Raw genomic sequence first — 57,671 nt, 5'->3', positions numbered from 1 at the left:
TACAAAACTCGAGGGATTATTAATACTGAGAGATTACGAGGCATATGTAGTTATAATAATAACTCTCGCACTGGGTTGGATGATCGTAAACGCTGTTGCAGGAGTATTCTACGCGATGCTAAAACCAAAATACGGTGCTTCAACAGCAGCCGCTGTTAGAAGCATGGTTAAAATACTTGGTCTCGGCGCTCTACTAGCAGGTATTGCTGGTGGAGTAGCTGGCGGCGCAGCTGGAGTAGCGCTAGGTGGATTTATAGGTTTAGTTGTAGGCTTCGCCACTCAGCAAGTACTTGGACAAGCAGTGGCAGGATTATTCATTTTACTGGCAAGACCATTCAAAATCGGAGACTTGGTTGACATTGCTGGTGAAAGCGAAGTAAGAGTAAAAGATATTTCAACAATGTTCACAATAGTGCAGAGAAAAGATGGTACAGAGGTATTAATACCAAGTAATATGATTGTTGGTGCAAAAATAGTTATTAGAGAGAGGAGTAAAGAATAGCTTTTTTCAGCATCTACTTCTCGCATTTTTAAACCTATTAAATCCTCTTTACTAGAATTATTATGTGATGATGAACCCAGGCGGAAATGAGTTTAATGATAGAATCAGCCTTAACCGAACTAATCTATTCAACATATACCACTTTATAACTAGTATATCCTTATAACTAGGTGGTTGGGGGTTAGATATTGATTATAATACACACTAGTGACTTACACCTCGTACCAAGCAATCTACACAATACAGTACTCGAAGAAGCCTACTACGAGGTATTAAATGAAATAAAAAACATAATATTAAACCAGGACTCTAAATACCTAGTTATACCAGGAGACTTCTTTGACGACGACAGTGTACACTATGATATATTAATTAAAACAGCGAGAATACTCAGAGAGCTCAGAGAGAAAGGAGTTAGAGTTGTTGTTTCACATGGCAACCACGACATTGCAAGAGGAGGTAGTGGAGTACTAGACCTACTCGCCAGCGTTGGATTAATACATTTAACACGCTTTGATGAAGCAATGAACTGGTTAATACTCCATCCACTAGTCTTTGAAGACGATAAAATAGTCTTTTACGGAGTACCCGGCTTCAGAGGTAGTAGTAACAAGGAGGTCGAATACTTTAAACAGGGTACTACAAAATTCAATGAAGCATCTAAGTATAGGGATTACATTGTAGTGGTTTTAGCACATATTCAAACAAAATTCTATGGATACGATCCATCAAGGTATTCTTGGAGATATGGTTCACTATACCTAGAATACGACGACTTCCTCAGGAGAACACCTGAAAATACAAAGTATATAGCACTAGGACACCTACACCTACCAATACCACAAGAAGAAGAATTCAAATCTAAAGCAGCATATCCTGGTGCACCAATAGGAATAGATGTAAATGATTTCCGAGAAACATACGAGTTGCTCAAGAAGAAAGCATATAGGAGAGTATTAATGGCTGATTTATCAAGCGACATACCCGTAATTAAAGCCATTAAACTAGAAAACACCCCTATAGTACACTACTACTCAACATATTCTAAATCAATTGAAGAACTCAGAAACCAGATTAAACAACAGCTCCTAGATATTGAACTAGGTAAATACACAATTCTACTTGTAGATGTAGAAAGCGATAAACTCACAAGTCAAGACATTGCAAAATTAAACCATGAGTTAAATAGAGAAGTAAAAGAGAAAAAAGTCTACATTAGAATAGGATTGAAAAACATTGAGAAAACACTTGAGGACAATATTAGAGTCGACGTAGAAGGATCACAGGATTTCTCTATCGATGAAATCGAATTCAAAGTAATACAGGAGTATGTATCCAAGAAAAAAATCAATATTCCAGCCGAGAAGATACAGTGGGTTATAAACTACCTCGGCAAAGACCTGGGACAACTCTCTGAAAAACACATTCAAGACTTGATACGTGAACTCCTAGGTGGTAGTGAATGAGCTATCTTGGTTTAGACGAGGCATCCTGGAAGCTGAAAGAGAAAATTAGAAAACTCGTTAAAGCCATGCATGAAGACTACATGAAAGCACATGAATCAAGTCTTGTTGAATTGAGAGAAAAAGTATTTAGAGAATACTATAGTATCTCTCCTATACCTTTAATTGAACAATCAAAAAACATTATATTTGTAGATGCCGGCTTCCACAGTGTTAAAACAAGCGTGCTACATTTCTTCACGGTGTGTTTTGGAAGCGTGGTTAGAACTCCAGGGAAAGAACTCAAATATACGGGTCAACTAGGAGAATACGACTTCCCCGAGATAGTCTTCATGTATGGTAGATGGGGCGAGAAAGATGGAAAACCATGGTTTACAATTAGAATAATTCCACTCACAGATTCAAACCTGTTGTTTACGAGTGAAAGAGCTGAACGCATATCAACTCGTTTAACAAATCACGTAAACCAGAGGCTTGAAGTTGTTGCCGGTGAAAAAAGCCTTAGAAAACTATATGATTTATTCTCGGATGCAATGGAGTATTTAGAGGGACTGCTAGAAATAGCTTATGGACTAGCCACACTGAAAATCACCGGGGACTCTATACTAGTAGTTGATGGAGCGCTTTCAAGGTGGTTTACAATTAAAAGCAATATTAAAATACTTGGATTCGACATACTCGACGTATTATCTATTGTTTTAGATGGCTTGTATACAAGCGATAGTATTCAAAGTGAACTAGAGAGGAGGGTTTATGGATTAATAAAGAGACCTAAATTAACAGCATTGGCGAGAGCTTATAGTTTATTTAGAGGGTACGGTGACAGTCAGCTGGGATTATTTGGCTATCCAACAAGAGAATCGGTTGAAAAAGCAGTTGAAGTAATAAATAGAGAAGTTAAACCTAGATATAGCAAATCTCTTCTCAAAGAAACCATTTTATTATTCAATAGAAACGCGTCTCCAAGTAGAGATTTATGGATAACAAGATTTCCATTGACAACGGATGGTGATACTATACTATTCCTTGAAGCATATACTAGAAAACCAGTTATTGAATACAATTCAAAACAAAATAAAATAACAGCTAATGGAGATGCAGCCGAAGAAGTCAGCAGTAGAGTTAAAGTAGATATTGGTGAAATAATGGCTTATCGGAGTAGAATACGGGGCCTTCCACCATACGGATTCATGGAAATAGATGAAAAAGTACGTATTGATACACAAATAGCACACATGATAGAAGACATGATAGTAGAAGTAATCCGTGAAGAAATAGGCAGAGAGGGGCATCCACTAGAACAGCTGTTTGGATTGACTAGAAAAATGCGTCTTGGATACCAGTTTTAAACGGTTTTTAAACAAGTAGCTTTATCGAGGGGGTTTGATTGAGTGAAATAGGCTCTGTAGCTGGATGGGAAAACGAGAAGGTAGTCGTAGCTATTAGTAAAGAGTATTATCCCTCATTTGGAGATCTACTATATACACACATTGTCGGCCCAGATGGGTCAAAGAGGACTATTGTAATGGAAGTAGTTGGAATGAGTGGTTCAGGCCCTAGCCACATATCAAAACTAGCTCCTACCTCGTTATCAACATTACTAGAGTCTAGTTCATATGCTAAGGCAAGGCTCTTTCTAGAAATAAAATACATTAGTAATGGAGAAGTAGAAGTTACAAAGGCCTCACGACCACCTAAAATAGGGCTACCAGTATACCTAGTGAAAAGTGGAGATAGATACTCGGAAGATATAATTGGATATATCAGTAAGTACAGTGCTAGACCAGATAGCAAAAACCCCGTTGGATTATTCGTTTTAAGGTCTGGTATAGCACACAGTAGATCTGACGAGCAAGAAAGACACTTTATAAATGCCGTCTTCAAAGTAGACTTGGATAGAATGCTAGCTAAACATGTTTTGATAACTGGACAGACTGGTTCTGGTAAGACAACTGGTTTAAAGGGGTGGCTGATAAAGTATGCATTGGAATCAAATAGTAGAATTGGCTGGCTAGTAATAGATAGACACGGCGAGTACATGCCACCCGAGGGATACGTTAAAAACGAGTTCTCTGGCCTCTTAGTAGACGCTGTTAAAACTAATCCATTACTTAACAGCTCAACGATCCGCTCATATAAATTCACTATTAAAACACTAAGGAGTACCAATTCAGCAAACATCCCCGGACTACTCGACACATACCAGGGAGCAATAGCAGCTAGAAGTATATCATTCGCCGACTTCGCAGCTCTCGAAGAAGTAGGAGATAAAGTAGGAGTAGCCGAGGAATTCATAAACACTATAATTGAATTACTAAAGGCATTAGAAGAACCAGTAGAGAATAAACACGGCCAGATAACAAAGAAAGAACAAGTAAAAATAGAAAATATCGACGAGTTAATTACAGGAGAGAATGCCGAGGAAGCAACTGGAAACATGCTTGCCTTAATACCCCTCCTCGTAGAGAACTTGGTAAAATACGAGGGTGTTGGATTACCAAGAGATAAGAAGTCTGGACTACACAAACTCCTACTTGATAGGGGTGTAGATGCTAAAACCGCTAGAATGCTTAGAAGACTAGTATTGAATGTAATGAACTGGACCACTAGGCTGAAAACTGTTAATGGAAGACGAATAGTTGTACTTGATGATTCAATGAGCGTGATCAAGGTATCTCCAACACTCAAAAACCCCGAGCAGTTAGCATGTCTACTCGAAGCTATTATAGGGGCAATTGAGCAAACTCATGGTAGTCCATCACAAGCAAAATATCCATGGAGGGGTATATGCCAAGAGAAAACAATTAGTCTAGAGGTAGAAGACGGTATTGAATTATCTGAAATAGTTGATAGTGTTGACCGTGGCGATATTGTAATACTAGATGTATCGCAACTGCCCCCGGCACAAGCAGATCTGGTTTCACTAACTGTGACTCGTAGACTGTTTGAAAAGAGACTTAGTAGTGGAGTAGAAGAATCACAGAGTAAACCAGTTGTAGCTATTGTATCAGAAGAAGCACCACTATATCTAAGTCCCGAGAGAGTTAATTCTCCGTTTAATCCATTCGCTAGGGTTGCAAGAGAGGGTAGAAAGTTTAGAATTGGCCTGGTTGCAATAACACAACTAGCTACAATGATCGAGAAGCAGCTACTAGCAAACTTTAACACTCTAGTAGTATTGAGGACGAGGAGTAGTTCTGACCTAGCTTTCTTCAACGATATAGGGATACCAGTAGAAACACTTCCATACCTGGGTGATAGAGAATGCTTTATCTACTCGCCAGACCTCCCGATAAAAGAACCGATTCCAGCATATATACCGGGATGGTTTGACCTCGTAAAACAAGTCTACGAGAAAGTTGAAAATGAAAATAGAGGTTTTAAAGTTCCAAGAGAACTCATAGAAGACGGAGAAGAGTAGAGGGCGTCTACGTGAAAATACTGGGAGTATACTTAGAAAACATTAGAAGCTACAAGAAAACAGTAGTAGTTTTCCCGCCAAGAGGAATTACAGTAATACACGGTGAAATAGGCAGTGGAAAAACTAGTTTACTAATGGCAATTGAATTCGCACTACTTGGTCTCAGTGGAACCGGTTCAAGTGGTGTTTTCGACGCTTATAAACAGCCTAAAGGAGCAGATCTTTTAAGAGTTGATAGTAGCTGGGGGCGTGTAAAACTCCTAGTTCAAATAGGTAGAGATAAACTATACATTATTGAGAGGAGAATAGAAAAGAAGGGCAATAGCTACGATGCTACTGTTGGCGTGGTAGAAGAAGCTGTAATTGAAAACGATGTGGTTAAACCAGTCGGCAAGAAGCTATTTACATCTCGTAGTGAACTAGATGACTACATACTGAGCATTCTTGGAATAAGAGAGAAAAAGAAAGCGCGTGCTACACCACTAGTTTTCACTACGGCAATCTATATACCGCAATTCAACGTCCAAGAAGTACTAACACTAGATAAAGACAGGAGAATAGAGATAATAGAGAGGGCGCTTGGACTAGATAAATACAAGTTATTTAAAACAAATACCAGTACACTCCTCGATAAACTCAGAAGAGAAAAAATACAGGGATTAGAGAGAGAACTTGAAAGCATGCGTAGAATACTACGAGGTAGAAACAAAGAACAGTTATTGAGAGATAGAGAAGAAAAACAAAAAGTCCTCGACGAATTGAAGAGAGAAAGAGATAGAATAGAACAAGGATTAAAAACAATAGAGAAGAAGCGCGAAGAAGTAATCAATCAAATAAGACTAGTCGAGAAAAGGAAAAACGAGTTATCAACTGTGAAGAAGACGTACGAAGAGAAAAACAGCGAACTAGTAAAAACCGAGAAAGAACTCCAACTACTACTAAACGAGTATGAAACACAAGCCAGCCTCGAAGAATTAATCAACCAGTTAAACACCAGACTACAGCAACTAGAAGAGAAAAAGAAAGAGTTGAACAATAAACTACTCGAAGTAGAGAAAAAAGAAGAGGAAATAGTAAAGAAAATAGAAGAGAAAAACAATCAATTATCTGAAATCCTAGTTAGAAAAACAAAAATTGAAGAAGGAGTAAATGCAAAGAAGAAAGAAAGAGATAAACTCTTAAACGAGAGAAACCGAGTAAACAAGTTGATCGAAGAGGGTATATGTCCTGTTTGTGGACAGAGAATTCCACATGAACATGGAAGAAAACTCCTAGAAGAAATAGAGAGAAATATAGAGAGTATAAACAACGAAATAGAAGAAATGGAGAAGCAAATAAGAGAAATACAAAGCACTCTATTGATTGTTAAAGAAGAAGCAAGAAAACTACTAGGAGAGAGAGAACAAGTTGTACGTGAAAGACAAAACATAATGAGAGAAATAAGTAGAATAGACGAAGAAGCCAGAATACTAACAAGCAAACAGACGCGTATAGACCTACTATTAAAACAGAGAAACCGAATCCTCGAAGAACTATTAAAAATAAATATTAAGCAGGTCGAGGAAGAAATACACAGCCTCGAAGAACAAATCAAGAAGTATGAAGAAGAACGGGTCAACCTAGAATCCACAATTAAACAATTGTATTCAAAACTCAGAGATATAGATAGAGAAATAGGAAGCGTGGAGCAAGCTATTAAAAACATTGAGAAAGAAATAAATGAAATCGAGAGAATTAACCGTGAAATCCAAGAACTAGAAAGAGAAAAGAAGAAATACGAGGAGTTAAAAGGAAAACTCGAAGCAATTCAGAGTATTGTAGACGACGTCGAGAAAACAGTTATGAAAATACTTGTAGACGAGTTTAGAACATACTTCTACAACTTCCTCTCGAAACTCGTTGGAGACCAGCCAGTTGAAGTAGTAGTAACAGATGATTTTGGAGTTCAACCAAAAATAAGGATTGGCGGTACAACATACAGTGTTTCATCGCTAAGTGGAGGACAGAGTATTGCCGTCAGCCTCGCATATAGACTCGCATTGAACATGATTGTCAGAACGTATTCTCAATCACTTAGAAGAGCTGTATTAATACTAGACGAGCCAACAACTGGTTTTAGTAGGGAAATCGTAAATAGATTGAGAAGTGTTTTGAAAGAAGCTAGTGGAAGAAATGGACAAGTACTCGTTGTTACACACGACAGAGAATTAATAGATGCAGGAGATTGTAGATTAAAACTCTCACTTGACCCAATAGAACACAAAACAATTATTGAATACAGAGATGGAGAGTGCACTCATACAAGTCAGGCTTATAGGGAATTCGTTGAAAAAGCATTGTTGAGTGGTTTTATAAAGCCTACTACACTACCCTTTTAAAAACTAGTTTTCAGAGTTGTTTTTCCAATTGAAACGGGTTTGGTAGGAGTTCTCTGAGGTTTTTAACAACGTATTTCCCTGTTTTCACACTATACATTATTATTGTTGCCTCAGGGTTGAATTCAGCTATTACTTGTCTACATGCTCCACAGGGTGGTATGGGTTCCTCGAGATCTGTAACCACCGCGACTGTTATGGGTTTACGGTCTCCACCAGTAATCATTGCCGTAATAGCTGTTCTCTCAGCGCATATTGTTAATCCATAACTAGCGTTTTCAACGTTTACTCCCAGATACACTCTACCTGTATCTGTTAGTACTGCTGATGCAACATGAATGTTACTATATGGTGCATAACTATTCTTTAATACTTTTGATGCTTCTTCAACTAGTTTAAAAAGTGTTTCTTTATTTAACTCCTGCATTCTTATCCCTATTCTACTTGTTTAATTCCAATAATGTATATTTCGTCGTCTATATCCCATTCTTCAACTAGTCCATCGAAGTCTTTGATTTCATCTCTACTACTTGTAACTAGTAGTTCTACTGATCGTGTTTCATTTGCTATGTATTCTTTCTTTAATAGTATTAGTTCTTGTTTGTCTTGTGGTGTAACTATCACGGTTTTTATTTTTTCTGTTAGCGGGAGATCTAGTTTCTTCCTCATAACTTGTACTCGTCTAATTATATCTCTAGCTAGTCCCTCTGCTTGTTCTTCTATTGTTAACCTTGTATCTAGTGCTACAACACCATATTTGAAGTCTTCTACGAGGAAGCCCTCTACATAATAAGGAGTGATTTCAACGTCTTCGTTTACTAATACTACTTCTACACCGTCAATTACTGTCTTGTATTCGCCTTTACTCATAATGTCTCGTGCAATAGTGTCAGAGTTCTCCTCAATGTATACTACTAGTTTTTTAACTATAGACTTGTATTTGGGTCCCAATACCTTGTATTTTGGTTTTACATTGTACTTTGTGATTTCTGCTAGTTCACGGGCTTCTAATACCTCAATGTATTTAGCGTTACAAGAGAATTTTAATACATCTACGAGTTTACTAATAGCTTCTTTTACCTCGGGGTTGTCAGTGTAGACTATTAGTCTTCTAACTGGCTGTCTTAGTTTGAGGCCGGCTTTCATTCTTGCACTTGAAGCTGCTTTAAAGATGTCTCTGGCGATCTCCATGTATTCTTCTAGTTTTTCATCAATGTATTCTCTTTCTACACTTGGGTAGTCGAGGAGGTGTATTGATTCAACTCCATAGTAGTTTCTAAGTAGTGCTTGGTAAATGTATTCTGTTATAAATGGCGTTATTGGTGCTAGTAGTCTCAGTATTCTATCTAGTATGTAGAATAGTGTTGCATAAGCTGTTATTTTCTCTGGAGTGTTTTCCTCGATCCATACTCTGGGTCTTATTAGCCTGATGTACCAGTGGCTTAGGTCTTCAATTATAAACTCTCTTATCATTCTCGTCGCTGTTGGAATATCGTATTTCTCCATTGCTTCATCTACTTTTCTAACTAGGTTGTTTACTCTACTCAATATCCACTTGTCTTCTATTTTCAATTGATCTCTGTATTTCTTTAAGGGGTCTAATCGTGGATTGTATGCATCTAGATCCATGTATGTCTTAGCGAATACTGAGATATTCCAGAGTATTGAGAGGTCTCTTCTAGCTTCTTCTAGCTCCCTCCATGAAAACTTTACATCCTCCCATATAGTGTTTCCTAGTAGCCAGAATCTAAGTGGGTCTCTTCCAATTCTACTTATTGCTTCATCTGTTCCAACGTAGTTACCTAGACTTTTATGCATTTCTCTACCTTGCTCGTCTAGCATAAATCCGTGAACTAATACTGTTTTATAGGGGGTTGAACCAAATGCTAGTACTCCTGATCTGAGTAGTGAGAAGAACCACCCTCTGATCTGGTCGTGTCCTTCTACTATGAAGTCTGTTGGAGTAAAACCACCCTTCTTTTCTGGGTGTCCTATAGAGGCGTAGAAAGACACACCACTATCCATCCACACATCTGCTACATCTGGTACACGGCGCATTTCCAGACCGCAGACAGGGCATTTAAATGTAATATTGTCTATCCATGGTCTATGTAAATCTACTGGTATTACTCCGGAATACTTGTATAGTTCTTCTATGCTTCCAACAACTACTCTGTGTCCATTGGGACACAGCCATATTGGTAGAGGTGTACCCCAATACCTCTGTCTCGAGATAACCCAGTCTTGTATGTTATCTAGTATATTCATGAGTCTTGTAAGAGCCCATTCTGGAATCCAGTTGACTTTGGAAGCTTCTTTCTTTAATTCATCTTTGATTTTTGAAACTTTTATTATCCATTGCCTGGTAGCTCGTAGTATAACTGGTGTTTTACACCTCCAGCAAACGGGGTATCTGTGTGTAATACTTGAAGAGTGTATTAATGCACCTCGCTCCTCTAGGTCTTTAATTATATACTTGTTTGCTTCTCTAACGTATAACCCCTTGTATACACCAGCTTCTTCTGTAAACCTGCCTTCATCATCTACTGGTGAAACAACTGTTTCTACCAGGTTATTCTTTAATGCTACATCGTAGTCTTCAAATCCATGGCCGGGTGCAGCGTGGACGAGCCCTGTACCCTCGTTCATTGATACGTATTCACTCGTTGTTATTACTCGGTGATATTTGCTTACTTTTTCTTGTAGTGGTATTAAATCTGTGAGTGGATGGATATAAGTATACTTTGTGAGATCCGAGCCCTTCAATCTCTCTACAACCGTGTACTCTGAAATTCCTACTTCCTTTGTAAAGGCTTCTAGTCTCTTCTCGGCTAGAATCCAGTAATCACTGCCTACTTTGATTTTTACATAGTATTCGTCGGGATGGGCCATTACAAATACGTTTGCTGGTAGAGTCCACGGAGTTGTAGTCCAGATTACTAGGTATGTGTTTTCTTCTTCTCTCACTGGGAATTTAACGTATATGCTTGGATCAGATAATTCCTTATACTCTACTTCGTATTCTGCAAGAGTAGTTGAGCATCGAGGACACCAGTATACAACACGATACTCCGACTCTAAAAGACCTTTCTCATCGGCCTTTTTTACAAGCCACCATTCTGCCTCGATATACTCGTTTTTGAATGTAAGGTATGGGTTGTCCCAGTCCATGAATACTCCTAGTTCCTTGAACCACTTTGTCATAGCTGTTAGATTGTTTAGTGCAAATCTCTTGCATTCCTCGATGAATTTGTCAACTCCGATTTTCTCTTCTATTTCCTTTTTTACTTTTACACCTAGTTTCTGCTCTACTTTGACTTCTATTGGTAATCCATGACAATCGTATCCAGGTGTATCGTTTACATTAAAGCCCTTCATTCTCTTATATCGTAGAACAGCGTCTTTGAGTGATTTATTCCATGCTGTTCCAATATGTGGAATATCACCTGATGGATAGGGTGGGCCGTCAATGAAGTTGAATAGTCTGGGGCTACTCTCGGCTTTCTTCTTGACTAATTTATATATATGTGCCTCCTCCCAGTATTTTTTAACTGCGTCTTCTACTCTATGCGGGTCGTAGTTACCAGTCAGCTTCCAGTCAGTGTTCAAGATCACACCCTACTCCTAGAGCTAAACTAGAATTAAAATAAAAAGCATAGGCTTATTATACTATACTAGCTAAAGAGTATAAAGTATATTATTGCTAGTAATACAATGATCACTACTATACTATATACTAGAAAGTATTTAAATCCGAGTTTTACAAGTAGTTTTGCATACGAGAATATTTGTTTAGAACCTAGTTTAGAAGTACCCCTCTCTCTACCTCTAAATGTAAATGGTACTTCACATATTCTCCTGGGTTTTGTAGAGGCTATTATTTCAACGAGTGCTTTATAACCTCTTGGTTCAATAGGCTTCCACTTCTCAATTATTTCTCTACGAAGAGCAAAAAAACCGCTGACAGGATCTTTTACTCTTCTACACTCTGGAATGAGGAGTCTTGCTCCCAATATTGCACCTTTAGATATGATTTCTCTAGTTAAACTCCAATTTTCTATTTTACCGCCTTTTACGTATCTAGAAGCTACTACTAAATCACATTCTTTTAATTTTGCGAGGAGTTCTGGAACTAGTTCTGGAGGATGTTGAAAGTCGGCGTCCATTACCACTAGGTATTCTCCACTAGCAGTTTTAAAACCATCATATATAGCTGAAGTCAACCCCAGCCTACCTGGCCTCTTTACTACTTTAACTGGGTAGGTCTTGCTGAGTGCTTCTGCTACATGAGCTGTTCCATCCGGGGAGTTGTCGTCTACTACTATTATTTCATAATCGTATCCAGCTTCGCTCAGTATAGCTCCTAGTTTCCAAATAATTTTATCTATGTTTTCCCTCTCATTGTATGTGGGGAGGATTACTGATACCTTCACCATGGAGTAAAACCTCGATTAAAAACTATTTTCCTGGAATTAATGATAGGTAGGTGAGGGTTTTCTCTCTTCCAAGTAGTGATAGTAGTGGTGCTGCTCTTGGACCACTTGGCTTGCCAACGAAGACCAGGTAGAAGTACTCGTATAGCTTCTTTACTTCTTCTTTTGAGAGTTTTGATGTAACAGTCATTAAGGCGTTTTTAATTGCTTCTTCACTCCACTCTGGTAGAGAAGATAGGTTTTCATATATTTCTCTCAGTAGACTGGCTACTTCAACTGGTACTTCACTAGCATATTTCATTGCTTCTTCAATAGTGTTTAATTTAAACTTTATGTCTGGTGTTCCATGTTTTAATACCCAGTTGTATGCTTTGGGAATTGTTTCTAGTATTCTTTGAACACCGTATTCTGTTGGGTTTTCGGGTAGGTGTCTACTCGCTTTTAACCTGGTTATTGCCTCTTCAAACCACTTCTCTCTTGGAATTATTTGTGCTAGTATAGCTAGGTGTAGGTATGGTACTTGTTCGGGTGGTTCTTTTGGAGGTGTTCCACGTGGATAGCTTAACTCGTAGCTTCTAGACAATAATACTTGTTCTTCCTCGTTTAGTGCTTTTTCCAGTCCATAATAGATCCGCTCTGCTCTGAAGTACTGGTTGTAGTATTGCGGTACTTCGTGAAGCCCAACAGTGATTTTCTTCATTGGCGGTGTCTTTAATACTATAAATCTAAATATGTGTGGATGGGCTACTTCAAGCCATTCACGAGGCGAGAAGCCCAGGAAGTCGCTACTACCCATATCCATTACTCTTCCATCTGGTGTTCTCAATTCAACCCATTCGTAGGGGAGGCCTTCTGGAGGCGTTAATTTATAGACGTTTACTGCGAGGTCTACACAGCTATCTCTACTTCCACCTGGCATTGCGTGATCCTTGCCAAATGGCTCGAAGTCTACTCCTAGAACCCACCATACTCCAACCCACTCGATTCTCCACATTAGTTTTCCATTGTCGATGGTGGTTATGCCTCTATGTCCACAGTGTTCACACATGTATTCAACGTGTTCTTCATCTACTACTCTTATCGTCTCGGTTGTATCTATTCTACCACACTTCTCGCATACTGGCTCAAAGGGTATCCAGTTTTCAGGGTATGGCTTTCTACCCCTGTATTTATTGACGATTTTTCTGACATCGTCTTTTTTCTCAATAGTTAACTTGACGAATTCTTTGAATTTACCTCTATACATTTCTGTTGTAGTTACTACTTCTATTTCACCATCGGTAAACTCTTTTATGAATGGGCCGAAATCGGACCAGTAGTGTTCAACCCAGTTTGAATGGCATTTCTTCGGGTCTGGTACTCTTATCAGTGGCCAGCCCTTATACTTTTCTCCCTCGGTTTTTTCCCCGAAAGCTAGTACTTGTGCTTCTTTGCCCTTCCACGCGTCTTGTGTGTATAGTGTGAGGTATTGTTTTATTTTGAGTCCTCTTGCTGTGAGTAGTTTGCGTAGTGTTTCAGCGATAATGATTTCTCCTCTCAATCTACCAACGTGTTGAAGTCCTGAAACCGATAATCCACCGTTAAATACGTATACTTCTTTACCTCTCTTTTTGAGTTTTTCGTATAATTCATCTGCGAGTTCATCAATCCAGTGTCTTGTCATTGGCGCACCTCTGCTATTTATACACGTGAACGTATTATAAGACTGGTTAAAATACAAATACTTTTAAGTATGTATCATTAATTCAGTGAATTGTAGTTATTGGTGAGTCCATGCAGCGAAAACAAGAGTTTCTAGAATGGCTTCGAAGTATAGAGAAGAAGTGGCAAGAGGTTTGGAGAGAGAAAAAGGTGTTTGAAGCTAATCCAAGAGAAGACACACCTAAATTCTTTATTACAGTACCCTACCCCTATGCAAACGGCCCTCTACACATCGGGCACGGTAGAACATATACTATTGGAGACATTATAGCCAGATATAAGAGGCTACGTGGATTCAATGTATTATACCCCATGGCTTTCCACATTACTGGAACCCCCATTATTGCTTACTCCGAGATGATTTCAAGAGGAGACCCTAAAACAGTAGACCTCTACAGGTCTTATATATCACTCTACGTGGAAGACAGAAAAGAAGTAGAAAAAATACTCGAATCATTTAAAGACCCATTAAATCTAGCAGAATTCTTTGCTAGTAGAATACAAAGCGACTTCGAAGAACTGGGATATAGTATAGATTGGAGGAGGAAGTTCCATACTGGCGAGCCACCATACAATAAATTCGTGACATGGCAGTACTATAAACTCCAAGAAAAAGGCCTTATAACACAGGGAGACCACATTGTCACATACTGTCTCCTCCACAAGCAACCAGAAGGCGAAGACGATATTCAAGACGCCGATGTAAACCCAGTAGAGATAATGGAGTATACAGCTGTAAAGTTTACAATGCCTAGTAGGGGGTGGACACTCCTCGCGGCTACTCTTAGACCAGAAACGCTGTTTGGAGTTACAAATGTCTGGGTTCACCCCGAAGGAGACTATGTTCTATTCGAGTGGAATAACGAGAAAATACTAGTTAGCGAAAAGGCCTTTATTAAACTACAACACCAGTATCCAGAAGAAGAATTCAGTGTTCTCGCCAGGGTTAAGGGTAGAGAAATCATTGGGGAAGAAGTAGTATCACCATTTGGAGACAAGGTGTTAGTACTCCCCGCGTGGTTTGTAGACGTTGAAAACGCTACTGGAGTAGTCTACTCAGAACCCAGTGATGCTCCATACGACTATGTAGCACTCATGGAAATCAAGAGTAGACCTGAACTACTAGGAGAGTATGGTTTAAACCCAGAACTCGTTGCTAGAATAGAACCAAGAAAAATAATCGATGTCCCCGGTGTTACAGGCCACCACGCTGAAATAGCTGTTAAAAACGCGGGTATAACTAGTCAAAGCGATCCAAGATTAGAAGATGTGACAAGAGAGGTTTACAAAGAACAATTCTACAATGGAGTATTAATCATCGACCACCCTGAATTCAAGGGTTTAAGTGTTAGAGAGGCTAGGGAAAAGGTTAGAGAATACCTCTATAGAGAGGGCAAGGCAATACCATTCTATGAGTTAAACAGGAAGGCTAAGTGTAGAGGAGGCGGCGAAATCATCGTTGCCAAGATTAAGGGCCAGTGGTTTATAAACTATAATCTAGAATGGCTCAAAGAGAAGACTAGGAAAATGCTTGAAAACGATGAAATAAAGATTATACCGTCGAAGTATAAAAAGGCCTTTCTAGACACCATCGACTGGCTCGACAAGAGGCCCTGTGCTAGAAAGAGAGGTATTGGTACAAGGCTTCCATGGGATCCAGAGTGGATTATTGAAAGCCTGAGCGACTCTACAATATACATGGCATTCTACACTATTGCACACTTAATTAGAGAACACAGTATTCCACCAGAATCACTAATACCCGATGTATTCGACTATGTATTTCTAGGCAAAGAGTCACCCGAAGAAGTATCCAAGAAGAGCGGTATACCCGTAGAACTCCTAAAAGAAATGAGAAAAGAGTTTACATATTGGTATCCAGTAGACCATAGACACACTGGTGTACCACACATATCCAACCACTTATCATTCTACATACTCCACCACATCGCTATATTTGGAGAGAAATACGCGCCGAAAACAATCTCACTAAATGAAACCGTTATTAGAGAAGGAGCAAAAATGTCTAAGAGTAAAGGCAATGTAATTCCACTAAGACACATTGTAACACTGTACTCAGCCGACTTGTTTAGACTATACATATCCTGGGCTGCAAGCCTAGACAGCGTACTTGATTGGAGAGAAGCAGAAGTAGATAAAGTCGTTAGTAGCCTCGTGAAATTCGTAAATATAGCTAAATCAGCTTCTACCACCGAGTGTAGGCTCGGAGAAAACGTTTACACAGACTGGTTTATCAATAAATTCTATGGATTAATAGCTAAGGCAACAAACCACATGGAGAAACTAGAAATCAGAGAATACGTGCAAACAGTCTTCTTCGACGCATTATCACTAATAGATAAATACCGCGACATGATGGGAGACGAATACGTATGTGGAGTGAGGAAAATACTGAAAGACTGGATAACAGTGTTAAACCCTGTAATTCCACATATAACAGAAGAAATAAACACGTGGCTCGGATATACAGATCTACTATCCACTTCTAAATGGCCAACACCTCCAACAATAGACGAAGAAATAATTATACTAGTAGACTCGGTTGAATCAACAATAGAGGATATTAAAGAACTAGCAGGCCTAATTAGAAAAGAATCCTTCAAAGTATACGTAATTATTGCTCCAGAATGGAAGAGAGAAATAGCTAAAATGGCAATTGAAAACACATCATTAAAAACCATTATTGAACATATGCGTTCAACCTACGGTCTGAGAGGGAGAGAGGCCGAGATTGCTGAAGCATACAATACATACAAGAGGGTGGATCGCGAGGTATTACTGAGAATTGCAAAGACTACAAGTAGACGCGAACGCGAAGTATACACTGCGCTATCAAACTACATTAAGAGTAAAATACCCGGTATTCAAGAAGTAATTGTTCTATGGGAAGATGAAGCGAGAAACAAGGGTATTCCAAAAGCTGAGAGAGCACTGCCTTTAAAGCCAGCACTCTACATTGAATAAGGTGGTTGAATTGATCGAATTAGTATATGTATTTATAGCGTACTTCACCCAGTTACTAGCTATTATGAACCCCTTTTCAGTAATACCTACTTTTATAGCTCTCACAGAGGGGTTAAAAGATAGAGAAATAGAGTCAATAGTTAAAAAAGCTACTTTTGCAGGATTATTTATTGTAGTATTATTTGCCACTCTCGGCCGGTATATACTAGAAGCTTTTAATATCTCAATAGCCGGTCTAAGAGTAGGTGGTGGAATAATTCTATTGACAATAGCTCTAGATATGTTGGGTGAAGAAGTTAGAACTAAAAAAGTACATCCAGGAGACATTGCCGTTGTACCAATAGCTACTCCTCTAATAATAGGTCCTGGTACAATGACTACAATACTACTACTCGTTTCATCTAAACCAGGCGATATAGTAAATCAAGCTCTTGTGTTAATAGCTGCTATTGTAGCTTGTCTAATCTCCTTCTGGATATTGAGACTCAGCAGGGTATTAGTTAGAATATTGAAAATGTCAACTGTGAGAGCACTGGGTAGATTTATGGCATTGATTATTGCTGGAGTAGCCGTTGAAATGATTGTTTATGGTATAAGAACATACTATATTGAACTATTTCTACCATTAACGAGTAAATAGCTATTATAGAACTATAATAAACTCGAATAGAAATTGTTTTTATAGTGATGAAGAACCTAGGGAAAGACCCTTTAAACGGGTGTGATGACGCCCCGCATATCTGATTACATACAAGAGTTAAAAACCACCCCTCTCATTACTAATCTCGGTGAATACAAATGGCCAAATACAGAGTTAAAATAGAACCAAGAGAAAACTGCATAAGCGACATGGTCTGTGTATCAATATGTCCAGACGTCTTTGAAATGAACCCAGACGACAACAAAAGCCAAATAACCCCCAAGTACCGTGAGGGCGGAAACATAGCTGTTGGAATAGTAGGAGAAGACCTACTATCCTGTGTACAAGACGCCGCCAATGCCTGCCCCGTCCAAATAATCCACGTAGAGAAAGTAGAGTAGACTCACTAGTTTTTTATATTTTTCTCGTCTCCTATTTTTACATGGTGTATCCATTTGGATATAAGTGAACTAAGAAATATCTCTCTTAAAATCCTCTCTGAAAGCATTAAGTATAAAACCGTTCTGGGAGAGCAGTACGAGGAAATAATTGATTACTATAGAGACGTATTATCACAGTATGGAGTTCACGTAACAATACATAGAGTGCCAAATGAATACGTTGAAAAACACTTGCCAAAAGAATACAATCCAAGTAAACCGAGATATATATTGATCGCGAGAGTTGGATATGGAGACAAAGTACTACAGTTTAATGGACACTACGATGTTGTACCACCGGGTAGTGGCTGGTCTAGCGACCCCTTCACTCCCAGGATCATTGATAATAAACTATATGGTAGAGGAGCTACAGATATGAAGGGAGGTATAGCGGCGTTTCTGAGCAGCTCTGATCTACTATGCAGAGAGAGAACCAGATATAATAGTTGAAGGAGTGCTTGTTCCAGACGAGGAAATCGGCGGTGTAACCGGGACGGGTTATTTAGTAAGAGAGCTTGGTAGTAGACCAAACTGGGTGGTTATAGCAGAACCATCAGGTCTTGGAAGAATATATAATGGTCACAGAGGGAATGTCTGGTTTTTAATTAATGTTCGTGGCAGACAAGCTCACGGATCAGCACCATGGCTTGGAGAAAACGCATTCGAGAAAATGATTGTATACGCCAAGAAATTCATCGATGAATACCGTGCAATACTTGAAAACAAGAAGAGTATTCTTAAATACGAAGATCCACGCGCTTCAAAACCAACAATTAATCCAGGCGGACTACTAGTTTCTCCGGGGGCAGTAAACATTGTTCCGGGTTTCTCGGGTTTCAGTATAGATAGGAGGTTGATTGTTGAAGAAAGAGTTGAAGATGTAATAGAAGAAATAAGACAGCTAGCTAGTAGGATTACTAGTGAAACAGGTATTCAAGCAGACTTAGAAATACTGGATTCGTCAAACCCTGCTTATACACCCGAAAACTCAAAAATAATTAGTGCAATTAGGAAAGCAACTGGTACCACTATAGGAATAGAACCAGAAGCCGTAATATGCACTGGTGGATTAGATTTAAAATACTACTCGGAGAAGGGAATAGAAGCAGTAGCCTATGGTCCAGGAGCTATTGGAGTAGCCCATCAAGCAAACGAGTTCATAGAGCTAGATGATTTATATAGAGCTATTGAAGTATACATTAAACTCGTAGAAATACTGCGAGAAGACGCTGTTTAGCCACCTCTATTCTACACATTTATTTTTATTAGAGTATAGGATTTATGGTATTATAGAGTGCTTTACACTAGCGTAGTATCTACTATCGGTGTATGAAATGACTATAAAGGTGCTTATAGCAACCGGTGGAGAAATAGCTATTAGAATAGCAAGAACGATTAAAGACAATGGATTAATCCCCATTGGAGTCTACACTCCTAGCGATAAAGAAGCCCTCCACAGGAGATTTATGGTTGACGACATTGAAATATCGAGTTATGAAGATATAAATGAAATAATATATGCTACCCAGGAACTAGGCGCTGACGCCGTTCATCCTGGTTATGGAATACTAGCAATGGAAAACGAATATGCTAGTTTAATGAAGAGGAAAAACATAGCATTTATTGCTCCTCCACCAAGCGTCTACACTATTACAAGAGATAAAATAGTAGCTAAAACCTATGCTGAAAAACTAGGTATACCCACACCTCCATGGAGAGAAGTTAAATCACCTAATGATGTATTAGAGTTCGCCCGTGAACATGGTTATCCATTGATTATAAAACCAAGTGCTGGAAAATGGGGTATTGGTGTTAGAATTATACGGAGTGAGAGCGAAGTCGAGTCAATAATTAAATCATCTCGTTCTATAGCTGAAAAGACATTTAGAGATCCAAGGCTCTACGTCGAGCCATTTATAGAAAACAGTAAACACATCGAGGTTCAAGTTCTCGGAGATAGAGAAAACATTATACACTTGTATGATAGAGAGTGTTTTATTGGAAGAAACTTCCGTAGATTAATTGTTGAAGCGCCGTCACCATCACTAGATCAAGAGACGAGAATGAAAATAATTGAAATGGCTTTAACAATTGCGAGGAGTATCAGACTGGAGAACCTAGCTACAATAGAGTTTATTTACAATCCAGAAACTAAACAAGTATTCTTTATAGAAGTAAACCCTGGATTGACACCAGAACACGCTGTTACAGAGTTTATTATTAGAAGAGACCTCGTTAAAAAACAATTAGAGGTATCACTATACGGTGCCCACGGAGTAAAACAAGAAGAGTTAATCCTCGACGGGCATGCAATAGGTGTAAACATATATGCTGAAAACCCATTAACCAATGAGAAAACAACTGGTATAATAACAAACTACATTGAACCCGGCGGGGCGGGTATAAGAGTAGATTCTGAACTCTCAAAGGGCATTCAAATAGAAAACCGTGATTTGATAACTAGAATAATAGCGTGGGGTACAGAGAGAAAAACAGCTATTTCAAGGTTAAATAGAGCTCTAACAGAACTGACTATTGAGGGCCTAGTAACAAACCACATATACTTGAAATACCTTATTGAACACCCAGTATTCCAGAGTGCTAACTACACAATTAGCAAGCTCGCAGAAGTAGACAACAGTATTGCTAAGAGAATAGTGGATACAATAACAACTCACAGTATTGTATTAGCAACACTAGTAGAATTTGATGATGAAGGAGTAAAGAACTATGTAAAGAAACCCAGTGTACTGACAAGTATTCTACACAGCGAGAAGGCAATGTCTATAAAGAGAAGTGCATGGTACTACTATGCTAGTATGAAAGCAGCACTAGAAAGACACTATTTATCTAGACGTAGACATAGTAGTGGTAGAGAAGGCAGGAAGTAGGAGACAAGTGGGATAAATAATATATCTCTTATTTACCATTATATAAACAAATTTATAAGCCCTCACGATTATCCAGTTTCTCGGAATAGGTGATTCAAACCTTGAGTAGTAAGGAAACCAGGTTTTGTATTTGGCTAGAAGAACTGAGAAAAGAAGATGTACCCCTAGTTGGAGGTAAAAACGCAAACCTCGGAGAAATGCTAGCAGCTGGAATACCAGTACCACCAGGATTTGCTGTAACAGCCTATGCATTCAAATACTTCCTCGAGAAAACCGGGCTTGGACCAAAAATATATGAAATGCTGAGAAAACTAGATGTAGATAACACCAAGGAACTAGAAGAAACTACAAAGAAGATTAGAGAAATGATTCTCAACGAGCCAATGCCGCCAGAAGTAGAAAACGAAATTAAAACTTACTATATAGAGCTAGCCAAGAGATTAAACATGGATCCACAAACACTAAGAGTAGCAGTTAGAAGCAGTGCAACAGCAGAAGACCTACCAGAAGCAAGCTTCGCTGGACAACAAGACACCTATCTAAACGTATATACACCCGAGAAAGTAGTAGAGCATGTAAAAAGGTGCTGGGCAAGTCTATTCACAGCTAGAGCAACATTTTATAGGGCTAAACAGGGGATTCCACACGAGAGAACACTAATGAGTGTAACAGTACAGAAAATGGTTAACAGCAAATCAGCTGGTGTAATGTTCACTCTACACCCAGTCACCGGAGATGAAAACGTTATTGTCATAGAGGGTAGTTGGGGACTAGGAGAATCAGTAGTTGGTGGAAAAGTTAATCCAGACCACTACGTTGTAGAGAGAGGTACTTATAGAATTATTGAGAAGGTTATAAACAAAAAGACATTTATGATAACCTTTGACCCAGCCTATGGAAAGAACCTACACTTGAAATGGGACGATGAAAAAGGTACTTGGGTAGCTGAAGAGGGAGTTGAGCCAACAGCTCCACTAGTCAAAATCGCTAGGCCAGATATTCCAGCAATGAGTGAAGAAGAGGTAAGGAGACTAGCCGAACTCGCAGAGTTGATCTATAAACACTATGGTAAACACATGGACATTGAGTGGGCAATAGACCTAGACATACCATTCCCACAAAACGTCTTTATTGTACAGGCAAGGCCAGAAACAGTATGGAGTGCTAAGAAGGCCAAAGAAGCCGCTAAACCAGAAGCTGTAAAAGTAACTGGTAAGAAGATTGTAAAGCTATCAGAGGCAAAAGTCCTCGTTAGAGGTCTACCAGCAAGTCCAGGTGTAGCTGCCGGTGTAGCAAGAGTAATATTTGACCCCAAGAGCCCAGAAGCCATGGAGTTCAAAGAGGGAGACATCTTAGTAACAAAAATGACTGATCCAGACTGGGTACCATTAATGAAGAAAGCAGCCGCGATTATAACAGATGAAGGTGGAATGACAAGCCACGCTGCAATTGTTAGTAGAGAGCTTGGTACTCCATGTATTGTTGGAACAGGCAATGCAACTAAAGTCATTCAGACCGGTATGGAGGTAACAGTAGACGCCAGCAGAGGAATAGTATACGAGGGCATCGTTGAAGACCTAGTTAAACCCAAAGCAGAGGCCGCTGCACCAGCAACTGGTGTAGTAGCTGCTGTTGGCATTAGCCCAGAACAACTACTACCACTATACCCAGTTACCTCGACAAAGATATACATGAACCTAGGCGAACCAGACGCCATTGAGAAATACAAAGACCTACCATTCGACGGTATTGGATTAATGAGAATAGAATTCATTATCACTGACTGGGTACAATACCACCCGATGTACCTAATTGAAACCGGTCAACAAGAACTATTCGTCAACAAACTAGCAGAGGGTATTGCAAAAGTAGCCCAGGCAATATATCCAAGACCAGTAGTAGTTAGATTCAGCGACTTCAAGACCAACGAGTATAGAGGACTAAAAGGCGGCGAGAAATACGAGCCAGACGAGCGCAACCCAATGATTGGATGGAGAGGTGTATCCAGATACATCCACCCAGGATACGCACCAGGATTTAGACTAGAAGTAAGAGCAATTAGAAAAGTAAGAGAAGAATATGGATTAACCAATGTATGGGTAATGCTACCATTCGTTAGAACACTCTGGGAGGTCAAAGAAGTACTTAGAATAATGGAGGAAGAGGGATTAAAGAGAAGCAAAGACTTCAAAGTATGGATTATGGCTGAAGTACCAAGCGTTGCACTACTCGCAGAGGAATTCGCAGAGCTCGTTGACGGATTTAGCATTGGAAGCAACGACCTAACCCAGCTAGTTCTAGGTGCAGACAGAGACAGCAATATCCTAGCAGAAATGGGATACTTCGACGAGAGAGACCCAGCAGTACTAAAAGCAATTAGAATGATAATTAGAGGAGCTCACAAGAAGGGTAAGACAGTCAGTATCTGTGGACAAGCACCAAGCGTATACCCAGAAATCGTAGAGTTCTTAGTAAGAGAAGGCATTGACAGCATAAGCGTCAACCCAGACGCTGTAATAGCAACAAGGAGGCTAGTAGCCTCTGTTGAAAGAAAGATCATGTTGGAGAGACTAGAGAAAATACTTGAAAAACTAGAAAACCTCTAGCCCCTCTCCAGAAATAAACCATTTATTTTTCTTTTCACAACTAATCTAATTCTTCACTTCTAATCCCGACAAAGAATAAACTCTCATGTTTCCTTTTCCATTGAAGTAGATTATAGCAGTTGTCTCTCTGATTATGGAAAATATATAATTATAAAGCCTGTATATACATATACATACAGGGTGTTATTTTCATGCCGAGAAAAATAGTTATTATAGGTGCAAGTGGAAGAGACTACCACAACTTCAACCTGGTTTTTCGAAACAACCCAGAATACAGAGTAGTAGCATTTCTACAGACACAAATACCTGGAACAGCTGGTAGAAGATACCCGCCATCTCTAGCCGGCCCTCTATATCCTGATGGAATACCCATTATTGGAATAGATATGCTTGAAGAAGTAGCTAGAAAATACGGCGTAGAAGAGGCTGTATTATCCTACAGCGACCTAACATATGAAGAACTCGGCCACGTAATATCTAGAGTAATGGCGGCTGGAATGACATTTAAACTCCTCGGCCCAGCAGAGACAACTCTAGAATCATCTAAACCAGTGATTGCTGTACTAGGTGTGAAAACAGGTGCTGGTAAAAGCACTGTTTCACGCGAAGTAGCAATTGAATTAAAGAATAGAGGCTACCGTGTAGGCATCGTGAGACATCCCATGCCATATGGAGACCTGGAAAAAGCAGCTGTTGAAGTATTCCACTCCATGGAAGACCTAGATAAATACGAGTGTACTATAGAAGAACGCGAAGAATACGAGCAATACTTGAAAATGGGGTTCTACGTGTATGCAGGAGTAGACTATGGCAGACTACTCCAAATACTAGAAAAAGAAAACAACGTGATACTATGGGATGGTGGAAACAACGACTGGTCTTTCTATAGACCAGACTTCTCCATAGTAGTAGCCGACGCCATGAGACCAGGCATAGAGATCAACGCATACCCGGGCGAAATAAACCTCAGAATGGCTGACGCAGTAATAATTAATAAAGCAGACCAAGCCAAACCAGAAGCAATAGAAATAATCAAAAAGAACATCAGAGAGAGAAATCCAAAAGCCCACATCACAGTAGCCGCAAGCGAGGTAGAAGTAGATAGACCAGAAATCATTTCCGGCAAGCGCGTACTAGTAATAGAAGACTCTCCAACAGTAACACATGGTGGTCTTCCATATGCAGCAGGTTATGTTGCAGCAAAGAAGTATGGTGCAGAAATAATTGATCCAAGACCATTTGCCACCGAGTTCTTCAAGAAGATCTATGCAGAATACCCACACATGGGCCCAGTACTACCAAGTACAGGTTATACACCAGAACAACTAAGAGAACTGGAAGAAACAATAAAGAGAGCTCCAGTAGACGCTGTCCTGCTTGGAACACCATCAGATATCACTAGGTTAATTAAAATAGATAAACCAGTAGCGAGAGTTACATATAGATTAAAAGTACTAGAAGGCCCAACAATAAGAGAATACATTGATATGTTCCTCGAGAAATCAAAATACAAACTCTTCTAATCTTTTTCCCATTAAACCTCTAAAACAAGACCTAATTAACTCTAAATATAAGAGATTAATTTGTTATTTACAATCTAGGGTATAGATCAAAATGTATGGATTTAAAATAGCTGGTGAATCAACATATATTCCAGACTTCTCCGCGATTATTGAAGGAGCTGTGAGTAGATTTATTGAAAGCGAGGGTTTAACAGGTAGAATTATTGTACACAGAGCAATAATACAACTACTAGAGCTATTTGCACTACGCGGTAGAGGAATAGCTTACGCTGGACTCAAAGAATTAAAGAAGCTTGGTGAACTACATGAAAAAGGAGTTATTACACTTGAATACTCTGGCGAGAGACTTAGAATTAGAGGAGATGAACCAGAAGAAGTCATGATCAACGAAGTAGATAGTAGTATTAGAGAACTCGCAATGAGTGTTGGAGGCGTGGTATTAACCGGCGACCCGGTGATCTACGATATATGCAGATCTCTGGGAATACAGACCATATACGTTGGCAAGAAAAAAGAAGGCAAACTACTATTTGAAGAGTTCTTCGACTCTGAAACAATGAGTCTACACTTAAAAGAGGGTTCCTATCCAGTAGCAAAAAAGGGTAGACCGGGTAACTGGCGCTATGTAAAACTATCTGAGGAGAGATTAACAAGAGAATATGTTGAGAGAGTAGCAAGTGAAATTATTGAAGAAGCAAAGAGGAGAACAGATGCTTTTATAGAAATAGATAGAATGGGATCTACAATTGTTCAATTAGGACAATATAGAATAGTTATTGTAAGACCGCCTCTAAGTGACGGATGGGAAATTACAATTGTCAAACCAGTTAAAAGACTACGCCTAGAAGACTACAATCTACCACCAGAACTCATCAAGAGACTACATGAAAGAGCAGAGGGCATACTCATAGCCGGAGCACCCGGCATGGGTAAAACAACATTTGCACAAGCACTTGCCGAGTACTATATGAAAATGGGTAAAATAGTAAAGACTATAGAGTCTCCGAGAGACATGATCCTCCCAGACGAGATAACACAATATAGTAAACACTATTCTTCAATAGGAGAACTCCACGACATACTATTACTGTCGAGACCAGACTACACAGTATTCGATGAAATGAGAACCGATGAAGACTTCAAATTATACTCTGATCTAAGGCTGGCTGGAATAGGAATGATAGGCGTAGTTCACGCTACATCCCCTATAGACGCTATTCAAAGATTTATTGGAAGAGTAGAACTTGGAATGATACCATCAATAGTCGATACAGTAATATTCATTAAAAACGGCAATGTAGAAAAAGTATACGAGTTAAAAATGACTGTGAAACTACCAACCGGTCTACGCGAAGCAGAATTGTCAAGACCAGTAATTGAAGTAAGAGATTTCTTGACAGGTGAACTCGAATATGAGATATATACATTTGGCGAGCAGACAGTAGTAGTGCCGGTTAAAAAACTACGAGAAAAAGGAGGTAAATGGTATGAACTAGTAGAGAGAATTAAATCAATAATGCCCGATGTAAACGTTAAAACCAATGAAGACGGTGTCGTTGTAGAATTAAATAAAGAGCAATTAAAGAAATATAGACGTAAATTATCGAGAGTTAAAAAACTCTGTGAAAAAGAAGGTGCACAGTTTAGAATAGTGTTTAAGGAGGAGTAATATCTCTACTGGTAAACTCAGTTAGTTTTCTTACACCTTTAACTAATGAGACAAGTCCTTCTAGTTTCAAACCCGTATTTAGCAACTCTATATTTAATTTATACTTTCCACTCTCTGTTTTTACGAGTTTATCTATGGGTATAAAAATCCATTCACCACTACCGATAATTTTAACAGCTATATAGGCTTCACCACCAGCTCTCTTTGAAAACTCGACTAGTTTCTCGTATTGATCGCCATCAATATATATACTTCTAGGTTCTCTCACAGTTTTTACTTCTACAGCGATAACTCTACCCTTGTATATCGCTACAATATCTGGATATAGCACTCTCTTAGCTTTACTACCACTAGCTGGAGCTCTCATAACAGCAAATCCATGGGACCAGAACTTCAATACCAAGTCTCTCTCGTGTGCAAAACCACGTCTTCTATTAGACACAGATGTATACCCTTTCTACTTCCTATCTATAAGTATTTATTTCACAATAACCTATAATCCTTGTCAAGAAGGTGTTAAAAAAATGAGTGGTAAACAGACACTTTTAACAATATTGGTTTTCATATTTGTAACTATTACTGTAATCTATCCATCAATACAAATACTCAACATACAGGCTAGCGATGCATCAATTATTCCAGCATATAAAGACTTTGCAGTCACTCTACCAACTAGAAACATTGGCCCCGGAGCTCCCTTGGTACTGTATCCAGGTGGGTGTGGAGTAGTTGAACTAGTAGAAAACACTAATGTAATCAATGCATCTATCTATAAATATGAGAGTAGACAAGCAGGAATTGAAACTCACCCACTACAAATCAGGAAACTAGGAGACTCCACTATAGAAATATGTACTACGACCAATACTAAACCAGGTTTATACGACCTCGTACTAGAAACAGGTGGTAGCGGCAAACTCGTTGTGCCGAGATCTATATGGGTTCTAGGAGAACTACCTGAAACTATTAGAATACTTGCTATGTCAGACCTGCACTTTGGTACTGGGCCACGCTCGGTCTATGAGGGAGACGTCAATAGAGTATCAGCATTCATGCTAGCCAATGCATTAAAACCAGATTTAATTCTATGGAGTGGAGATATACAAGAAATAGACGATGAAACAACAGCTAGAATAGCCCAGGTATATAGATATCTATTCCTGTATAACTATCCCGTTTTAAGTGTACCAGGAAACCATGACTACCCAGCTAAAAGCTACACTAGGTACATTGGACCTACTAGGTGGGTTAGAGTAATAGGTGATAAACTACTAGTTATTGGAGTCTACACTGTTCCATACCGCTCGGAATCAGAAGTTATAACATGGGATGAAATAGTATTCCTTGAAGAAGCATTATCCAACTACTCGCATATACCATACAAGATAATAGTAACACACTACCCAATGTTCTATTATCAAGGAGAACTAGCAACGAGATATGATGATGAAGAAGTTTTAAAACCATATACACAAGAAACCCCTGATACACCTGTAAGTGGTTATTGGAGCGGTAATATGACTGCTTTTAGATACGTGTTAAAACTCGTAGAAGACTACAATGTCACAATTGTTTTATCTGGCCACATTCACAGAGATCAATTCGTTAAATACACTAGTACCAGAACAAATACAACAACGTACTTTATCACTATAACAACAACTGCTCACGGTACAGCAATGTATCAAGGAATACTAGTATTCGAGTTAAACACAAAAACCGGCGAGTTATCATTCCCAGTAAAACCATCTACTTTTATAGGCTTCAAGAACAATACAGGAAAAATAGCATATAACACAATACCTGTTTCTCTATACCAGAGTAAATTGATAAAAACAAACACAACATACTACCTCACCATATCCAATAGAGCTGAATGGCTACCATCAGAGTTTACAACGACACTTGCACTTCCAGGTACTATAAACCTAGGTAGCTTCATCGAGAAGAAAACACATGGTAATTCATCTATAGATGTAAATAGTGTATACTATGATGGAAAATGGAGTTACACCGAGATTTCAGTATATGTAGCAGTCAATAGTAGAATAGAACTATTAATAAGCTTATTCAAAGACGAGAAACCACCAGAAGTAAAACTATCCTATAAGGGCACTCCATATCTAAACAAAACCTTTACATTATATGTAGATATCAGCGACGATGTAAGCGGAATAGATCCACTCAACGTGAAGTTTACATATAATGGTTCAGCCATCGATGCATCTGTTTTCACTCCAGCAACTATAACTAGTGATTTGAATAGAGTGATTTACACATTGAAATTAACAATGAAAGCAAGCGAGAAAACGACAACGCTATTAACTATTGAAGCCGTCGATAACACGGGTAAATCAATTACAAAGAAATACCTAGTAGTATTCTACCCCAGTGGTGCATCACCGAGTGAAGAACCCGTAATAGAGCTAGTAGAGACACCTTCAACTACTACAATTACTACAATACTAGAAACCACTACGACAACAACAAGTCCAACTACAACTACAACATATACTCCAACAACTACGACTATAACAACCCCCCAAAACACTACTACACCAGCCAGTACAACTACTACGAGCGAGCAGTCAACGACAACAACTCCGATGACAACAGAACAAAAAGGAGAATTTAACACCCTCATAATGGCTATTGCAGTAATTCTAGTAGTTATAGCAGTGGGACTATACGCTTTTATAAAACATAGATAAATCAGAGTTATTATAGTATAAATCACAATCTTTTTAAGTTCTAGTTCGTTATTATTTTTATTGTAAGGGGTGTCCCTGAGTGAAGTCTAAACTATATATAATACTAGTACTAGCCCTATTCGTAATACCCATATTCTCAGCTATAATACACCCTGTAAAAGCAGAGTCAACTACTATTACAATAGCTGTTGACCTAGCCCACGGCGAGAGAGACAAGTACCTGGACTACATTATAGGTAATATTACACAGGTATCGATTGATGGAAAGACGTATACTATCAACTGGATTAAAATACAAAGTGGAGAAACAATAACAAGCCAGCTCCTCTCAAACGTTGACATATTATTGATCGGCCAACCCACTACATCCTTTACACCAGAGGAAATGGAGGCTATTCTCAACTGGTTGAAGACTGGTAACAAGGCGTTATATGTAGCTGGTGACAGCGATTATGGTGGTGGACCAGCAAGTATTGATGCAGTAAACACACTCCTCGAGTACATAGGTGCAAAACTCAGATTAGAACACGGTGCAGTATATAGTGATCGAAACAAAACATATACGTACAAGGGTGTAGAATACCCAACTGTTGCCGCTGCATACTATAGAATGCTAGCCTTTGTAGAACCGGACAATATACCAGAATTATACACTAGTATATTAGATGAAGGTATAACAAAGCCTATATTAATGCATGGCCCCACAGTGGTAATCTGGATAGATGAAACCGGCAAGTATCGTGATCCAGTAAGAGAGACCTTCCCTGGTTTAATAAGGATAGCATGGTATCATAAATCCTACATAGCCGACAATACTCCACCAAGTCCATATCTCTATGATCCACTCGATTATGGACAGGGAACAGGCGACTGGGACTTCATAGCATATGCTGCAGAATACTGGAAAGACTATAATGTAGTAATAACCGTTGCCGGTGAATCACTATACGGCGACTATGAGCCAGCCTGGGCATCAACATACTACGGAGTAGAACTAGACGGACCAAAATTCGTAACAAACCTAGTAAAATGGTGGATAAAAATAATCACTACACCGCCAGCACCGCCTCCACTGCCTAGAACTCTAGTGTTGAGCTTTAGTGATCCAGAAGGAGATGACAACGGTACTGGTGAACTCAAATATCCAACTAATGCTGTATTCCAACCCGGCGTATTCGACCTACTTAAATTCGAAGTATACACTGACGAAGTCAACGTTTACTTCAAGGCTTACTTCAAGAACCTCGGCGACAACCCACGGGGTGGACCCAACGGGTTCTGTCTACAACACCTACAAGTCTACGTATATACTACAATGCGAGCAACACCCAATACAACAGCTCCAGGCTTAAACGTTGAAATCTATCCAGGATGGCACTACTTGATAGTTGGTGTTCCCGGCTGGGGAGACACACCATGGCCAGATGGAGAGGTATCAGCAATATATAATGCAATGGGTGAACTACTAGCTAAAGAAGGTGATTTATTCGACGTATATGCTATTCCAGAAGAAAACGCTATTGAAGTAAAGATATCCAAGTCTCTACTACTAGATGTCGAGAATATTGAAAACTGGGCATTTGTAGTAGCAGTTGCAAGCTATGATGGCTATGGAAGCTACAAAGTCAGAGGTGTCGTGCCAGGCGACCCACAAGAATGGAGTTTTGGCGGTGCAGACCCACTCGCAGCAATGGCCGGTGTACACCCAACAATTGTAGATCTATTAGCACCAACAAAACAAGACCAATACAATATGTTGAAGAGCTATGATGCAACAACAAAGAAGCTAGCTACTGTATACGCACTATCCAAGACTGGATTAATAACATCTCCACCAACAACTACACCTATTACAACTCCAACAATTACACAAGTACAGACAGTAGTAGAGACAACCACAGAAACCAAGACTGAAACAGTGACACAGCCAGATATGACAACAACTGGTATTGTCGGCGTAATAGCAATTATAATTGGATTCATTATAGGCTATATTATAAAGAAGAAATAGTTTTTCTCATCTTTCAATATTTTTTTCATCGTCTTTCTCTTCTATTTCTAAAAATTATTAATGCATTTTGTATATTTCTCTCTACGGGTGTTGAAAACATGGCGAGAAAAATCATTGTATTATTAATACTAGCCTTCTTAATTATATCCAACACTATAGTGCTCGCTGAATACCCCTGGAGCACACCAAGTAGTGAGAAGTATCCGTGGCTGGATTATCTTGCCAGTCTTACTAGTGAGAGAAATGTCGAGTTAGTCATATTAACGAGGCATGAAGCATCAATTCAGAGCTTGACTAGAACAATGTTTCTCCAGAGCGAAGTAGCCAAAAAGCTGGGCATAACTAACATTAGATTTCTATATGTAGCAGCAGAGTCATGGCCCGACTACCTCGAAAAAGCAAAACAAAGAGGAACTTCAATAGATGTAGCGTGGGGTGGTGGTCCAACACTATTTAACTACATCGACGATCTCGGCTATTTAATGCCCATTAACCCAGCCAGGAATCCAGAACACTACGCAATAATGTACGAGCTAAGTAAAATACCCGAACAGATAGCTGGTAGTGAAACATACAAGAAAGACTCCGAGGGCAATATCAGGTGGATTGGAGCGAGTATAAGTAGTTTTGGATTCACGGTTAACCACGACGTATTAAACAGATATGGAGTTCCAAAACCAGTGAAATGGGAGGATTTGTCAAGCCCTGAATACGCTAGATACCTACCTGGAACTCCACTCATAGCAACAGCTGATCCAACTATGAGTACTTCAAATGCCAGAATATTCGAAATAATTCTACAAGCAAAGGGCTGGGAAGAGGGTTGGAGAATACTTACACTTCTAGCCGCTAATGCAATAATATACTCTGGTAGTGGTGATGCACGTGATGCTGCAATACGTGGAGATGTAGCTATTGCAACTACAATAGACTTCTATGGATATATGGCAATGAACGTCAACCCCAACTGTGAATACATTGCTCCCGAAGGAGAGACAATAGTCAATGCAGACCCAATAGCTATTCTAACAACTACAAAGCACCCAGTTCATGCGGCTGCATTTGTAGCATGGGTTTTAAGCGAGTTTGGAGGACAACAAATATGGCTAGACAAAGGAATCAATAGAATTCCAATAAACCCATATACATTTAATACACCAGAAGGACAAAAAAGGCCAGATTTGAAACAAGCATTTAATAAAATCCTTGAAACACGTGGTATATTGTTTAATGAGACATTGTCTGCTCTATGGATTGACGCTGTAATCAACTACTTTAAAGCAACACTCGTAGACGTCCATGATGATTTACAATACACTTGGGCTGAAATAGCAAAAGCCTACCTTGATGGAAAGATTACCCGTGAACAATTTGAATATTTAACTAGAGAGCTAGCTAAACCATTAACCTTCACTGATCCACTAACAGGAAACCGGGTTTCATTCACTCTCGAATACGCTGTGACTATTGGAAAATACATGTCGAATAAATCAATAGCAGACCCCTTAAAGAACTCGTGGATAAATGGTGCAAGAGAACGCTATCAATACGTACGACAATTACTACAACAAATGCTTACTGCAACTACGTCAACACCACAAGAAACCACTACTCAAACCACCGAGGCACCTAGTGGATTTTCACCACTACTCATAGGATTGGTAGTATTAGTGGTTATTGTAATTGGAGTATTATTTGTTTTTACAAGGAGGAAATAAATAATCTAAATATTTTTACCTCCTTTCCTATTACCTTTACTTTAGCCGTGACAAGGAAGAATACGTATAAGGGGTAGTTTCATGGAGAAAACCGGTTTTACAGCCAATATGTTGAAAATGATATTAATTAGTACTATACTCGCAGTTATTTCACTAATTGGATTTACGTTTCTAGCTGAGTCTGAAGCATTAATACTTGCATATTTCATTCTATTTATCTCGTTTCTAACGGGTTATTTCTTGTTGAAGTGGGGTTTTGACTACTATAGAATAAAGTATAGTTTCTCACTTACATTTCTCGTCGTGGCTGTCTTTCTATATGATCTAATAATACTCTTAACAGGTGCAACAGGTTTACTTTTTGCAATCTCAGTATTTATAACTCCTTATCTAGGAGTCTACGTTTTCGGCTCAATAATTGAGAGTAGAAAAGCTAGAATTCGTTTTCAAAGAGAAGCAAAACATGCTCTTCCTCTATGGAGGCGTCTACGTGCGACATTCTACCAATTAGATGGTACTATGTGGTTTTTCATGATTTTCGCGTTTGGATATTTAATACTATTTATGTTGACACCCATAATGCTTGTATTAAAAGAAGCTTTTACACCACCGGTTGGTGGTGATTGGCTAACTAATTTCAAGACTGTTTTGAGAACTGAAAAATACGTTAATTTCAATCCACTGGTTAAAGACCCCGTTCAAGTAGTTAGACTGCCCGATGGTACATGTATCATAAGAGCTGTTGGCGTGAGTTATGGTCCTGTATTGAATAGTTTAATTATTGCATCAATTGTTACAATAGTAGCTACTCTTCTTGGTATTATTGTTGCATATGTACTAGCTAGATATACTTTTCCAGGGCATACCCTGCTGAGGATAATGGGTCTTATACCATTATTTAACACTCCATTTATTAATGCATATGTCGTTAAATTGATTTGGAGCGAGGCCGGTCCAATCTCCCACGTCTTTCACTGGTTAACTGGGTGCTACCTTGCTGTTGAAGGTTTAATTGGTGTAGCTGTAGCCCAGATCTTTACTTTCTTCCCCATAGTCTATTTAAATGCCTATACGGCCTTCCTCAATGTTGATCCATCAACAGAAGAACAAGCTGAAAACCTAGGAGCTAAAGGGTTTAGATTATTTAGAACTGTAACCTTTCCACTTGCACTTCCAGGTATTATTGCCGGCTCTACACTAGTCTTTGTATTTAGTCTTGAAGACCTTGGAGCACCCATAGTATTCAATGAGAAGAGATTGATAAGCTATGAGATCTATAGTAATCTACAAAACCCCAGAGGAATGATCTCTCCAACTACAGCCGCTCTCGGAGTAGTTCTCTTAATACTATCTCTAACAGCTTTCCTAGCTATTAGAAACTATGTAAGTATGCGATCATACGCTATGATTAGTAGAGGTGGAAGGTGGAAGCCTAGAACCAGAAGACCTGGACTGCTTGGTCTATTAGCAATTTATCTAGGAGTATTCCCCCTCGTAGTATTTGCCATGCTACCACAAACACTAGTTATATTAATGGCTCTCGGCGTGTTTAGCCCATATAAGAGCGGATTTAACCTCGTATTTACTATACCTTCTAATCCACTTCAATACATAGAGACTTTGCTAGTAGATCCATTGATATCTAGATATATTGTAAACACTATTCTATACGCAGGCGTATCAATAGTTATTGCAGTTTTCCTCGCTATTTCTGTTGGATATAGTGTTAGTAGATTAAAGATTAAGAGAATTCCAGCGATACTAGATGCTCTAGCAACATCACCACTCGCAATTCCAGGACTCGTTATGGCTCTTGGATACTTCTACTTCTTTATTGGATTATCAGAACTACTACCAAGTAGTATAGCGTCAATTATAAGCCCTGTTAGCACAGCTTTCGAGGCATGGATTGTATTCATTATAGCTTTTAGTGTGAGAAGACTACCCTACGTTGTGAGATCTGTATTTGCCGGGTTCCAACAAGTCCACGAAGCACTCGAAGAATCAGCAATGAACCTTGGTGCATCACGCTACAAAGTAGTGTTTGGTGTTATACTTCCATTCATTATAGGCTATGTCTTGAGTGGTGCACTACTAGGATTTATCTATATGGCAACAGAGGTTTCAACAAGCGTGACTTTTGGTGGTATTAGACAAGACCAAGCACCTCTGACATTCTACATGAAAGACGCTATTACCGGTGCAGCCGGTATTGGACCATACCTTGTAGCCGCCATGGGTACACTGTTAATCATTGTTCAACTAGTAATAGTGGTAATTATCGTATTTGTCTTTAAACAGAGATATGCATTTATAGGTGTTTAGAGGTGAAACCCGGTGACTAGGATAAAACTAGAGGGTATATCTAAATACTATGGAAACGTAGTAGCCGTAGACGATGTAAACTTAGAGATAAATAAAGGAGAATTCTTTACGCTACTTGGACCTAGCGGTTGTGGTAAAACAACAACTCTTAGAATAATTGCTGGTTTTGAAATACCCGATAAAGGACACGTATACTTTGACGATGAAGACGTTACATTTCTAAAACCATATAAGAGAAATACAGCAATGGTATTTCAAAACTATGCATTATGGCCACACATGACAGTTTTTGAAAACGTAGCTTATGGATTGAAAATAAGAAAGAAAGAACTTGGATTAACAGATGAAGAGATTAAAAAGAGGGTTCAATGGGCTCTCGAACTAGTCAAACTAAGTGGATTTGAAAACAGATATCCACTACAATTAAGTGGCGGACAACAACAGAGAGTAGCTCTCGCGAGAGCTCTCGTCGTACAACCAAGAGTACTACTACTAGACGAGCCTTTGAGCAATCTAGACGCTAAACTTAGAATTGAAATGAGAGAAGAATTGAAGCGCATTCAAAAAGCTCTTGGTATAACAACTATTTATGTAACACACGATCAATTGGAAGCTATGAGCATGTCTGATAGAATAGCTGTTATGAATAAAGGCAGAGTAGTACAGATAGGCACCCCGAGAGAACTATACTTATACCCCAAATCCCTCTTTGTAGCCGACTTTCTAGGACGGAGCAGTATATATCCAGGTAGACTAGTAGAACAACGTGGAAAAGAAGTAGTAGTAGAACTCGAAGATGCTAATATAGTATTAAAAGGCGTTACACCACTCGAAAAACTACCAGAGAAAGTAGCAGTAGTAATTAGACCCGAAATAGTAAAACTCGGAAGAGAAAATGCACAGGAGGGAGATGCTGTTCTCAAGGGAGAATTAGAATTCGCAATGTTTACTGGCGAGAAAATTGAAGCCCGTGTTAAAATAGGTGGTATAAAACTACTAGTCTATATTCCAAGCTATCTAGATGTAACTATAGGGTCTACACTCGAAATAACAATTCCATGGAGGAATACTGTAGTATTACCTCTCGAAGAATAAATCTATTTTAAAATCCATGTATACTCGTGTAGCTCTGCATGGTTTATAGTAGTTTTTAATTCTCCTCTCTCTAGTCTTATTGTTTTTACTAGTATTTTGTATTCTTCAACTTCTAGTTCTATGAGAGATGGAGTGTAGGAACCACCGCCCCCACCCCATACACCGGTTAGAGAGCCTGGGTTTAATAATAGTGTTTTTCCACCTGTTCCTATTTTAACAAAGTCTCTGTGTGTATGCCCCGTCATGAATACCTGTACTCCTAGTTCCTGGGCTTGTCGAGATAGCTTAACAATATCTCCTCGTGGATAGACTCCATCGCCATGTGTAATTCCAAATACAATGTCTCCTATATTGAATATACTGTGTTTAGGTAGTGGTAGATAATCCATGTTGCCTCTAACAACATATACTTGTCTACCGAGAGACCTAGTCCACTCTAATATCTCCTCGCTGGTTAAATCACCTGTAAATCCAACTATATCCCATGGTTTTAAATTCTCAATGTATTCTAGTAGAGGTCTTGGTATTGCTTCTGCCCGGTCAGGTATGTGGGTGTCGCCTATTAGTAAAACACGTATCATACATGATCAGCCGGGTAAGTTGTCTTCACTGATCGAGCCGGAGGTAATTCATCACCAATAATGGATATTCTTGTAGACCATTATAACTATTACGCTGAGGAGACATAGCGCTACTTAGAGTTTTTAAACTCGCTGATAACTCTATGGTATGTAATATTCAATGGAAACGGAATTAGTATATATGCTAGTAGTTTGAATTCGCTTGTGGAAAGAGCTTTTATTACTTCACCTGCTTCTCTAAATTCATTTAGATAGCTAGATAGTATGGTTTTTACTACTTCGCCATATCTATTTGTAGTGATAGATTCAATATATCCATCTATAGACAGTGTTGAAATCAACACAAGGAGATCCCACGCCGCGAATTCATGATTATACTTGTCTATTGCTTGTTCAGCATCAATTATATAAACCTCTCCATCTCCAACTATAAAATTCGATATTTTAGTATCTCCGAGCACCCAGCCTGCTTCATGACACGCTCCAAGTTCTCGTGCAACAAGCGAGTGTATATTTAATGGTGCATTAAATCCATAAACTACTCCATTAATAAAACTCCGCACTATTTTAACTTCTTTATAGTCTACAATATATATTTCTGGTTTACTAAAGCAGTCTGCTCTCCTCATAAAAGATACTTCTCTCTCCATTCTTTTAACTGGGTCGTGTACAAATGGAAATTTTTGAATTGGTATATTACCCAGTGCTACTAAATACCATTTAAGTATTCCGTGTTCGGAGGCATATGATTTTACAACGTATTTTGAGTTATTTAATTCAATTATCTTTGACTGTTTGGATAAATAGTCGAGAAGACCAATAAATCCACTTATACCCATGTATTCTCCTCCCTTACACTACAATCCCTCAATAGTTATTATACTGTAATAGTAGGAATGGCCCAGGAGAGAGCCTTTGCTCATTCTCCCCCGTTCTAGGGGGCGTTGCAAAGGCCTTCATTTTACTATATACTCTGAGTGGTTTTAAAATGTCATGTTGATATTTTTACCTAAGATCTTTTTGTATTTTGTAAAAAATATATATGTTTCAAATAAATTTTCATTAGTTTTTGTATAAAACCTGTTCATTATCCCAGTTTTAAGTACTGAGTTCTTTAACTCAAAATTGGTGGAAAATCGGTGAATGCTGTTATCAGCTATCCCAGCAATTCAGCGATGCGTGGAATTATAATTGAATTGCCATTAAAGCAGAGAAAGAAGACTATATCCCTCAGGTTGGATGAAGATGTCCTCGCCGTTCTCGATAGGTTTGCGACACTGAATGCTGAGGTCTCTCGTACTCTATTGATAACAAAAATTGTTGAAGCACTTGCTAAAGGTATAAAGGAATCTAATTATAATGCGTATAAACTAGAGCTTAAATTCTATGTTGAAAACCCGGAAACTGGGGGAGAAGAAGCTATTAGTGTTGTAATTCCCTTGAAGTCAAAGAAAGAATAGTTTATTGTTGTGTCTGCTTACTACTTGTTTTCATCATTTCAATGATCATTTTTACAATGTCTGCTGGCATACCAATCATGTGTGCTAGCTGTTCTGGTGTAATACTTTCTCCATATAAGCTATAGTATTGTTGTACTGCATATATTGGCTCTAGATAATAGGTCTTTCTACCTTCTTTAACTCTCGCAATAATACCTAGTTTATTTAATTTCGCTAGATATCTAGATTCAATAGTTCTAGCTCTACCAGTATACTTTGCGACGTCGTCGGCTGTAGCGCGTTTCAATGTTATAACTGCATCTAGTGTTTTCAATGTAGGTGGTGTTATAATAATACCTCTTTTAACTAGAAATCTTATATCGTATATTCCACATATGTCTTGATACTCCATTTCAAACACCATTACTTTATTTGTAAAAACATCTTATATATTATCAATCTTATATATCTTACATTAACAATAACCTGCAAATTATAAGTTTGTATTTTAAATGTGTATTCCAAACGAATATAAGAGACCCAGGATACTAGATAAAATTGCAAGGGGTTAATAATGAAAACTATTGGGGGAAAGCTTCTCGAAGAATTACTTAACAATATATCTCTCCACATAAAACTAGCTGTTAGAGCCGTTGAAATATTAAATGATATTGTCTCGCAATACAACTCTATAGATTTAAACACTTTGAGTGCAAAATACGAAGAAGTCAATACTATAGAGCACGAAGCAGACGAGTTAAAGAAAACACTATTTAACTTAATAAGAATTAGTAGACTACACCCAGAAGATAAAGAAGACTACATGAAGTTTGTTTTAAGCGTTGAAGACATTACAGGTCTAGCTAAAGCAATCGCCAAGAAATTCCTGATATTTAAACACATAAACCTTGTCATTCCAGAAAACATACACAGCCTCCTAAAAGAAATGACAAGTCTATCTGTTAAATCAGCTGGACAACTCCTCCAACTAGTTAAACCACACGAATCCACCAGTATAGACGAGCAAGAAATTGTTTCAATAACAGAGAAGATTGAAAAAGAAGTAGATGAATTACGATTAAAAACACTAGAAGAAGTATACAAATACTGCATGACTAGTTATAACGTAGTATGTATTGCACTACCAATAGTAGTAGACGACATTGAAGAAATAAGCGATAAATGCGAGTCTATTGCAGATTTATATAGACTCCACTTTATCACACGAATATAACTCTAAAACAACACAGTTTAAAACTCGAAACTTACTGGTGTTTTATATTGATTATAGCTATTATTACAGCTGCTGGAGAGAGCAAGAGATTTCCCGGTAACAAACTCCTGTATAAATATCGTGAGAAACCATTAATTATACAAACAATTGAAAACATCATTGAATGTAATTGTATCGACCATGTAATAGTAGTTACTGGGCATATGCATGAAGAAATAAGTAGTGTAATCAGAGAACACGGGTTAAACGTAGAAATCACTTACAACCCAGACTACACTGTAGGTATGAGTACCTCAATTAAACACGGTGTAAAATATGTTTTAAAACATTATAATGGGTTTAAAGGAGTAATGATCAATCCAGGCGATTGCGCGTGGATCCATCCGGGAATATACTCTCTCCTTACAGTGCGTTTTTATGAATTCCTTGAATCAAAAGATATAGTTGTAGCATCTTACATGGGTCGGCGGGGACACCCAATAATATTCTCATATAGATTAATTCCATCACTACTAGAAATAAGCGAGGAGAGAAAGGGCTTAAAAGAAGTTACTTTGAAATACCTCGATAGGACACTTGTTGTTGAAACTAATTACCCAGGAGTAGTATTAGATCTAGACACTATTCTAGATGTATTAAGAGTAAAAAACACATTGTTTATCTAGGTGTATAGTTCTTCGTGTCTTACTAGTTCAATACTTATCTCGCCGTTTTTCTCTCTAATAATGACTTCGGGTGCTCCATATATTAAATTGTGTTTCATTGCTAGTGGGTCTTGATATGCACCTGTATCTAGAAAGACTACGTAGTAGTTTTCATGTTTACTTGGTAGGTGTAATGGTACACCCCGTATTTTTATCTTGTATCCTGGTATACCAATGAGCTTTCCATCTAGGAGAGTAAATATTGGTGAATCCAATTGTAGTTTTCTTCCACCACTAATAAACAACTTTATTTCTCCCATACTATCACATGTTAAATCACTAAGAGATGCTAGTACATGTGGTGGCTCGTTGAGTCTTTGTGCTGGTAGTGGTTGGAAGTACTGGTCTACGAGGACAGCGTCTGGTATATCAGCGAATATAGACATATTCAATACAAATCTCTTTGTTGGAGACGTTATTAACCTAAATATTTTCTGGTCTTTAACTAAATCTTCGATTTTAATTCTCCCTGTTTTAACAAGTTCCATTACTCTAGAGGGTAAGTCTTCGCGTAGCATAGCTACGAGTTCTTCGTATAACTCTCTACGGCCGTTTTCTAGTTGCGGCGCAGATCTTATATCGTGGATTAACTTCTCTATTTTATCGAGAAACAATTTTACCTCTTCTAGATTGTTAAATTCTTTTACATCTGCTACTTGTTCGCGGAGGGCGTGTACTGCTGAATATGTTCTTACATCAACTACTTTAGTTGCAACTATTCTATGTGATGAAACAATAAATCTACCTCCTTCAAAAACCAGTATTGGATTTGGTGTAATAGATATCATAGTGTTTAATAGTTCTTTGAAGTAGTCTGTAACAGTATAATCTGGTGATTCTTCTTCGCCGTCACGTGCATCAATGTATGGATACGCCATTCCTCCTCCAGGGTCAACTATTTGAATGTTTTCAAATCCAAGTTGTTTTAATTCATTATAGACTTGTCTAACTTCTACAAAGTAGTTTTTAAGGTCTTGTATTTTGTAGAGCTGAGAGCCGGGATGCATGTGTAATAAACTTGCTCTCTCAGTTATGAATTTATAGTCTGTTTTCAGTTTCACCAGGGCGTTAGTTGTCACTCCAAACTTACTTCCAAGACCAACCGAGCCAGACCACTTTCCATGGAGTTTAACAATTGGTTTTACTCTAATTCCTATTTCTAACTGTGGATACTTAGATAGTACTTCAAGGTCGTTTTCACTTTCAATATCTACAAATATCCTCCAGCCAAGTCTATATAGCTTGAGTAGTTCCTGGACAACGTTTTCTGTAACTACACCGTCGTATATCAGTATTCTAGGCTGGTATTTCTCGGCTAGTTTTATCAATGTGCGTACTTCGCCAATTGACCCTGTATTAAATCCCCATTTATACTTTTCTCCATATTCAAATATGGCTTCTATTACTATTGGTGTTGGATTAACCTTCATGGGGAAAACTGGCTGGAATCCTCCCGTGTAGCCCAGTCCTTCAGCTATAGTTTTAAATGCTGTGTAAACCATATCCATTGTTTTACCGATTGCTGGTAGTATTCTTATATAGGCAATGTCGAGTTTTAAATTGTCCATTAATTCTTTTACTCTGATTTTCTTATTGTTTACATTAATATATAGATAACCTTCTTCATCTACATTTATATAAGATTCTCTCACATAGTTTTCTAATCCATAAATTTTTCTTGCTATGTTTATATTCCAATTGCTGTCCATTTCTATATTTGCCCTTGTCTAAACTCTACTTCAACCATGATATTATAGGGGTTTAAATCAATTACTGTGGGTAGAACAACTCGTTTAAAACATCTTCTTTTAGTTTTTCAAGTAGACTTTTCAGTTTTGTTTTTGACTCGTCATCTAGGTTGCTCTGGTCTACTTCGACTTGGAGATTAATTATTTCTTCTATTAACTCGAGGGCTTGATTTAACATTATAGCTTCGTAATTGCTTGCTTTAGCTATTATTCTATTGAAATCAACGCTCAATTAGACCCCGATAAATGTATTCATAGTAGTAAACTAATAAACCACGGGTCGGGCGGTCCGTGAACCACTCATCCCTCGTTCAGGAGGACTTTCCTCATCCCTAGAAAAAATAAGTATGTTTAGTCTTTATATTTCCATCTATTTAGATTTTCTTGCTTTTGCAGCTGCTTTCTTTATTACTTCTACCATTTCTTCGTTTGGCATATAGCCGGGTATTACTTCTAGTGGTTTAGCACCGTAGACGTGGTAGTCTTCAATTCTTGTTATTGCTACAAATGGTACGTATTGTACTCCATACCTGTCGGCTTCAATTGGGTTTTCAAAGGCCTCTATTGTCTCGACTATAATGTTTTTATTGAGTACTCCTACTTGATTCATAAAGTCGACTACTAGTGGACAATAGGGGCATTCTGGTGTTACAAATACCTTTACGTGTAGTGGAGTATCAATAGCTTCAATTTCCTCTACTAGTTCTTCTGATAGTTTTACGCCTTCTGATATATATTCGTGTATGAATATAAATGGAGCGAATTCTTGCCCGCTGGGTATTCCATAGTATCTTACATTTCTACCTGGTGTGTCATATATAAATGCTGGTAGATAGCGTGGATTATAGATTTTACCGGTTTTAACATCGTGTACTTCAAAACTTAGTTTTCCACCGCTTATTCTAGTTAATTCGTCAGCTAGTAGTTTTGCTTCTCCACATGTATGACAGTGTACGATTAAACCGTATTTTTCTATTTCTTCTTCGTAGTCGTGGTGGTGATGGTGTTCTCCAGTAATACCTGGATTCTCTAGTGAGTCTATTATTAAAACGTCTTTCATGTTCTTTCTTAGTCCACTAAATATTTTTTTCAATTCATTTACTGTCTCTTCGTCGAATAAAGCACTCATTATGTTTACACCTATAACTCGGTTATAACTAAAGAGAAAAAAACCTTTAAAAACTTAATTTATAGTGGAGGTAGAATTGAAGAAAACACTTCAACACAGAGTACTAGAAACTCTAAGAGACAATCCTGGATTATCACCAAAAGACCTAGCTAGTATACTCGAAGTCGACATAAACAAAATCAAAGTAATTCTATATAAGTTGAAAACAGCCGGCTATATTGAAAAAGCCGGCAAGGGATTTCTACTTACTCAGCGTGGTATGAAATTCCTCGAATACCTAGAAAAAGGGGTTAGTGAGGCAGGCGAGAAGAAAACCAGTGAAATAAGAGAAACACAACCTCCAACACCACAAGAAGAACAAGCAATTCAACTAACTGAAATACAGAGTGCTACTAGTACCGTAAACAGAGAAACCAGTATTGAATACAGAGAATTAATAAATGAAATACTGAATAGAATAAGTCTACTAGAAAAGAAAGTAGCTAGCTTAGAAAACCAAGTAAGAAACATTGAACTAGCACTTCAAAGTAGAAGAGAAAAAAGAGAAAATGGTTTAACTATTGATCCGCCAGTTCAACCCTATAACGAAGCATATACTAAATACGGTAGTATAATAGATAGATTAATTAATGAAAACAAACTCGTGAGAATAGGGTCGCTGGTAGTTGACTCTACATTCTACCATGAATTTAAATCTAGATTTCCACTAAAAGTATCAGACATAGACAAACTCACTACTTATGAAAAACTCCTCTTAGAAGAAATGAGGAGAGAAGCTCTTGTAATCCTCCACGCGGGTAAAGAATATAGATTAGTCTCCTAGCCTTCTTCCATTTCCTCGTATTCCTCTGTCAATGCAGGTGCATATTTCTCTGGGTGTTCTACACCGTCTGGACAGCCCTTACCATGTCTTATGGGCTTATCTAATCTACTCAGTAATACAATACGACTTGGTATTGACTCGCTGAGCACTTTGTAACCAGTTAACTCGCTTAGTTTCTGTGCTACACTCCTAATTTCACTATGTGATGGCATATTATCTCTTGTCAATCTCGCACGGCTTCCACCTATAAACATATAGGCTTTTACTTCTACATAGTGTGGATTACCTCTCTCAATGAATTTAGCAAATGCTCTAAGTGCTTCTTCATTATCGTTAAATCCTTTTACAATAGTTATTCTATAAACAACGGGGGACCTGAAGGATCTAACATAATCTATAGTTTCCTGGAAGAGCTCCCAAGCTCTTGGAACAGATGGTCTATTGAAGTACTCATAGGTCTCTTTACTCCAAGCCTCCATGCTTATATATAATTGAGAAGGCTCTTTTTCCAGGTTTTTCAATACATCTGGTCTTGTACCATGAGTTACAAGAAACGTTGTTATACCACGTTTATGGTATTCCTCTATGAGCTCGCCTAGTCTTGGATATAATAGTGGTTCTCCAGCGAGACTTATCGCCGCGTGTTTTGGATTCATTGCTTCTTCAACCATTTTCTGATCTGCTTTAGGATTACCCTTGTAGCCAGCCATTATTTGTCTATGAGTCATAATGCTCTCTTCAACTAATACTTCTGGATCGTCTATTACTGGTGGTCTAGTGTCATCCCAGTGCATTCCAATATCTTCGAATTGTATTCTCCAACAATGTAGACATCTATTCCAACACCATGCTACGACAGGAGTCATTTGTATACAACGGTGGCTTTCAATACCATACCATAAACACTTATAGCAAAATCTATGTCTTAGCACCGCTTCTTTTGTCCAGTGACATCTTTTAACTGCTCCTATTGTACCAATTAAATGATATCCTTGCTTGACTAATCTATCATATATAGCCTTGTATACCGGGTTACTAGTCCAAAATTCCTCGCGTTTTTGCTTAATAGCTTTAAAGTCTATAGTCAACCCAGCCACCTCTACTATAACATCGTTATATAGTGCCTAATATAGAAACTCATATATGAATGCTTAATAATCACATAGCGTATTAATACAGTTGAGTGATGAGCGAACCCGCGACTGATTGATGAAGAAGGTTGGCGTTACTGAGGTGGAAGTTAATTGCCAAAGATATACAAGTTGAAAACAATTACCGGTGAACAAATAGAACTCGAACTACAAGAGAAATCTAAGAGAAGCCTTGTCTTTAAAGATGTAAAATCAGGTGTTTTATACAGAGTAGTTGTAGAGAAAGCAGATAATGGAAAATACGTTTTAAACGTCAACGGAGAAAAACACATTGTCCGCTCTAGTAAATCGGGTGTTTTTGTAGACTATATACCACCACTGGTATTTGATGTGAAATACGAGGTGGTTGAAGAAGAGAAGAAAAGGCAAAAAGAAACCATGGCAATCCAAGTACTCGAACAAAACGTATTGACATCTCCAATTACTGGTAGGGTCGTGGAAGTAAAAGTTAAACAAGGAGATCTCGTTAAACAAGGAGATACTGTTGCTTTATTGGAGTCTATGAAAATGATTATTGAAATAAAAGCACACATGGCTGGTACAGTAGAAGAAGTATATGTTGAACAAGGTAAAACAGTGAATAAAGGAGATAAAATAATTAAAATCCGGCCTTCTACGTCATAACGGTATATTAGTGTGTTTTTTGAAGGGTGGTAGTTCAGCTCTCTTAGTTGACAGTAATACTAGTGCATCATATATCTTCTTTCTAGTATCAGCTACATCTATAACTTCGTCAACGTATCCTAGTTCAGCTGCTCTAAACGGGTTTGCAAATACTTCTCTATACTCTTTCAGTTTTTCTCTATAGAATGCTTCTGGGTCTGGTGCTTTCTCTATTTCTCTTCTATAGAGTATTCTAACTGCTCCTTCGGGGCCCATTACAGCTATTTCTGCTGTTGGCCACGCGTAGTTGATATCACTGCCCAGTGAGAGACTACCCATTGCTATGTATGCACCACCGTAAGCTTTTCTCATAATTACTGTTATTTTGGGTACTGTTGCTTCAGCGTATGCGTGGAGTACTTTTGCACCGTGTTTAATTATACCGCCGTGTTCTTGGTCTACTCCGGGCATAAAGCCGGGCGTATCAACTAGTGTTACTATTGGTATATTGAATGCATCACAAAATCTTACAAATCTCGCTATTTTATTGCTTGCATCTATATCTATTACACCAGCATTAACGGCTGGTTGATTAGCTACTATTCCAACTGTATACCCGCCTATTCTACCAAAACCTACAACAGCTGATTTAGCGTAGTTTGCGTGGACTTCTAGGAAGTCGCCGTTGTCTACTATAGATCTAATAACTTGTTTTACATCAAATGGTTTTGCTGAATCAGTTGGAACTACTTCGTATAGTTCTTCTAGTCGTCTATCAACGGGGTCGTCGGATGGAACAAATGGTGGTTCTTCCGCGCTGTTGTTTGGAAGATATGATAGTAGTTTCTTGACGATTTCAAATGCGTGTTCTTCGTTTTCCGCTATAAAGTGTGCTACACCACTTATTGATCCGTGGACATCTGCTCCACCTAGTTGTTCAAATGTAACTGATACACCAGTAGCTGCTTTAACTACTTCGGGGCCTGTGATAAACATATATGATCCTTTGACAATTATTACAAAGTCCATTAGTGCTGGACTATATGCCGCTGCACCTGCACATGGACCCATAATTACAGCTATCTGGGGAATTACGCCACTAGCTTTGACGTTTGCATGAAATATTCTTCCACAACCATGTAGTGAAGCAACACCCTCCTGAATTCTGGCTCCTCCAGAATCGTAAAGTCCAATTACTGGTACTCCGACTTGTATTGCTTGTTCTATTGTTCTCGCGATTTTCTCTCCATGTACTTCTCCAATACTTCCTCCTAGCACTGTAAAGTCTTGCGCATAGACAAATACTAGTCTCCCATTTATCCTACCATAACCAGTAACTACGCCGTCTCCATAGAATTTCTGCTTGTCGAGGCCGAAGTAGCTTGATCTATGTATTCTCATCCATTGTAATTCAACAAATGAACCTGGATCTAGGAGTTTATCAAGTCTCTCGCGTACCCATAACTTGCCTTTTTCTTTTTGTTGCTGTATTTTGTCTTTTCCTCCTCCCTGGATAGATAGTTCGCGGTATTCTCTTACTTTTTTCAATAGCTCTTCATGACTACTCATTACTTTACCCTCTTTAGAATTGAAACAGCTGCAATTGTACTTATTCCACCAATATTGTGTGTCATAGCTACCGCTGGATCACTTGCTTTGTAGCCCGGGAAGTCTCCTCTTAACTGCATCAGCGGCTTCTGCAACCTGGTATATACCTGTAGCTCCAACAGGGTGTCCTCTGGCTTTGAGTCCTCCACTAAAGTTTACTTCTGGTTTATCTCCCTTTTGGAATCTTCCTTCTTTGAATAATTTAGCGGCGAGTCCTTTTGGCGCGAATCCAAGGTCTTCTAGTGCTACAAATCCAGTTACGTGGAATGCATCGTGAAGTTCAACGTAGTCTACTTGTTTCAACTCTATGTTTGCTTTTTGTAGTGCTTCACGAGCTGCTTTAACAGTAGAGTCCATTGTTAACAAGTCGTTTCTAGTTGTTAAATCAACGCTATCTGTAGCTAGTGCCACGCTTGCTACTTCTATGAGTGTGTCTCTACCTATTTTTCTAGCTATTTCTCTAGCTCTCTCCTCTCCTCTTACTAGTAGTACAACTGCTGCTCCATCACCTAGTGGAGCTGCATGGAATAGTCTTATTGGATCTGCTATTAACGGGCTCTCCATTACTTCTTCAAGTGTTGTTTTTCTAGGTAGCTGTGCATAGGGGTTGTAGCTGGCATACTCGTGCATTTTAACAGGCCAGTGAGATAGGTCTTCATCAGTGTAGCCGAAGAGTGATTTATACAGTCTTGCAACCATTGCGTTTAATCCAGTAAATGTGGCACCATAAAATACCTCGTAGTCGGCATCTGCAGCCTGAGCGAGAGCACGTGTTACAAACTCTGTATTTGCTTCTGTTAGTTTTTCTACTCCTCCAGCAGCTACGACGTCTACCATACCTGATTTAACAAGGGCGTAAGCAGCATATAGCGCGGCTCCACCACTGCCACAAGCTGCTTCTACTTTAAATGCTGGTAGACCCCTGAAACCAGCGTAGTCAGCCATCATTGCACCAAGACTATCCTGCCCCATTAACACGCTTGAAGTCATATTTCCAACAACTATTGCTTGTGGTTTTACTCCACCAGCGTCTTCTATAGCCTTCCACAATGCCTCAGCAAACAATTCTTTTGCATGCTTCTCGTAGAATCTACCTATTTTTGTCATTCCAACTCCAATAATAAATACTCGTTCCAAACCATACACCCTTGATAACCCATATTAAGGTATTACACGTGAGGTATAAAAACAAGACGTGTAGAAATAGGTGTAGTTAATGAATACCAGTCTTGAATCACTTAGAGAACTAGCCCGTCAAATAAACAACGTAGAACTACAAAAACTAGTATTAGACATTATAGACAACCCAGTACTAGCATTCACCGATATAAAACCACTAATAAAAATCGAGGAATCACCAGCAGCACCTAGAAAACACCACTTCTACACTGGTGGATTAATAATACACACGTATTCAGTAACACTCCTCGCACTGAAGATTGTAGATGTTTTCGAAGAAGTATATGGATTGAAAGTAGATAGAGACCTAGTTATAGCAACAGCCATACTCCACGATATCTTCAAATACTACCAGTACACTATAGACCCCGTTGGAGGAGGATATAAAGCACGCGAAGACTGGTATCTCTCACACGACTATAGCATCATAGCGGAATTAGCAAAGAGAAACGCACCCGATAAACTAATTAGAGCTATAAGCGAAGTACACGGTCAAGTACCGTTTTCAACAATAGAGGGGTTTATAGTACACTTAGCAGACAGTATAGATGCTCGAATCGGAGAATTCACACAAAACATACTCTTAAATAGAGTTAAAGAACTAGAAAAAACATGTAGTGTATTTAAAGCCGTAGACTACGCCGTGAAGACAATAGGGTTGAAACAAGTAATCTCAACAGCTATATCATCCAGCCAAGAATATAAGTCTTTAATAGATAAATTATGCCAGGAATTAGAGAGCAAACCCACTACTAACTAAACCTCAATGAAGGATTAATCATTTTGTTTAAAAAAGAAGTTATTTAGAATTGTTGATAATGGAAGATTATTTACAAGTCTTTAATGAATAGTGTTTAACAGCATCAATGTAGAAGTATAGTGCTGAAAACACCGATATCAACTCTGGTATTGCAGCTCCTGGAGGTATTCTAGAAGCAAAGTGGAAATACCATACAATAATGTTTACAACGATAACTAATACCGCTATTGGAACTATTTTCTTTTTTCCACTACGAATAGGGTAAATTAATACAGTGAGCAATAGAAGAATGAAGAATAATGCTGAAACCTGGAAGTGGAGCTCTCTGTAGACTTTGTCAAATGTTCCAACCAAGATTAATGCATAACCCATAAACAAGATTAAACCGCCTACTAATCTATCAGCGTCTACAATGTATTTTACACTGGTAGCAATTATTAGCGCCCCACCAAGGGTTAATCCCAAATTAAATATCCATGCCACATTGCTTTTTACTGCATGTCCTAGATCACTGAGGGCATTTTCATATATATTAAACCAGCCTGATAGTGTGGCAGCCATTGCAATAAATATTAGTGGGACAGCAATAGATAATGTAGCGAAGACTATGGGTATCCTAGAACATTTATAACCGGGTGTAGACACGACTACACCCCTATTAGAAACTACACTACTAAAGTTTATATCTACAAATATGATCAATAAAACTTATGTTTTAACTAAGTATATTCTTGCTGGTAAACCACCATGCATAACAAACCTAGTAGATTTAATCTCTACATTTGTAGCTAGTACTGCGTTTTCAAACTGCTTGGTTGAAGCTGTTATAACTACTGCTTTAATTCCTGGATACCTGTCTCTCCATGTTTTCAATAGGTCTTTGTAAAACCCTTCTATTTTCTTTAAATTGTGACTCCTTATTCCATATGGTGGATTAGTAACTATTAACTCTGCTTCTACACCAGTATACGATTCAATTCTCGCAGCATCCCCGATTTTAAATTTAATAGTGTCTAATACAAGTGCTGACTCGGCATTTCTACGTGCTCCCTCAATGGATTTAACACTTATATCCATACATGTTATTTCATAGAGGTCTCTATTCATCTCACTTAATAGTTTCTTTTTAACTAGGTCTTCTAGTAAGGAATCATGTATTTTCAGCTTTGAAAACAAGTATTCTTTTCTAAATAAGAAAATAGGGGTTTTCCTGGATTTATGAGCCGCCTCTATTACAATAGTACCTCCTCCACACAGCGGGTCTAGTAATGGTTCGCCATTGTAGCCAGCTATTCTAAGCATAGCGGCTGCAAGAGTTGTTTTTAACGCTGCGGGGTGATCGAATACTCTATACTTTCTCTTGTGGAGTGCTTCACCAGTCGTGTTTACACCAATCAAGAAGTCGTTATCTCTAATGAATACGTGTATTTCAACATCGGGTGTTTCAAGGTTTACTTTTAGTCTTCTCCCAGTTGCCTCGTAGTAGGAGTCTATTACTGCCTGTCCCACGACGCGGGCGACGTCGAGACTAGTGAATTCGTGGCTTCCAGCCCGCTCACATCTAACTGCAAATGTTGATTCTGCTGGTATTATTGTAGTGTAATCTATGGATTTAGCTTCATGATAGATATCCCTTAGATCATTGAATACCCCTCTCGCCAGTGACAAGTAGACTCTATTTATTGTTCTAGCATAATAGTTCAATAAGTACATTGCGTCGAGAGGCCCCTCAAAGAATATCTTACCCATTTCAATAGTTGTAGAGCAACCAGTGATCTCGTTTATTTCTTGTGCACCAATATCTTCTATTCCAATAGGTGTTGATGCAAACCACTTGTATTTTTCAGTCATGTCGACACCAGTATTAGAGCTGGCATTACTGGTTTCTAGTATCTAGATTTAACCAAGAAGGATTTAGTTTTATTATCGTGTGAAAAAGATAGAATTACTTGGTGTGATGAAGTGGTCCTCGAGTGATTGGTGAGCGCATCGCCCCAGCTGACTACAATTCTCCCTCTTCCTCTTCTTCTTCTACCTCGATAAAACCAATTAACTTGTCGTGTAGAGCCATTGCTATAATATCTAGTGCAGCGATCAAAGCGAGTTCTTCAATAAAACTTCTATTTTCCTTCTCTAGTAGTTGTTTTGTTACTGTAATAAACTGGTTTACTAATTCCCTGTTTTCTTCTGGTTTTAAAATAGCTTCAATGTACTTAGATGAATATTCATTGTACAATGTATCTACTACGTCATATAGTTCTTCTGCTTCTTCTTCACTTAATTCTAGTAGTCTACTTATCTTTTCAACTAGTGTTTTATTATCCATTCAACCCACCATGCTTCTATAATTCAATTAAAGCATATTATATACTGGTGTTTCATAGGGAGGATTCTTTACTATATGGTATTTTATGGTATTTTCAAGTAAATACGATATAAATCAATAGATAGTTTAAAAACTCATCCACATAATATGTAGTTTGGGGGTATTCTTGGCTAAAGGATGGGTTAGAGAATACTATGCATCTAGACTCAAAGAAATGTATGAAAGAGGCGAGTTCTGGGAGATCAAAAGGGTTATGAGTCCTGCAGGCCCCCGTGCAATAGTTGAGGGGAGGGAAGTAGTAGTTCTTGCATCTAATAACTACTTGAATCTAGCTAATGATCCTAGGTTAAAACAAGCCGCTATAGGGGCAATGGAGAAGTATGGATGGGGTCCTGGAGCAGTTTGGGCAATAGCTGGATACCATGAAATCCTAGCTGAACTTGAAAAGAAGATAGCTGAGTTTAAGAGAACAGAAGCCGGCTTGTTCTTCCCCACTGGTTTCGCTACAAATCAGGGTACTATTCCAACACTAGTTGAAGAAGGAGATTTAATAATATCTGATCAACTCAACCACGGCAGTATAATCGATGGAATAAGGCTTTCTAGAGCGGAAAAAATGATCTACAACCACTGTGATGTTGGAGATTTAGAAGACAAGCTGAGAAAGAATAGAGATAAATACAAAAAAGTCTTGATTGTTACAGATGGAGTATTCTCAATGGATGGAGATATAGCTCCACTCAGAGACATAGCCAAACTGGCCGAGGAGTACAATGCAATTCTCTACGTAGACGACGCCCACGGCGATGGAGTACTCGGCGAGGGACATGGTACACCGGCACACTTTGGAGTAGAAGAAAAAGTAGACATCCACATGGGAACATTTTCTAAAGCACTCGGCTCGAGCGGTGGAATGGTAGGATCAGACAAAGAGATAATAGAGTATATTAGAAACAGAGCGAGAAGCTGGCTACTAAGCACTGGCCCACCAGTTCCAGTTATAGCAGCAAATATTAAGGCCATAGAGATCGTAATGAGCCCTGAAGGCAAGGAGAGAATAAGAAAACTACATGAAAACGCCAACTACTTTAGAAAAGAACTACAGTCAATGGGCTTTAACACTGGTAGAAGCCAAACACCCATAATCCCAGTTATAATTGGAGACACTAAGAAAACACGCGAACTAGCAAAATCGCTCTTCGAAGAAGGAGTGTTTGTAGTACCAATAGTCTACCCAATGGTAGCACGCGGAACAGAGAGAATTAGAAACCAGGTTAGTGCAGGACACACTAGAGAAGACCTTGACAGAGCACTAGCACTATATGAAAAGTATGGTAGGAAACTAGGTATTATATAGGTGAAGATTATTGACAAGAGCACTAGTTATCGGCGCTACTGGACAAGTCGGAACAGAGCTAGTTCCATACCTACGTAAACTATATGGTAACGACAATGTAATAGCTGGATACCACCACCGTAAACCCGAACACCCCAAACTCCTAGAAGGCCCCGTGGAAAAAGTCGACGTTACAAGTAGAGAGTCCATTGAAACAGTCATTAAGAAATACGATGTCGACGAAGTATATAATTTAGCCGCAATACTCTCAGCTGCAGGTGAGAAAAACCCGCAACTAGCATGGCAAGTAAACATGATTGGACACTACAATGTACTCGAACTAGCCAGGGAATACAGGTTTAGAGTATTCTGGCCTAGTACAATAGCCATATTCGGCCCAACAACACCAAAAATAAAAACTCCACAATCAACAATAATAGAGCCGATAACCATGTATGGAATAACAAAATATGCTGGTGAACTCCTAGCACGATACTACGTCTACAAATACGACTTGGATATCAGAGGTGTTAGATGGCCTGGTATAATTAGTAGTGAAGCACTACCCGGTGGTGGAACGACAGACTATGCCGTGGAAATGTTCTACTATGCAGTCGAGGGAAAGCCATACACTTGCTATCTACGCGAAGACACAGAGCTACCAATGATGTATATGCCAGACGCTATTAAATCAATAGTTGACTTAATGAAGGCAGATAAATCAAAATTGAAGTTATTCGTGGGATACAATGTAACAGCATTTAGTTTTACACCTAAACAACTAGCAGACGAGATTAGAAAGTACATACCAGACTTCAAAGTAGAATACAAACCAGACTTTCGTCAGAAAATAGCTGATTCATGGCCTAGAAGCCTAGATGACAGTGTTGCTAGAGAAGAGTGGGGTTGGAAGCCAGACTGGACTTTTGAAGCTATGGTTAAAGATATGTTGATTAAAATAGCGGGAAAACTCGGTAAAAAACTTGAAATTAAAGAATAGACTATACTATTTCCACGTATATTTTCCTTGTTTTTTCAGCTGAATTCATCCAATTAAACTCTTCTGCTCTCATAATACAATTTCTCCTAATATGGCCTATCTTCTCCTCTCCACTCAAACCCGGCTCTAGGAGTTTTACAAGCTCTATTATTGAATTACTCATTTCACCGAGCTCTCCAACGCCAAACAACACTCCATTACCACGCTCCCAGTTAACACGGTAGTCTACTACAATATCGGTTAAACCACCTGTTTTAGAAGCAGCGACAGGTGTACCAGCCGCCATGGATTCCAGTGCAACTAATCCAAATGGCTCTATTCGACTAGGCATAACAGTAGCATTTGACGCATAGTACATTAGAATAGTGTCTCTCTTTGAAATCGATCCCGGCAATATTCTTAGATGGTCTGGATATGAGAGTAGTGCTTCAATCCACGGTATTAACTCGTTTAATTCACGGCTTAGTGGGACAAGAGCTAGAATTATTTTAATTCTAGGTATCTCTAGGGTTAATTTATCAAGTATTTTCAATAAGTAGTCAAACCCTTTCTGCCCTGCAAGCCTGCCAATACCAAAGAGTAGAGGTCCATCACTACTGAAGTTTCTATTGTATACCACTCCATATCTATCCAGTATACTTGAAAGTATTTTTGACTGCTCCGGGTCTACTAGAGATATTTTTATTTCTTCGAGCTTCTTGCGAAGTAGTTGTTCACGGAAAGACAGGCGTGTTTTAAGTAGTTGTGGGTTTTCAACGCCGTTTTCTCTAAGTGTTTTCTCTACTTCACCCCAAGTAAATGGTGATGCATTAAATACATAGTCTATTTTCCCCGCTGTATTTACACCAATATACCTAGTGAGCTGTTTTGAAAATCCTTTACTAACCGTTAATACTTTGTCAACTATTAACGCTCCAATTCTCTCTATTAATCCATTTCCAAGTTGATAATAGTGTTGAAACTCTACTACTCCGAGATCCCCCTTTATAGGTGTGTGCTCGCATATACGTGTTATTCTACATAAATCGTGTAGTTCAATTTTATTCTTTGTAGATAGGTGGAAGTGAAGTACTAAACCCGTTTTAAGCCCTCTATCTATACTGAGCGAGTTTACTGTTAAAAGTGCTGGAATAGAGTGCCAGTCGTGGCCGTGAAACACTATTTTCTCGTTTATACCATGTATTTTTTCATCCAAGTATTCTCTTACAATTCTCGCAAATACTAGTGATTTGTAAATCAGTGTTTGTGGAGAGTATACTACGGGATCGTCTAGTACACCACCTCCTATCAAGTAGTGTACTGGTTTAACACCTTCTAGTTTTTTCACGCAGTATGTTGTTCCATCAATCCAAAAAGAGTATTCTGGGTTTTCACATGTATCTATAAATCCATGATTTGGAAGGTAGAGTTCTGTTGGTATACCAATCTCGCTTAGTGCTTGTGCTAGACGTGGTGGTACCTCGGCTAATCCACCTACTTTTTTAACTAGTGTTGACTCGAAAGTAAACATTATTGACTTCAATTCTACACCCCTTACTAGCCTTCAATTCTGTGTTCTACTTCTAGCTCGAATGTTCCGTTTTTATCTAGTTCAACGTATTCAACAAACATTACTGCGAGGCCTTGAGGCATCTCCATTAATCCCTTTTCTGTTCTAGCATAACTTACTAGTCTAGCTATCCATGTCTCTACATCTCTATTGGTTTTCAACGTGATTGATGGATATACACCAGAGTGTAGTGTTATATTGTTTGCTCTACCGGTATACCAGTAGGTTATATCATATCCCTTTCCATTTACTGTATACCATGGAGACCTATTGCTCTCTCTATCAATCTTCCATGCGAGGTGGTATTCTATTCCTATTTTGCCTTTCAATACAGCGCCTCCAAGGTTTTTCACAGTGTATTTAACTCTATATCCATTGACATCTACATTTAATTCTTTTTCGACAAAGAGATTGGAGGCTTTTGAGCCATGATAGTATACTCCACCAGTTGTTCTCAAATAGAGTTTTCTTGGTTCTTCAGTGAAAGCTACGCTATACCTCTTTAATGCTAGATCACTCATATCTCTAAATGGAGTATTAAACATCCAGTCATGTATACTTGTCTCAGGGCCCCATATATGGATTCTCCAGCTCACTCTCCTATACCAATCAGGATTTACATTATATCCCTCTAGATATGGCTCTCTATACCTCGTCATTGTATCTTGTATATTGTGTTCCAAGCCGGGTTTCTTGTAGTCGAATTCAAATAGTGTTCCTCCATCTGCAAGGTCAATGTATAAATTGAGACTAGGTGATTCTAAGAGCAGTTCTTCTACACCGTCATAGTCGAAGTCTGCAAGTATTCTCTTAAATCCTATTCCATTTGTACTATAGTAGTTTATTGCTTCTTCTGCTGTCCTCTCAGCTCTAATCATGTGTTCATATAGTGCTTGTCGTAGATGGGCTAGGTAGACGCCACCAAATAATCCGTGCCAGTAGGCGTCGTTACAAAATGCCATGTAGTAGTCTAGTGGTATTTCACCGAGTTTATCTCTTGCTTTATCTATTTTCCTCTTTACCCATAACACCTTTTTGTGCATATTATTGCTCTCTGCGTATTTCACGAGGAAGTTTCTAAAGAAGCCTCCACTCCACTCTAGCATTTTATCGTAGCTACCGGTATCAAGGTAAATATATCCTTTTACACCGTGTTCTCTCAGATACTCCGAGGGGTGTACCATTACAACTCTTTTTTCACTCCTCATTTTACCTAGGAATTCACGTAGCCATGCTCTACTGGCTTCTCTATCCCACCACTCACCGAATTTCTCGGCGTCACTACCCCACAACAACATTGCATCTGGGTCTCCGGAATATGAAGCCATGTAGTTTATAACGTTGTCTGGACTACTCCATGGGAGGATATATCTTAGTTTTTCATCTATGAATAAAACCTTTGTAATATAACCACTCTCTTCTGTAATCCACGCGTATTTAGTCTTCTCAGTAGACCACCCTGTTTTTCTCAGTGTAGCATCGTCTATAACTACGTATTCTAAACCAGCTTTTGCTAGAACTTCTGGTAGCCAGGGCTCCCAAACCCTCTCGGGGAGCCAGAACCCTCTTGGTGTAAAACCAGCTAGTTTCTCGAATACCTCGATGTATTTTCTTATTTGCCCAACGCGTAGGTCGCTTGGAACAAGGGGTAGTACAGACTCGCTTATTGTTCCAGCCATAAACTCTATTGTTCCAATCTCGCCTAGTTTAAACATTTCCTCGAGCCAGTCTGGGTGATTGTCTTTAAGATATAGTAGTAGTGGTCCACTAATGTGAACTGTAAACTTTAGATCACTGAATTCCCTGAATATATCCAGGAGGAGTTTATAGCTGTTTTCAAAAATCCTCTCGTTTACATAGCGTAGCTGTCCCGTTGGCTGGTGGAAGTGAAGTATAAAGATGAAGTTCGACGGCATAATTAATCTACCCTTCAATCCAGTCTCTTATAACCTTCTTTAATTTAACTACTTTCTCCATAATATCTAGTGGTTC

Annotated in this window: 46 protein-coding genes and 1 pseudogene (2 of these 47 running past the window's edge); 27 read left to right on the top strand and 20 right to left on the bottom strand. The window is 38.7% G+C overall.

What is annotated here, in order from left to right; genetic code table 11:
• The 5 genes from ACZ5YP_RS07730 to ACZ5YP_RS07710 all read left to right on the top strand — a co-directional run.
• Positions 1–502, top strand: the 3' portion of a protein-coding gene (locus ACZ5YP_RS07730; protein WP_464835167.1) for a mechanosensitive ion channel domain-containing protein. It extends 125 nt beyond the left edge of the window; only the last 502 of its 627 coding nucleotides appear in the window; its start codon lies off the left edge, out of view; it ends in the stop codon at positions 500–502.
• Positions 503–690: 188 nt separating this feature from the next.
• Positions 691–1,968: a metallophosphoesterase family protein gene (locus ACZ5YP_RS07725; RefSeq protein WP_464835166.1), complete on the top strand. Its 1,278-nt coding sequence runs from the start codon at positions 691–693 to the stop codon at positions 1,966–1,968.
• Positions 1,965–3,314, top strand: a complete 1,350-nt coding sequence (locus ACZ5YP_RS07720) for a hypothetical protein (RefSeq protein WP_464835165.1) — start codon at positions 1,965–1,967, stop codon at positions 3,312–3,314. The genes ACZ5YP_RS07725 and ACZ5YP_RS07720 overlap by 4 nt, the downstream gene beginning before the upstream one ends.
• A 38-nt stretch (positions 3,315–3,352) precedes the next feature.
• Positions 3,353–5,386 (top strand): ATP-binding protein, encoded by a 2,034-nt coding sequence (locus ACZ5YP_RS07715; protein WP_464835164.1) that lies wholly within the window; start codon positions 3,353–3,355, stop codon positions 5,384–5,386.
• 11 nt (positions 5,387–5,397) lie between these two features.
• Positions 5,398–7,764, top strand: coding sequence for a hypothetical protein (locus tag ACZ5YP_RS07710; RefSeq protein WP_464835163.1), 2,367 nt, complete (start codon positions 5,398–5,400; stop codon positions 7,762–7,764).
• Positions 7,765–7,774: 10 nt separating this feature from the next.
• On the opposite strand, the gene cdd is transcribed toward ACZ5YP_RS07710, so the two are convergent.
• From cdd to lysS, 4 genes are all read right to left on the bottom strand, one after another.
• Entirely contained in the window at positions 7,775–8,188 is a 414-nt protein-coding gene (gene cdd / locus ACZ5YP_RS07705; RefSeq protein WP_464835162.1) for a cytidine deaminase, read from the bottom strand.
• 8 nt (positions 8,189–8,196) lie between these two features.
• A complete protein-coding gene (gene ileS / locus ACZ5YP_RS07700) occupies positions 8,197–11,370 on the bottom strand; it encodes an isoleucine--tRNA ligase (protein WP_464835161.1) in 3,174 nt (1,057 codons plus the stop codon).
• Between the two features lie 65 nt (positions 11,371–11,435).
• Entirely contained in the window at positions 11,436–12,197 is a 762-nt protein-coding gene (locus ACZ5YP_RS07695) for a polyprenol monophosphomannose synthase (protein ID WP_464835160.1), read from the bottom strand.
• 22 nt (positions 12,198–12,219) lie between these two features.
• Complete coding sequence (lysS, locus tag ACZ5YP_RS07690) at positions 12,220–13,857, bottom strand: lysine--tRNA ligase (RefSeq protein WP_464835159.1); 1,638 nt, start codon at positions 13,855–13,857, stop codon at positions 12,220–12,222.
• 110 nt (positions 13,858–13,967) lie between these two features.
• On the opposite strand from lysS, the gene leuS reads away from it, so the two are divergent.
• The 9 genes from leuS (at position 13,968) to ACZ5YP_RS07645 (ending at position 26,649) form a co-directional block, all read left to right on the top strand.
• Positions 13,968–16,880, top strand: coding sequence for a leucine--tRNA ligase (leuS, locus tag ACZ5YP_RS07685; RefSeq protein WP_464835158.1), 2,913 nt, complete (start codon positions 13,968–13,970; stop codon positions 16,878–16,880).
• 10 nt (positions 16,881–16,890) lie between these two features.
• Entirely contained in the window at positions 16,891–17,520 is a 630-nt protein-coding gene (locus tag ACZ5YP_RS07680) for a MarC family protein (protein WP_464835157.1), read from the top strand.
• Between the two features lie 158 nt (positions 17,521–17,678).
• Complete coding sequence (locus ACZ5YP_RS07675; protein WP_464835156.1) at positions 17,679–17,921, top strand: ferredoxin; 243 nt, start codon at positions 17,679–17,681, stop codon at positions 17,919–17,921.
• A 54-nt stretch (positions 17,922–17,975) separates the two neighbouring features.
• Entirely contained in the window at positions 17,976–18,410 is a 435-nt protein-coding gene (locus ACZ5YP_RS07670; protein WP_464835155.1) for a M20/M25/M40 family metallo-hydrolase, read from the top strand.
• A gap of 4 nt (positions 18,411–18,414) precedes the next feature.
• Complete coding sequence (locus tag ACZ5YP_RS07665) at positions 18,415–19,197, top strand: M20/M25/M40 family metallo-hydrolase (protein WP_464835154.1); 783 nt, start codon at positions 18,415–18,417, stop codon at positions 19,195–19,197.
• Positions 19,198–19,294: 97 nt separating this feature from the next.
• Entirely contained in the window at positions 19,295–20,851 is a 1,557-nt protein-coding gene (locus ACZ5YP_RS07660; RefSeq protein WP_464835152.1) for an ATP-binding protein, read from the top strand.
• Positions 20,852–20,952: 101 nt separating this feature from the next.
• The gene (gene ppsA, locus ACZ5YP_RS07655) at positions 20,953–23,457 is read left to right on the top strand and encodes a phosphoenolpyruvate synthase (protein WP_464835151.1); all 2,505 of its coding nucleotides are present in this window, start codon (positions 20,953–20,955) and stop codon (positions 23,455–23,457) included.
• A gap of 191 nt (positions 23,458–23,648) precedes the next feature.
• Positions 23,649–24,980, top strand: coding sequence for a cyclic 2,3-diphosphoglycerate synthase (locus ACZ5YP_RS07650; protein ID WP_464835150.1), 1,332 nt, complete (start codon positions 23,649–23,651; stop codon positions 24,978–24,980).
• Between the two features lie 91 nt (positions 24,981–25,071).
• Positions 25,072–26,649 (top strand): PINc/VapC family ATPase, encoded by a 1,578-nt coding sequence (locus ACZ5YP_RS07645; protein WP_464835149.1) that lies wholly within the window; start codon positions 25,072–25,074, stop codon positions 26,647–26,649.
• On the opposite strand, the gene hjc is transcribed toward ACZ5YP_RS07645, so the two are convergent.
• Positions 26,636–27,091 (bottom strand): Holliday junction resolvase Hjc, encoded by a 456-nt coding sequence (gene hjc, locus ACZ5YP_RS07640; protein ID WP_464835148.1) that lies wholly within the window; start codon positions 27,089–27,091, stop codon positions 26,636–26,638. The genes ACZ5YP_RS07645 and hjc overlap by 14 nt on opposite strands.
• 82 nt (positions 27,092–27,173) lie before the next feature.
• Between hjc and ACZ5YP_RS07635 the strand changes: the two genes are divergently transcribed.
• The 5 genes from ACZ5YP_RS07635 to ACZ5YP_RS07615 all read left to right on the top strand — a co-directional run bounded on the left by ACZ5YP_RS07635 (position 27,174) and on the right by ACZ5YP_RS07615 (position 36,509).
• Positions 27,174–29,360 (top strand): metallophosphoesterase family protein, encoded by a 2,187-nt coding sequence (locus ACZ5YP_RS07635; protein WP_464835147.1) that lies wholly within the window; start codon positions 27,174–27,176, stop codon positions 29,358–29,360.
• Between the two features lie 79 nt (positions 29,361–29,439).
• Positions 29,440–31,371, top strand: coding sequence for a glucodextranase DOMON-like domain-containing protein (locus tag ACZ5YP_RS07630; protein WP_464835146.1), 1,932 nt, complete (start codon positions 29,440–29,442; stop codon positions 31,369–31,371).
• A 98-nt stretch (positions 31,372–31,469) separates the two neighbouring features.
• Positions 31,470–33,089 (top strand): ABC transporter substrate-binding protein, encoded by a 1,620-nt coding sequence (locus ACZ5YP_RS07625; RefSeq protein ID WP_464835145.1) that lies wholly within the window; start codon positions 31,470–31,472, stop codon positions 33,087–33,089.
• A gap of 81 nt (positions 33,090–33,170) precedes the next feature.
• Positions 33,171–35,414: an ABC transporter permease gene (locus ACZ5YP_RS07620; RefSeq protein ID WP_464835144.1), complete on the top strand. Its 2,244-nt coding sequence runs from the start codon at positions 33,171–33,173 to the stop codon at positions 35,412–35,414.
• 12 nt (positions 35,415–35,426) lie between these two features.
• Positions 35,427–36,509 carry an ABC transporter ATP-binding protein gene (locus tag ACZ5YP_RS07615; protein WP_464835143.1) on the top strand — a complete coding sequence of 361 codons (1,083 nt, stop codon included), beginning with the start codon at positions 35,427–35,429 and terminating at the stop codon, positions 36,507–36,509.
• A gap of 2 nt (positions 36,510–36,511) precedes the next feature.
• Here ACZ5YP_RS07615 and ACZ5YP_RS07610 read toward each other — a convergent pair whose 3' ends face one another.
• Together ACZ5YP_RS07610 and ACZ5YP_RS07605 are read right to left on the bottom strand one after the other, a co-directional pair.
• Positions 36,512–37,090: a YfcE family phosphodiesterase gene (locus ACZ5YP_RS07610; RefSeq protein WP_464835142.1), complete on the bottom strand. Its 579-nt coding sequence runs from the start codon at positions 37,088–37,090 to the stop codon at positions 36,512–36,514.
• A gap of 110 nt (positions 37,091–37,200) precedes the next feature.
• Complete coding sequence (locus ACZ5YP_RS07605) at positions 37,201–37,929, bottom strand: serine/threonine protein kinase (protein ID WP_464835141.1); 729 nt, start codon at positions 37,927–37,929, stop codon at positions 37,201–37,203.
• A gap of 300 nt (positions 37,930–38,229) precedes the next feature.
• On the opposite strand from ACZ5YP_RS07605, the gene ACZ5YP_RS07600 reads away from it, so the two are divergent.
• Positions 38,230–38,550, top strand: coding sequence for a hypothetical protein (locus tag ACZ5YP_RS07600; protein WP_464835140.1), 321 nt, complete (start codon positions 38,230–38,232; stop codon positions 38,548–38,550).
• Between the two features lies 1 nt (position 38,551).
• Here the strand turns inward: ACZ5YP_RS07600 and ACZ5YP_RS07595 are convergent, their stop codons facing one another.
• Positions 38,552–38,941, bottom strand: a complete 390-nt coding sequence (locus ACZ5YP_RS07595; RefSeq protein ID WP_464835139.1) for a transcriptional regulator — start codon at positions 38,939–38,941, stop codon at positions 38,552–38,554.
• Between the two features lie 162 nt (positions 38,942–39,103).
• On the opposite strand from ACZ5YP_RS07595, the gene ACZ5YP_RS07590 reads away from it, so the two are divergent.
• Positions 39,104–39,763, top strand: coding sequence for a DUF47 domain-containing protein (locus tag ACZ5YP_RS07590; RefSeq protein WP_464835138.1), 660 nt, complete (start codon positions 39,104–39,106; stop codon positions 39,761–39,763).
• Between the two features lie 47 nt (positions 39,764–39,810).
• Complete coding sequence (locus tag ACZ5YP_RS07585) at positions 39,811–40,428, top strand: nucleotidyltransferase family protein (protein ID WP_464835137.1); 618 nt, start codon at positions 39,811–39,813, stop codon at positions 40,426–40,428.
• Here the strand turns inward: ACZ5YP_RS07585 and ACZ5YP_RS07580 are convergent.
• From ACZ5YP_RS07580 to ACZ5YP_RS07570, 3 genes are all read right to left on the bottom strand, one after another.
• Complete coding sequence (locus tag ACZ5YP_RS07580) at positions 40,425–42,176, bottom strand: type III PLP-dependent enzyme domain-containing protein (protein ID WP_464835136.1); 1,752 nt, start codon at positions 42,174–42,176, stop codon at positions 40,425–40,427. The genes ACZ5YP_RS07585 and ACZ5YP_RS07580 overlap by 4 nt on opposite strands.
• Before the next feature lie 61 nt (positions 42,177–42,237).
• Positions 42,238–42,447: a hypothetical protein gene (locus tag ACZ5YP_RS07575; RefSeq protein WP_464835135.1), complete on the bottom strand. Its 210-nt coding sequence runs from the start codon at positions 42,445–42,447 to the stop codon at positions 42,238–42,240.
• Between the two features lie 138 nt (positions 42,448–42,585).
• Positions 42,586–43,344: a thioredoxin family protein gene (locus ACZ5YP_RS07570; protein WP_464835134.1), complete on the bottom strand. Its 759-nt coding sequence runs from the start codon at positions 43,342–43,344 to the stop codon at positions 42,586–42,588.
• A 76-nt stretch (positions 43,345–43,420) separates the two neighbouring features.
• Here ACZ5YP_RS07570 and ACZ5YP_RS07565 point away from each other — a divergent pair, with 76 nt between their 5' ends.
• Complete coding sequence (locus ACZ5YP_RS07565) at positions 43,421–44,167, top strand: winged helix-turn-helix transcriptional regulator (protein WP_464835133.1); 747 nt, start codon at positions 43,421–43,423, stop codon at positions 44,165–44,167.
• Here ACZ5YP_RS07565 and twy1 read toward each other — a convergent pair.
• The gene (gene twy1 / locus ACZ5YP_RS07560) at positions 44,164–45,249 is read right to left on the bottom strand and encodes a 4-demethylwyosine synthase TYW1 (protein WP_464835981.1); all 1,086 of its coding nucleotides are present in this window, start codon (positions 45,247–45,249) and stop codon (positions 44,164–44,166) included. The genes ACZ5YP_RS07565 and twy1 overlap by 4 nt on opposite strands.
• A 162-nt stretch (positions 45,250–45,411) precedes the next feature.
• Between twy1 and ACZ5YP_RS07555 the strand changes: the two genes are divergently transcribed.
• Complete coding sequence (locus tag ACZ5YP_RS07555) at positions 45,412–45,942, top strand: biotin/lipoyl-containing protein (protein ID WP_464835132.1); 531 nt, start codon at positions 45,412–45,414, stop codon at positions 45,940–45,942.
• Here ACZ5YP_RS07555 and ACZ5YP_RS07550 read toward each other — a convergent pair.
• Together ACZ5YP_RS07550 and ACZ5YP_RS07545 are read right to left on the bottom strand one after the other, a co-directional pair.
• Entirely contained in the window at positions 45,937–47,490 is a 1,554-nt protein-coding gene (locus ACZ5YP_RS07550; RefSeq protein ID WP_464835131.1) for an acyl-CoA carboxylase subunit beta, read from the bottom strand. The two genes, ACZ5YP_RS07555 and ACZ5YP_RS07550, sit on opposite strands and share 6 nt — an antisense overlap.
• Positions 47,490–48,666: pseudogene (locus ACZ5YP_RS07545) on the bottom strand (thiolase domain-containing protein). Before ACZ5YP_RS07545 ends, ACZ5YP_RS07550 begins: the two are co-directional and overlap by 1 nt.
• 79 nt (positions 48,667–48,745) lie before the next feature.
• Here ACZ5YP_RS07545 and ACZ5YP_RS07540 point away from each other — a divergent pair.
• Positions 48,746–49,468, top strand: a complete 723-nt coding sequence (locus tag ACZ5YP_RS07540; RefSeq protein WP_464835130.1) for an HD domain-containing protein — start codon at positions 48,746–48,748, stop codon at positions 49,466–49,468.
• A gap of 66 nt (positions 49,469–49,534) precedes the next feature.
• On the opposite strand, the gene ACZ5YP_RS07535 is transcribed toward ACZ5YP_RS07540, so the two are convergent.
• From ACZ5YP_RS07535 to ACZ5YP_RS07525, 3 genes are all read right to left on the bottom strand, one after another.
• Positions 49,535–50,113 (bottom strand): DUF998 domain-containing protein, encoded by a 579-nt coding sequence (locus ACZ5YP_RS07535; RefSeq protein WP_464835129.1) that lies wholly within the window; start codon positions 50,111–50,113, stop codon positions 49,535–49,537.
• Positions 50,114–50,176: 63 nt separating this feature from the next.
• Complete coding sequence (trm14, locus tag ACZ5YP_RS07530; protein WP_464835128.1) at positions 50,177–51,319, bottom strand: tRNA (guanine(6)-N2)-methyltransferase; 1,143 nt, start codon at positions 51,317–51,319, stop codon at positions 50,177–50,179.
• A 151-nt stretch (positions 51,320–51,470) separates the two neighbouring features.
• On the bottom strand, positions 51,471–51,794 hold the full coding sequence (locus tag ACZ5YP_RS07525; RefSeq protein WP_464835127.1) for a hypothetical protein: 324 nt from the start codon (positions 51,792–51,794) through the stop codon (positions 51,471–51,473).
• 166 nt (positions 51,795–51,960) lie between these two features.
• Here ACZ5YP_RS07525 and ACZ5YP_RS07520 point away from each other — a divergent pair, with 166 nt between their 5' ends.
• A complete protein-coding gene (locus tag ACZ5YP_RS07520; protein WP_464835126.1) occupies positions 51,961–53,151 on the top strand; it encodes an aminotransferase class I/II-fold pyridoxal phosphate-dependent enzyme in 1,191 nt (396 codons plus the stop codon).
• 10 nt (positions 53,152–53,161) lie between these two features.
• Entirely contained in the window at positions 53,162–54,130 is a 969-nt protein-coding gene (locus ACZ5YP_RS07515; RefSeq protein WP_464835125.1) for an NAD-dependent epimerase/dehydratase family protein, read from the top strand.
• 1 nt (position 54,131) lies between these two features.
• On the opposite strand, the gene ACZ5YP_RS07510 is transcribed toward ACZ5YP_RS07515, so the two are convergent.
• The 3 genes in view from ACZ5YP_RS07510 to ACZ5YP_RS07500 are tightly spaced (at most 14 nt apart) and all read right to left on the bottom strand, a layout consistent with a single transcriptional unit that may run on beyond the window.
• A complete protein-coding gene (locus ACZ5YP_RS07510) occupies positions 54,132–55,652 on the bottom strand; it encodes a glycosyltransferase (RefSeq protein ID WP_464835124.1) in 1,521 nt (506 codons plus the stop codon).
• A gap of 14 nt (positions 55,653–55,666) precedes the next feature.
• A complete protein-coding gene (locus ACZ5YP_RS07505) occupies positions 55,667–57,595 on the bottom strand; it encodes an alpha-amylase/4-alpha-glucanotransferase domain-containing protein (protein WP_464835123.1) in 1,929 nt (642 codons plus the stop codon).
• A gap of 7 nt (positions 57,596–57,602) precedes the next feature.
• Positions 57,603–57,671, bottom strand: the final stretch of a protein-coding gene (locus ACZ5YP_RS07500; RefSeq protein WP_464835122.1) for a glycoside hydrolase family 57 protein. It continues 1,479 nt past the right edge of the window; 69 of the gene's 1,548 nt are visible here — the last part of the coding sequence; its start codon lies off the right edge, out of view; the stop codon is at positions 57,603–57,605.

The organism is Sulfophobococcus zilligii (assembly GCF_055398255.1).
This window is presented reverse-complemented; position numbering and strand designations above follow the sequence as displayed.

What these genes read in the sequence shown, in the direction of transcription:
- ACZ5YP_RS07620 (WP_464835144.1), top strand. Translation starts at nt 33,171, where the DNA reads ATGGAGAAAACCGGTTTTACAGCCAATATGTTGAAAATGATATTAATT.
- ACZ5YP_RS07610 (WP_464835142.1), bottom strand. Translation starts at nt 37,090, where the DNA reads ATGATACGTGTTTTACTAATAGGCGACACCCACATACCTGACCGGGCA.
- leuS (WP_464835158.1), top strand. Translation starts at nt 13,968, where the DNA reads ATGCAGCGAAAACAAGAGTTTCTAGAATGGCTTCGAAGTATAGAGAAG.
- ACZ5YP_RS07570 (WP_464835134.1), bottom strand. Translation starts at nt 43,344, where the DNA reads ATGAGTGCTTTATTCGACGAAGAGACAGTAAATGAATTGAAAAAAATA.
- ACZ5YP_RS07540 (WP_464835130.1), top strand. Translation starts at nt 48,746, where the DNA reads ATGAATACCAGTCTTGAATCACTTAGAGAACTAGCCCGTCAAATAAAC.
- cdd (WP_464835162.1), bottom strand. Translation starts at nt 8,188, where the DNA reads ATGCAGGAGTTAAATAAAGAAACACTTTTTAAACTAGTTGAAGAAGCA.
- trm14 (WP_464835128.1), bottom strand. Translation starts at nt 51,319, where the DNA reads ATGACTGAAAAATACAAGTGGTTTGCATCAACACCTATTGGAATAGAA.
- ACZ5YP_RS07695 (WP_464835160.1), bottom strand. Translation starts at nt 12,197, where the DNA reads ATGGTGAAGGTATCAGTAATCCTCCCCACATACAATGAGAGGGAAAAC.
- ACZ5YP_RS07505 (WP_464835123.1), bottom strand. Translation starts at nt 57,595, where the DNA reads ATGCCGTCGAACTTCATCTTTATACTTCACTTCCACCAGCCAACGGGA.
- lysS (WP_464835159.1), bottom strand. Translation starts at nt 13,857, where the DNA reads ATGACAAGACACTGGATTGATGAACTCGCAGATGAATTATACGAAAAA.
- ACZ5YP_RS07580 (WP_464835136.1), bottom strand. Translation starts at nt 42,176, where the DNA reads ATGGACAGCAATTGGAATATAAACATAGCAAGAAAAATTTATGGATTA.
- ACZ5YP_RS07625 (WP_464835145.1), top strand. Translation starts at nt 31,470, where the DNA reads ATGGCGAGAAAAATCATTGTATTATTAATACTAGCCTTCTTAATTATA.
- ACZ5YP_RS07605 (WP_464835141.1), bottom strand. Translation starts at nt 37,929, where the DNA reads ATGGGTATAAGTGGATTTATTGGTCTTCTCGACTATTTATCCAAACAG.
- ACZ5YP_RS07675 (WP_464835156.1), top strand. Translation starts at nt 17,679, where the DNA reads ATGGCCAAATACAGAGTTAAAATAGAACCAAGAGAAAACTGCATAAGC.
- ACZ5YP_RS07660 (WP_464835152.1), top strand. Translation starts at nt 19,295, where the DNA reads ATGACTATAAAGGTGCTTATAGCAACCGGTGGAGAAATAGCTATTAGA.
- ACZ5YP_RS07650 (WP_464835150.1), top strand. Translation starts at nt 23,649, where the DNA reads ATGCCGAGAAAAATAGTTATTATAGGTGCAAGTGGAAGAGACTACCAC.
- ACZ5YP_RS07595 (WP_464835139.1), bottom strand. Translation starts at nt 38,941, where the DNA reads ATGGAGTATCAAGACATATGTGGAATATACGATATAAGATTTCTAGTT.
- ACZ5YP_RS07550 (WP_464835131.1), bottom strand. Translation starts at nt 47,490, where the DNA reads ATGAGTAGTCATGAAGAGCTATTGAAAAAAGTAAGAGAATACCGCGAA.
- ACZ5YP_RS07645 (WP_464835149.1), top strand. Translation starts at nt 25,072, where the DNA reads ATGTATGGATTTAAAATAGCTGGTGAATCAACATATATTCCAGACTTC.
- ACZ5YP_RS07590 (WP_464835138.1), top strand. Translation starts at nt 39,104, where the DNA reads ATGAAAACTATTGGGGGAAAGCTTCTCGAAGAATTACTTAACAATATA.
- ACZ5YP_RS07635 (WP_464835147.1), top strand. Translation starts at nt 27,174, where the DNA reads ATGAGTGGTAAACAGACACTTTTAACAATATTGGTTTTCATATTTGTA.
- ACZ5YP_RS07720 (WP_464835165.1), top strand. Translation starts at nt 1,965, where the DNA reads ATGAGCTATCTTGGTTTAGACGAGGCATCCTGGAAGCTGAAAGAGAAA.
- ACZ5YP_RS07525 (WP_464835127.1), bottom strand. Translation starts at nt 51,794, where the DNA reads ATGGATAATAAAACACTAGTTGAAAAGATAAGTAGACTACTAGAATTA.